The sequence below is a fragment of the Roseovarius gaetbuli genome (genome assembly GCF_900172365.1).
Classification (GTDB): domain Bacteria; phylum Pseudomonadota; class Alphaproteobacteria; order Rhodobacterales; family Rhodobacteraceae; genus Roseovarius; species Roseovarius gaetbuli.
In genome coordinates this window covers 1-40482 of record NZ_FWFJ01000036.1, presented here as the reverse complement: position 1 = coordinate 40482, position 40482 = coordinate 1, and the positions used below count along the sequence as shown (strand labels likewise).

43 protein-coding genes, 1 tRNA gene and 1 pseudogene are annotated in these 40482 nt (G+C 60.4%); 26 read left to right on the top strand and 19 right to left on the bottom strand.

The window, feature by feature from the left end; genetic code table 11:
* Window positions 1-211: 211 nt before the first annotated feature.
* Window positions 212-1471, bottom strand: coding sequence for a tRNA (N(6)-L-threonylcarbamoyladenosine(37)-C(2))-methylthiotransferase MtaB (mtaB, locus tag ROG8370_RS15095; RefSeq protein WP_085828008.1), 1260 nt, complete (start codon window positions 1469-1471; stop codon window positions 212-214).
* Window positions 1468-2301, bottom strand: coding sequence for a diaminopimelate epimerase (gene dapF / locus ROG8370_RS15090; protein WP_085828007.1), 834 nt, complete (start codon window positions 2299-2301; stop codon window positions 1468-1470). The genes mtaB and dapF overlap by 4 nt, the downstream gene beginning before the upstream one ends.
* Before the next feature lie 241 nt (window positions 2302-2542).
* On the opposite strand from dapF, the gene ROG8370_RS15085 reads away from it, so the two are divergent.
* Window positions 2543-2618: transfer RNA gene (locus tag ROG8370_RS15085), tRNA-Lys, on the top strand.
* 71 nt (window positions 2619-2689) lie between these two features.
* On the opposite strand, the gene ROG8370_RS15080 is transcribed toward ROG8370_RS15085, so the two are convergent.
* Window positions 2690-3730, bottom strand: a complete 1041-nt coding sequence (locus ROG8370_RS15080; protein WP_085828006.1) for a LacI family DNA-binding transcriptional regulator — start codon at window positions 3728-3730, stop codon at window positions 2690-2692.
* Window positions 3731-3893: 163 nt separating this feature from the next.
* Here ROG8370_RS15080 and ROG8370_RS15075 point away from each other — a divergent pair, with 163 nt between their 5' ends.
* The 17 genes and pseudogenes from ROG8370_RS15075 to ROG8370_RS21020 all read left to right on the top strand — a co-directional run.
* Window positions 3894-4076: a hypothetical protein gene (locus tag ROG8370_RS15075; RefSeq protein ID WP_085828005.1), complete on the top strand. Its 183-nt coding sequence runs from the start codon at window positions 3894-3896 to the stop codon at window positions 4074-4076.
* 26 nt (window positions 4077-4102) lie between these two features.
* Window positions 4103-5251, top strand: a complete 1149-nt coding sequence (locus ROG8370_RS15070; protein ID WP_085828004.1) for a TRAP transporter substrate-binding protein — start codon at window positions 4103-4105, stop codon at window positions 5249-5251.
* A gap of 129 nt (window positions 5252-5380) precedes the next feature.
* Complete coding sequence (locus ROG8370_RS15065; protein ID WP_085828011.1) at window positions 5381-5893, top strand: TRAP transporter small permease; 513 nt, start codon at window positions 5381-5383, stop codon at window positions 5891-5893.
* A 10-nt stretch (window positions 5894-5903) separates the two neighbouring features.
* Window positions 5904-7232, top strand: a complete 1329-nt coding sequence (locus tag ROG8370_RS15060) for a TRAP transporter large permease (RefSeq protein ID WP_085828003.1) — start codon at window positions 5904-5906, stop codon at window positions 7230-7232.
* 10 nt (window positions 7233-7242) lie between these two features.
* The gene (hisD, locus tag ROG8370_RS15055; protein WP_085828002.1) at window positions 7243-8550 is read left to right on the top strand and encodes a histidinol dehydrogenase; all 1308 of its coding nucleotides are present in this window, start codon (window positions 7243-7245) and stop codon (window positions 8548-8550) included.
* Entirely contained in the window at window positions 8543-9301 is a 759-nt protein-coding gene (locus ROG8370_RS15050) for an SDR family NAD(P)-dependent oxidoreductase (protein WP_085828001.1), read from the top strand. The genes hisD and ROG8370_RS15050 overlap by 8 nt, the downstream gene beginning before the upstream one ends.
* Window positions 9298-10293 (top strand): zinc-dependent alcohol dehydrogenase, encoded by a 996-nt coding sequence (locus ROG8370_RS15045; RefSeq protein ID WP_085828000.1) that lies wholly within the window; start codon window positions 9298-9300, stop codon window positions 10291-10293. Before ROG8370_RS15050 ends, ROG8370_RS15045 begins: the two co-directional genes overlap by 4 nt.
* Before the next feature lie 40 nt (window positions 10294-10333).
* Complete coding sequence (locus ROG8370_RS15040; protein ID WP_085827999.1) at window positions 10334-10738, top strand: universal stress protein; 405 nt, start codon at window positions 10334-10336, stop codon at window positions 10736-10738.
* Window positions 10739-10788: 50 nt separating this feature from the next.
* Complete coding sequence (comD, locus tag ROG8370_RS15035) at window positions 10789-11295, top strand: sulfopyruvate decarboxylase subunit alpha (protein WP_085827998.1); 507 nt, start codon at window positions 10789-10791, stop codon at window positions 11293-11295.
* A complete protein-coding gene (gene comE / locus ROG8370_RS15030) occupies window positions 11292-11846 on the top strand; it encodes a sulfopyruvate decarboxylase subunit beta (protein ID WP_085827997.1) in 555 nt (184 codons plus the stop codon). Before comD ends, comE begins: the two co-directional genes overlap by 4 nt.
* Window positions 11847-11871: 25 nt before the next feature.
* Window positions 11872-12981 (top strand): alpha-hydroxy acid oxidase, encoded by a 1110-nt coding sequence (locus tag ROG8370_RS15025; RefSeq protein ID WP_370738346.1) that lies wholly within the window; start codon window positions 11872-11874, stop codon window positions 12979-12981.
* Window positions 12982-13034: 53 nt separating this feature from the next.
* Window positions 13035-14768 (top strand): sensor histidine kinase, encoded by a 1734-nt coding sequence (locus ROG8370_RS15020; protein WP_085827996.1) that lies wholly within the window; start codon window positions 13035-13037, stop codon window positions 14766-14768.
* Entirely contained in the window at window positions 14765-16105 is a 1341-nt protein-coding gene (locus ROG8370_RS15015) for a sigma-54-dependent transcriptional regulator (RefSeq protein WP_085827995.1), read from the top strand. The genes ROG8370_RS15020 and ROG8370_RS15015 overlap by 4 nt, the downstream gene beginning before the upstream one ends.
* A 120-nt stretch (window positions 16106-16225) precedes the next feature.
* Complete coding sequence (locus tag ROG8370_RS15010; protein ID WP_085827994.1) at window positions 16226-17242, top strand: C4-dicarboxylate TRAP transporter substrate-binding protein; 1017 nt, start codon at window positions 16226-16228, stop codon at window positions 17240-17242.
* 83 nt (window positions 17243-17325) lie between these two features.
* A complete protein-coding gene (locus tag ROG8370_RS15005; RefSeq protein WP_085827993.1) occupies window positions 17326-17955 on the top strand; it encodes a TRAP transporter small permease subunit in 630 nt (209 codons plus the stop codon).
* Window positions 17955-19355 carry a TRAP transporter large permease gene (locus tag ROG8370_RS15000; protein WP_085827992.1) on the top strand — a complete coding sequence of 467 codons (1401 nt, stop codon included), beginning with the start codon at window positions 17955-17957 and terminating at the stop codon, window positions 19353-19355. Before ROG8370_RS15005 ends, ROG8370_RS15000 begins: the two co-directional genes overlap by 1 nt.
* Window positions 19356-19447: 92 nt before the next feature.
* Window positions 19448-19546 (top strand): annotated as a pseudogene (locus ROG8370_RS21020) (chemotaxis protein MotB); the annotation flags it as partial.
* A gap of 208 nt (window positions 19547-19754) precedes the next feature.
* Here ROG8370_RS21020 and ROG8370_RS14995 read toward each other — a convergent pair.
* A complete protein-coding gene (locus tag ROG8370_RS14995; RefSeq protein ID WP_085827991.1) occupies window positions 19755-20114 on the bottom strand; it encodes a flagellar protein FlgN in 360 nt (119 codons plus the stop codon).
* Window positions 20104-20589, bottom strand: a complete 486-nt coding sequence (locus ROG8370_RS21350) for a rod-binding protein (protein WP_306372381.1) — start codon at window positions 20587-20589, stop codon at window positions 20104-20106. The genes ROG8370_RS14995 and ROG8370_RS21350 overlap by 11 nt, the downstream gene beginning before the upstream one ends.
* Before the next feature lie 63 nt (window positions 20590-20652).
* Here ROG8370_RS21350 and ROG8370_RS14985 point away from each other — a divergent pair, with 63 nt between their 5' ends.
* From ROG8370_RS14985 to ROG8370_RS14970, 4 genes are all read left to right on the top strand, one after another.
* The gene (locus tag ROG8370_RS14985) at window positions 20653-21195 is read left to right on the top strand and encodes a hypothetical protein (RefSeq protein WP_139838176.1); all 543 of its coding nucleotides are present in this window, start codon (window positions 20653-20655) and stop codon (window positions 21193-21195) included.
* 64 nt (window positions 21196-21259) lie between these two features.
* Window positions 21260-21901, top strand: coding sequence for a flagellar hook-length control protein FliK (gene fliK / locus ROG8370_RS14980; RefSeq protein ID WP_085827988.1), 642 nt, complete (start codon window positions 21260-21262; stop codon window positions 21899-21901).
* A gap of 12 nt (window positions 21902-21913) precedes the next feature.
* Complete coding sequence (locus tag ROG8370_RS14975) at window positions 21914-22603, top strand: flagellar hook capping FlgD N-terminal domain-containing protein (protein ID WP_085827987.1); 690 nt, start codon at window positions 21914-21916, stop codon at window positions 22601-22603.
* A 73-nt stretch (window positions 22604-22676) separates the two neighbouring features.
* Complete coding sequence (locus tag ROG8370_RS14970) at window positions 22677-23579, top strand: phosphotransferase family protein (protein WP_085827986.1); 903 nt, start codon at window positions 22677-22679, stop codon at window positions 23577-23579.
* 490 nt (window positions 23580-24069) lie between these two features.
* On the opposite strand, the gene ROG8370_RS14965 is transcribed toward ROG8370_RS14970, so the two are convergent.
* The 4 genes from ROG8370_RS14965 to ubiE all read right to left on the bottom strand — a co-directional run bounded on the left by ROG8370_RS14965 (window position 24070) and on the right by ubiE (window position 29269).
* Entirely contained in the window at window positions 24070-24750 is a 681-nt protein-coding gene (locus ROG8370_RS14965; protein WP_085827985.1) for a YjbF family lipoprotein, read from the bottom strand.
* Window positions 24747-26861, bottom strand: coding sequence for a YjbH domain-containing protein (locus tag ROG8370_RS14960; protein ID WP_085827984.1), 2115 nt, complete (start codon window positions 26859-26861; stop codon window positions 24747-24749). The genes ROG8370_RS14965 and ROG8370_RS14960 overlap by 4 nt, the downstream gene beginning before the upstream one ends.
* A gap of 129 nt (window positions 26862-26990) precedes the next feature.
* Window positions 26991-28523: a 2-polyprenylphenol 6-hydroxylase gene (gene ubiB / locus ROG8370_RS14955; protein WP_085827983.1), complete on the bottom strand. Its 1533-nt coding sequence runs from the start codon at window positions 28521-28523 to the stop codon at window positions 26991-26993.
* A gap of 2 nt (window positions 28524-28525) precedes the next feature.
* Window positions 28526-29269, bottom strand: a complete 744-nt coding sequence (ubiE, locus tag ROG8370_RS14950; RefSeq protein WP_085827982.1) for a bifunctional demethylmenaquinone methyltransferase/2-methoxy-6-polyprenyl-1,4-benzoquinol methylase UbiE — start codon at window positions 29267-29269, stop codon at window positions 28526-28528.
* 86 nt (window positions 29270-29355) lie between these two features.
* Between ubiE and mutM the strand changes: the two genes are divergently transcribed.
* Window positions 29356-30207, top strand: coding sequence for a bifunctional DNA-formamidopyrimidine glycosylase/DNA-(apurinic or apyrimidinic site) lyase (gene mutM, locus ROG8370_RS14945; RefSeq protein ID WP_085827981.1), 852 nt, complete (start codon window positions 29356-29358; stop codon window positions 30205-30207).
* A 64-nt stretch (window positions 30208-30271) separates the two neighbouring features.
* On the top strand, window positions 30272-31048 hold the full coding sequence (gene acuK, locus ROG8370_RS14940) for an acryloyl-CoA hydratase (RefSeq protein ID WP_085827980.1): 777 nt from the start codon (window positions 30272-30274) through the stop codon (window positions 31046-31048).
* Between the two features lie 85 nt (window positions 31049-31133).
* Here the strand turns inward: acuK and ROG8370_RS14935 are convergent, their stop codons facing one another.
* The gene (locus ROG8370_RS14935) at window positions 31134-32120 is read right to left on the bottom strand and encodes an adenosine kinase (protein ID WP_085827979.1); all 987 of its coding nucleotides are present in this window, start codon (window positions 32118-32120) and stop codon (window positions 31134-31136) included.
* Window positions 32117-32761, bottom strand: coding sequence for an endonuclease III (nth, locus tag ROG8370_RS14930; protein ID WP_085828009.1), 645 nt, complete (start codon window positions 32759-32761; stop codon window positions 32117-32119). Before nth ends, ROG8370_RS14935 begins: the two co-directional genes overlap by 4 nt.
* A gap of 141 nt (window positions 32762-32902) precedes the next feature.
* On the opposite strand from nth, the gene ROG8370_RS14925 reads away from it, so the two are divergent.
* On the top strand, window positions 32903-33742 hold the full coding sequence (locus ROG8370_RS14925) for a methylated-DNA--[protein]-cysteine S-methyltransferase (protein WP_085827978.1): 840 nt from the start codon (window positions 32903-32905) through the stop codon (window positions 33740-33742).
* Between the two features lie 128 nt (window positions 33743-33870).
* The gene (locus ROG8370_RS14920) at window positions 33871-34530 is read left to right on the top strand and encodes a YiaD family glycine zipper/OmpA-like lipoprotein (RefSeq protein ID WP_085827977.1); all 660 of its coding nucleotides are present in this window, start codon (window positions 33871-33873) and stop codon (window positions 34528-34530) included.
* A gap of 76 nt (window positions 34531-34606) precedes the next feature.
* On the opposite strand, the gene ROG8370_RS14915 is transcribed toward ROG8370_RS14920, so the two are convergent.
* The 8 genes from ROG8370_RS14915 to ROG8370_RS14880 all read right to left on the bottom strand — a co-directional run.
* Window positions 34607-35476 (bottom strand): isocitrate lyase/PEP mutase family protein, encoded by an 870-nt coding sequence (locus ROG8370_RS14915; protein WP_085827976.1) that lies wholly within the window; start codon window positions 35474-35476, stop codon window positions 34607-34609.
* 8 nt (window positions 35477-35484) lie between these two features.
* On the bottom strand, window positions 35485-36759 hold the full coding sequence (locus ROG8370_RS14910; protein ID WP_085827975.1) for a TRAP transporter large permease: 1275 nt from the start codon (window positions 36757-36759) through the stop codon (window positions 35485-35487).
* Window positions 36756-37253, bottom strand: coding sequence for a TRAP transporter small permease (locus ROG8370_RS14905; protein ID WP_085827974.1), 498 nt, complete (start codon window positions 37251-37253; stop codon window positions 36756-36758). Before ROG8370_RS14905 ends, ROG8370_RS14910 begins: the two co-directional genes overlap by 4 nt.
* 40 nt (window positions 37254-37293) lie before the next feature.
* Entirely contained in the window at window positions 37294-38286 is a 993-nt protein-coding gene (locus ROG8370_RS14900) for a TRAP transporter substrate-binding protein (protein ID WP_085827973.1), read from the bottom strand.
* An 89-nt stretch (window positions 38287-38375) separates the two neighbouring features.
* On the bottom strand, window positions 38376-38720 hold the full coding sequence (locus ROG8370_RS14895) for a hypothetical protein (RefSeq protein WP_085827972.1): 345 nt from the start codon (window positions 38718-38720) through the stop codon (window positions 38376-38378).
* A 50-nt stretch (window positions 38721-38770) separates the two neighbouring features.
* Window positions 38771-39133 (bottom strand): chaperone modulator CbpM, encoded by a 363-nt coding sequence (locus ROG8370_RS14890; protein ID WP_085827971.1) that lies wholly within the window; start codon window positions 39131-39133, stop codon window positions 38771-38773.
* Window positions 39130-40068: a DnaJ C-terminal domain-containing protein gene (locus ROG8370_RS14885; protein WP_085827970.1), complete on the bottom strand. Its 939-nt coding sequence runs from the start codon at window positions 40066-40068 to the stop codon at window positions 39130-39132. Before ROG8370_RS14885 ends, ROG8370_RS14890 begins: the two co-directional genes overlap by 4 nt.
* A 238-nt stretch (window positions 40069-40306) precedes the next feature.
* A partial coding sequence (locus ROG8370_RS14880) for a transposase domain-containing protein (RefSeq protein WP_139838167.1) occupies window positions 40307-40482 on the bottom strand: 176 nt, incomplete at its 5' end.

Genomic DNA, 40482 nt, shown 5'->3' with positions numbered 1-40482 from the left:
CCTCAGAAAAATGAGCCTCCGACCCGGCTGCGGCTCATTTTTCTGAGGGTACGATCATAAAGCGATTCTTTCACGCTGAAGCGGGTCCGACTGGAAGTCGGAGGGTTTGCTCCACGGCGTGGATACTAAACCCACCCGGCTTTCATCGTTCCATAAATACTCATCCCGACACCGCGCGGCGCGCACGCAAGAGCCCGACAAGCCGCCCCGCTCAGACCGCCGTCAATTGCGTGCCGCGCACGCCCGTAACCCTCGCCGATACGATCTTCCCCTCGGGGTGGTCGCTGTCAAAGCTGACTTCGGTAAATTGCTCGGTGCGCCCCATGCGGGGGTTTTCCATCAAGACGGCATGGGTGCGGCCCTGCTGATCCTGCAAATGACGGCTCACCTGCGCCTCGCCCGCCGCGCGCAAGCGCGCCGCGCGGGCCTTGATCGCGCGACCATCCACCTGTGGCATGCGCGCAGCGGGCGTGCCGGGGCGCGGCGAATAGGGAAACACGTGCAACCATGTCAGGTGACAGTCCTCGACAAGCCGCAGCGAGTTCTCGAAATGCGCCTCGGTCTCGGTCGGAAAACCGGCAATGATATCGGCACCGAATGTCATCTCGGGGCGCAATTTGCGTGCTTCTTCGGCAAAGCGGATCGCATCGTCGCGAAGGTGCCGCCGTTTCATCCGCTTTAGAATAAGGTCATCGCCGTGCTGAAGGCTCAGATGCAAGTGCGGCATCAGGCGCGGTTCGGTGGCGATCGCCTGCATCAGGTTCTCATCCACTTCGATCGAATCGATGCTGCTGATCCGCAAGCGCGCCAGATCCGGCACCAGCTTGAGAATGCGCATCACCAGGTCGCCCAGTTTCGGCATCGCCGGAAGATCCGCGCCCCAGCTTGTCAGATCGACCCCGGTCAGCACCACCTCGTTATAGCCCGCGCCGACAAGCCGCTTGATCTGATCGACCACAACCCCCGCCGGAACCGAGCGCGAATTGCCCCGCCCGAACGGGATGATGCAAAAGGTACAGCGATGATCACAGCCGTTTTGCACCTGAACATAAGCGCGGCTACGGCTTCCGAAGCCGTCAATCAGGTGCCCGGCGGTCTCGGTCACCGACATGATGTCATCGACCAGAACGCGCTCTGTCTCGCCAATGAAATCGGCGGCAAGCTTGCCCCAGGTGCCGGGCTGCATCTTTTCGGTATTGCCGATGACCGCGTCGACCTCGGGCATGGCGGCAAAGGTTTCCGGCTCGGTCTGGGCGGCGCATCCGGTCACGATCAGGCGCGCATCTGGGTTTTCGCGGCGCAGGCGGCGGATTTCCTGACGCGCCTTGCGCACCGCCTCGGAGGTGACGGCGCAGGTGTTGATCACCACCGCATTGCCAAGCCCGGCCTGCCCGGCGAGCTCTTTCATCGCCTCGGTTTCATAGGCGTTCAGGCGACAGCCAAGCGTGGTGAATTTGGGCGCCTCGGTCATGGATGCGCCGCCAGGAACGTCGGCGTCAGAACGCCGCTCGCCACGTGACAGGTCGCTCCGGTCATCCAGACGCCATCCTCGCGCCACTCGACCCCAAGCGTGCCGCCATCCAGATCAATCCGCACCTTGCGCCCGGTAAGCCCCCGGCGTGCCGCCGCCACCGCGGTCGCACAAGACGACGAGCCGGACGCCAGCGTGACACCAACGCCCCGCTCCCAGACCCGCATGCGAAGGTGGTTTTCGCCGACAAGGCTGGCGACCTGCACATTTGTGCGCTCGGGGTAGAGCGGGTGATGCTCATAGCGGGGGCCGAATTGCTCGAGCGGTATCGCCTCGGCATTCTCGACAAAAAAGGTGCAATGCGGATTGCCCATGCCGGTGGCCGTCGGCCCGCCCTCGATCGGCAGTTCAAGCGTGTCCATATCTTCGGCCAGCGGAATCTCGTTCCAGTCAAGCTGAGGCTGGCCCATGTTGACCGAGGTCAGACCCTCGCCCGCATCCACCGCGTAAAGATCGCCGCGCGCCGTGGTCAGGTGAAGCCGCGCCTTGCCCGATTCGTCCATCAGGTGGCGCGCGATACAGCGGGTGGCATTGCCACAGGCCGCCGAGGTCGAGCCATCGGCGTTGTAAAACGTCAGATGTGCGTCGCCCGCGCCCGCTTCGATCACCGCAAGCTGATCAAAACCGATTCCCTTGTGCCGATCCGCAATGCCCATAATAAGACCCGGCGACAGATCGAGGGCCTGCACACGCGCATCCAGCACGACAAAGTCGTTCCCCAGCCCGTGCATTTTCATAAAGGGCAATCCGGTGTCGCGATAATCGTTCATTTGCGGGCATATAAACCCACGCGTCAGACGAATCCAGCATATCCCACGAATTACTTGCACTTTCGGGGTTGACCCCCTGCACTGCTCTTTCTAGATACCGCTCCACACATGGCCGTTCGCCGAGTTGGAAAACCAGCCAACATTTCGGAAACACGCCATGGCGTCTTAGATGTTTGCGCTTCTCGCGCTTTTAGGTTTAAGACAGCACGACGGACGGCTTTAAACCCGTCACATATGGTGAGAGCCGGTAGCTCAGCTGGTAGAGCAACTGACTTTTAATCAGTAGGTCCAGGGTTCGAACCCCTGCCGGCTCACCAACATCCCTTTGCTTTCGATCTGTTGCGCGGCTTGCCCGTGACCTTTGGCGTGGTCCTGATATCGCATGGCCCTACTCGGCAGGTGGCGGCCCAAGGGTGCCACGCATGCGCAGTGTCGTTTCAAGGCGGACGCTGTCGCTTGCCGGATGACCGGCGACCATATCCACCAAAAGGCGCGCCGCCTGACGGCCCATGTCGCGATGCGGCACATGAACCGTGGTCAGCTGCGGATCGACCACCCGCGCCAGCTCGATATCGTCAAACCCGGTGATCGAGATATCACCGGGCACCGCAAGGCCAAGCTCTCGCGCCATTTGAAGCGCGCCCACGGCCAGAACGTCATTGCCGCAGATCACCGCAGTCGGGCACGGGTCATGCTGCATCATGCGCCGCAAGGCCTGGCCCCCGTTTTCAATACTGTAATGGGTCTCGATCAGATATGCCGTGCTCGGATCAAGCCCTTGCGCGCGCATCGCGTCATAAACCCCGTCAACCCGCGCGCGGGCCCGGTCGTTGCCCGCGCATTCAGCCGAGATAATACCGATAGTCCGGTGCCCAAGCTGCAACACCTCTGTAGCCAACTCCGCCATGGCGCGGCGATTGTCAAAGCCGATGGACAGGCGCGCAATCGCAGGGTCATAGGCCCAGGAAATCAGAACCGGCACGCCGCGATTTTCCAGAAATTGATAGATCGCAGGGCTTCGGTCATGCCCGATCAGCAAGAGCGCATCCGCGCCGCGCGCCACGAGGGTGCGAATCTGTTCTTCCTCGATCTCGGGGCTGTAGGACGAGCTTGAGACCAAAAGCGTGACACCGCTTGCGTGCAACTCTTCCTGAAAGGCCTGAATGGCGCGGGCGAAAATGGCGTTTTCCATCGTCGGAATGATGGCGCCAATGGTATTGGTGCGCCGCGCCGCAAGGGCACGCGCGCCGAAATTGGGGGAATAGCCAAGGTCTTGCACCGCCGTCATGACTCGGTCGCGGGTGCGCTCCTGCACCTGGTCCGGAGAATTCAGACAGCGGGACACGGTCGCGGTCGAGACGCCCGCGCGCGTCGCCACGTCGGCCAGTGTCGGCAGGTTATGGTCACTTTCCTTGGCTTTCCGACTCATCCGTTCTAACGCCCCCCCCTACCACGCTCCATGACCCGCAGATTAACGTGGCGGCGATATTTCACAATTATGTTGCCTACAGCATAACAGCTTGCGCGAAACTATGTAAGCGCTTACATTGATACCGAATCGGCGGTGGAGCGTCGATGACGGGAGGAATTTAATGGCACTGCTCGTAAGCGCGGCCCTGTTCGCGATTTTCGCAACAAATGTTGCCATCGGCTCGTTCGGCGGCACACCGTTTCTTGGCGATGTCGGTGAAATGCTTTTGCTGTTGGCAACAACGGTGACCTTCGTCGTCGCCATCCTCAAGAGTGAGGCAACAAGGCGACAAGGCAACAAATAATCAAGATACCAATGGGAGGACGATCAATGAAAAAAGAACGCAACGAGCTTGCTTCGGCTGAACGCCGCAATTTCCTGAAACTGGCCGGAACCGGCAGCTTTACCGCTGCAATGGTTGCCGGGGCGGGCGGAATGCTGTGGTCATCTGAGGCCGTTGCTCAGACCGCCGCCGAAGAAAAAGAGCGTGAACGCGCCGCTGAGCATTCGATGACGATTGCCACGGCCTATGTGCTTGGCGCCTCGCGCAGCTATCCGATCATGCAGCTCGACCTGAAAGAAAACATTCAGAACGCCACCAACGGCAAGGTCTATGTCAAACTTGCCCCCGGTGGCCAGCTTGGCGCCGGTGGCGCGCTTGTGCAAAAGGTTCAGGGCGGCACCATTCAGGCGGCCCAGCATTCGCTGTCCAACTTCGCGCCTTTTGCCTCGACCGTTGACCTGATCAACATGCCCTATCTTTGTGGCTCGAACCAGCGTTTCACCAATCTGGTGAACTCGGATTTCTGGAATACCGAAGTTCACCCCAAAGTCGAAGCCGCAGGCTTTAAGGCGCTGTTTTACGTCAACATTGACCCGCGTGTTGTTGCTGTGCGCAAGGGTGGCGCGGGCGCAGTCCTGTCCCCATCAGACCTGAACGGCGTCAAGTTCCGCGTACCCGGCTCGAAGATGCTGCAGCAATATTACCGCCTGGTCGGCGCCAACCCGACGCCCGTCGCCTGGGGCGAGACACCTTCGGCGATCAAACAGGGTGTTGCCGATGCGCTGGATCCGTCGGTCGGCGCGCTTTATGTCTTTGGTTTCAAGGATATCCTGAGCCATGTGACCTTCACACAGGCGGTGCCGGACAGTCAGGTTTATTCCTGTAACCTGGAATGGTTCAACTCGATGCCGGCAGACGTGCAAGAGGGGATCATGTGGGGGGCAGAGATGACCGCACATCAGAACCTGTCAAAAGTGCCGTCGGCGCGGGCATATGCCATGGCCGAGCTGGCCAAGGCGGGTGTCGAATTCCACTCGCTGAGCGACGATCAGCTGGCGGAATGGAAAGCGGCAGGCGGCTTCCAGCGGCCAGAATGGGATGAGTTCAAAACCGAGCTTGCCGGTTCGATGGATGCTTTCGCCAAGATGGAAGAAGCCGCCGGAACCCAAGGCAAATATTACGTCCACGACGCCTGAGTTCAGAGCGTCTGTTAAGCGATGGTATTGCGTCGGCGCCAGATCGGTGCCGACGCTCCCGACCCCCAAAAAGATCGAGGCCGGTTCACCCGGCCCGGATATCCATTTGGCGAACGAAAGGTCATCATGATGAGACTGATAAAAGCCTTGGACAAGAACGCCGAACGATGGGCGCTGTTGGTCTTTTACGTGATGCTGGTCGTCACCATGGCGGTCGAGGTCCTCAGGCGCGAGATCTTTTCCTACTCCTCGATCTGGGGCGAAGAAATCGTGCGCTATTCCTTTATCTATCTCGTCTGGATCGGCGCCGCCATCGCCGTCAAGGACCGCGCGCATATCCGCATTGACGTCCTGCTGCACTACCTTGGGCCTCGGATGAAGGCGCTGATCTATATCTTTGGCGATCTGGTGATGTTCGGGGTCGCCGTGATCGCGCTTTATTGGTCCCTTGAAACGGTTCATGTCTCGGCCAAGTTCGGCTCGGTCAGCCATGGTTTGCGCGTTTCGATGGTGTGGTTCCTGATGGCAGTACCGGTGGGTTTCGCCCTGATGGTCCTGCGACTGATCCAATCCTTGCTGCGCGATCTGCGCGCCCTTCGAGACGGCAAAGACGTCTACGAAGGTGAAAAAATGTTTGATTGAGGGGAAACTGATGCTCTGGAATACACTCAATCAGACGGTCGAACTGGGCTGGGATTTCTATCTTCCCGTCATCCTTTTCGTGGGCCTTATCGCCCTTGCCGTGCCGGTCTGGGCCGCCATCGGCACCGCCGCAATCACCATGCTGGTCATGTCGGGCGACATGCCGCTCAGTGCGGTTGGCGAGAGCCTGTTCACCGGCATTGACGCCTTTGCCCTCACGGCGGTGCCGTTGTTCATCTTAACCGGCGACGTGCTGGTGCGCACCGGGCTGTCGCGCAAATTCCTTGATGTGGCCGAGGCGTTGACCCAATTCGCCAAGGGCGGTTTCGGCTCGGCGACCGTCCTCGTCTGCGGCATGTTCGCGGCAATCTCGGGATCGGACGCAGCAGGCGCCGCCGCTGTGGGCCGGATGACCATCGACCGCCTGGTCGAAAGCGGTTATCCCCGCCCATATGCCTGTGCGCTGGTGGCGGCAGGGGCCTGTACCGGGATCCTGATCCCGCCCTCGATCGCCTATATCATCATCGGCCTGGTTCTGGGTATTTCCGCCTCGACCCTGTTTCTCGCGGCCCTGATCCCCGGCATTTGCATCCTGGTGTCGATCCTTGTCACCAATCTCGTGGTCAACCGGATTTACGGCTATGAGGGCGGCGGCAACGTGTCGATGGGCGACTATTTCGCCAATCTCGGGCGGTCGCTCAAGTCTGGCTGGTATGCGTTCATCGTGCCCGGCATCATCTTTTACGGCATCTTCTCGGGCCGCATGACCCCGACCGAAGCAGGCGCAACCGCCGTGGTTGTCACCATCGCGATGGGGCTGGTCATGCGGACGCTGAAACTTGCGGATTTTCCCTCGATGCTGCTGAGTTCGGCCAAGGTGAACGGTGTGATCCTTCCGATCATCGCCTTTTCCGCGCCGCTCGCCGAGGCTCTTGCGATCATGGGCGTGCCACAGGGCTTTGTGACCTCGGTCACGTCACTGACCGATGATCCACAAGTGCTCATCCTGTTGATGATCCTGATCCTGATCGCCGCAGGCTGCGTTATGGAAACGACGCCGAATATCGTGATCCTGGCGCCGATCCTGAAACCGCTGGCCGACAATATCGGCATGAACGAAATTCAGTTCTGCATCATGATGATCACAGCGCTTGGTGTGGGCTTTATCACCCCGCCGCTTGGCCTCAACCTGTTCGTGGTGGCAGGCATAACCGGCGAGTCGATCCTAAAGATCGCGGCCCGCGCCATCCCCTTCGTTTTCTTCATGCTGCTTGTGACCCTGATGATCGCCTATATCCCGGCGATTTCCACAACGCTTCTGCCAGACATCTACAAATAGGACCTGACCAATGACACGAGAATATCTGAAAAAAGCAACGCTCACCTCGAAATCCGATGCCTCGGATGTAAAGGCCACCGTGCGCGCCATTCTGGATGATATCGAGGCGGGCGGCGACAAGGCGGCGATGGAATATGCCGCCAAGTTTGACCAATACGACGGCAATGTCGTAATCACCCGCGAAGAGATCGAGGCGGCGGCGGCGCTGGTGCCGGAAAAGCTCAAGCGTGACATCCAGTTCGCCCATAACAACGTGCGCCGTTTTGCCGAGGCGCAGAAAGAGACCCTCAAGGATATCGAGGTCGAAGTGGTTCCCGGCCTGATCGCCGGTCAAAAGAGCATCCCCGTCACCGGCGCGGGCTGTTACGTGCCCGGCGGGCGCTATAGCCATATCGCGAGTGCGATCATGACCGTCACCACCGCAAGTGTGGCCGGGTGCAAGCATATCGTTGCCTGCTCGCCGCCGCGCCCCGGCGTCGGGGTCGCCCCGGCGATCATCTATGCCGCCGATCTTTGCGGTGCGGACACGATTTTGGCCATGGGCGGCGTGCAGGGCGTGGCGGCCATGACCTTCGGCCTGTTCGGCCTGCCCAAGGCTAACATTCTGGTGGGTCCGGGCAATCAGTTCGTCGCCGAAGCCAAGCGCATGTTGTTTGGCCGTGTCGGCATCGACATGATCGCCGGCCCGACGGATAGCCTTATCCTCGCCGATGCGACCGCCGATCCGATGGTTGTCGCCACCGATCTGGTGGGGCAGGCCGAGCATGGCTATAACTCGCCGGTCTGGCTTGTCACCGACAACCGCCCGCTGGCTGAAGAGGTGATGCGCATCGTGCCCGGCCTGATCGACGATCTGCCCGAGGTGAACCGCGACAACGCCTTTGCCGCCTGGCGCGATTATGCCGAGGTGATCGTCTGCGCCGACCGCGAAGAAATGGCCGCCACATCCGACGATTACGCCCCCGAGCACCTGACCGTGCAGGCCGAGGATCTGGAGTGGTGGTTGGAGCGGCTTTCTTGCTACGGCTCGCTGTTTCTGGGCGAAGAGACCACGGTGGCCTTTGGCGACAAGGCCGCAGGCACCAACCACGTTCTGCCCACCTCGGGCGCGGCCAGCTATACCGGTGGTCTGAGCGTGCATAAATACATGAAGATCGTCACATGGCAGCGCGCCACCCGTGAGGGTGCCAAGCCGGTGGCCGAAGCCACCGCACGGATTTCGCGGCTGGAAGGCATGGAAGGACACGCGCGCACGGCGGATATCCGTCTGCACAAATACTTCCCCGATGAAACCTTTGATCTGACGCCCAATGGCTGAGAATGGCCTGCTTGATGTGACGGGTCGCGTCGCTTTGGTCACGGGCGCAAGCTCGGGGCTGGGGCGGCGCGCGGCCAGCGTGCTTGCGGCCAGCGGTGCCCGCGTCGTCGGCGTGGCACGCCGCGCCGAGGCGCTTGTCGAATGGCAGGCCGAGGTCGGCGACAACGGTGCAGTCATTGCCCATGACCTTGCCGATCGTGACGGGCTGGCCGATCTGGCCCGCGCCGCGGCGCTGCCTTTTGGCGCGCCCGATATCGTGGTGCATGCGGCCGGCATAAATACCCGGCAGGCGGCCGATGATGTCACGCCAGAGGGCTGGGATGTGACCCTGTCGCTGAACCTGAGCGCGCCGTTTTTCCTGAGCCAGCACCTTGTGCCCGCGATGAAGGAAAAGGGCTGGGGCCGGATCGTGAACTTTGCCTCGTTGCAATCCTTTCGCGCATTTCCGGGCGGCATTGCCTACGGCGCAAGCAAGGGCGGCGTGGCGCAGATGACCCGCGCCATGGCCGAGGCCTGGTCACGCGATGGGATTGTGGTCAACGCCCTCGCCCCCGGCTTTATCCGCACCGAGCTTACGGCGGCGGTGTTCGATGACCCCGGGCGCGCGGCGCGCAATGCGGCGCAAACCTGTATCGGGCGCAATGGCGAGGTTGACGATCTTGACGGGCCACTGATGTTCTTTTGCTCAGAGGCGTCGAAATACGTGACCGGACAGATCATGATGGTAGACGGAGGTTTTACCGCGAAATGAAGGCACTTGTTTACACCGCCCCCGAGGGGCTTGAGTATCGCGACATGGCCGATCCCACGCCGCAAGGCGGCGAGGCCTTGATCCGGGTGGATAGCGTCGGCATCTGCGGCTCTGACATGCATGCCTACCTCGGTCATGACGACCGCCGCCCCGCCCCGCTCGTGCTTGGGCACGAGGCGGCCGGCACCGTGTTGAGCGGCGCGATGAGCGGCAAGCGCGTCACGGTGAACCCGCTTGTCACCTGTGGCACCTGTCCGGCCTGTACATCCGGGCGCGACAACCTCTGCAGCACCCGCCAGATCATCTCGATGCCGCCGCGCGAAGGCGCCTTTGCCGCGCTTCTGGCCATGCCGGAGCGCAATCTGGTCGTGATGCCCGATCACATCACCACCGATCAGGCCGCTTTGGCCGAACCGATCGCCTGTGGCTGGCATGCGGTGCGTCTTGGCCGCGCCGCCTTGGGCGAGGGCACGCATCGCGCGCTTGTGCTTGGCGGCGGGGCCATCGGTCTTGGCGCGGCGCTTAGCCTTGCCGCGCAGGGCATCACCGACATCACCATGATCGAACCGCACCCGGCGCGGCGCGCCTATCTCAGCATGCAATGCGACCAAAATGTTCTGCCCCCCGATGGGCTTGATCCGGCGGATCAGTTCGATCTTGTCGTCGATGGGGTCGGCTTTGACGCCACCCGCGCACAGGCCTCGGCCCATGTGCGCCCAGGCGGCGTGATCGTGCATATCGGGCTTGGCTCGGCCACCGGCGGGCTTGATATCCGGCGCATCACCTTGCAGGAAATCACCTTTATCGGCACCTATACCTATACCGCGCAGGATTTTCGCGACACCGCGCAAGCGATGTTCGAGGGCCGCATGGGCGCGCTCGACTGGACCGAAAAGCGCCCGCTCTCTGACGGGGCCGCCGCCTTTGCCGATATCCGCAATGGCCGCACCACCGCGCCGAAAACCATCCTTGTGCCCGAGGCCGCAACGTAACACCAAGGGCGGGAACGCCCGGGACGAAAAGGAAGATGTGATGTACAAGAAAATCATCGTCTCGCTCTCGCTTGAACACGGGATCAGCGAACCGGCCCTTGAGGCCGCGCAAAAGCTTCTCGACGAGGGCGGAGAGATCATCGCCATCCACATTCACGAGCCGCTTAACCCGTCGGTGCGCTCTTATGTGGACGAAGACACCGTCAACGCCGCGCTTGAGGCGGCCAAGGATCGGCTGGCCAAACGTGTCGCCGATTTTCCAGGCGTCGGCACGCGACTTATCACCGGCCATTCGGGCCGCGCGATCACCGATTTCGCCCGCGAGTGGGGCGCCGATTGCATCGTCATCGGCTCTCACAAACCGGGGATAAGCGACTTTCTTCTTGGCTCCACGGCGGCACGTGTCGTGCGCCATGCGCCTTGCTCTGTCCACGTCCTGCGTTAGAAAAGCCTGCCTACCTGTCACCAAAATCCTGAACCCAAGGAGTAACCCCCGTGTCCATCCACACGAAAATCGTCGACGATCTGGTCGCCAATGACATCAGTTTCGTCACCACCGTGCCCTGCAAGCAGCTGGCCGGTGTGATTGATGAAATCGAGGCCCGGCCCGAGATTTACCACATCCCTTCGAACAAGGAAGACGAAGGCATGGGCCTGTGCGCCGGTGCCTTCATGGGCGGCAAACGCCCCGCGATCATCATGCAGAACACCGCGATCGGTGTGACCATCAACACGCTGGCCACCCTGACACAGTTCTACCGCATGCCCCTGCCGATGCTGATCAGCTATCGCGGCGAGCTACGCGAGCCGGTGGCCTGTCAGGTGGAAATGGCGGTGCATACCAAGGCGCTGCTGAATCAACTCAACATCCCGACCTATCATTTCCACAAGGAATCGGACGCGAACGAATTGGACGCGATCCTGAAATACACATTCATGTGCAACAAACCTGTCGCGATCCTGACCGACGCGTCTTTCTGGGGAGGCTACGGAGACCAATGATCCGCTCTGACGTTCTGCGCGATATCGCGCCTGTAATCCGCGACCATCTTGTTGTCTGCAACATCGGCCTGCCGAGTCAGGAATTGCACCTTCTGGATGATCAACCGACCAATTTCTACATGCTCGGCACTATGGGCCTCTCGTCCTCGATCGGGCTTGGGCTGGCTCTGGCACAGGGTAAAAAGGTCATCTCGATTGATGGTGACGGCTCTGTCCTGACCAACTTTGGCACCCTGCCGACCATCGCCAACAACGTGGCCGACAACTATATCCTGCTGATCATCGACAACGGCAGCTATGGCTCGACCGGCGATCAGCCGACCTATGCCGGCAAGAAGACCTCGCTCACCGCCGTGGCACGCGCCTGTGGCTGTGAAACGGTGATTGAATGTCAGGCGAGCGAGACCAAGGAGGTGCTGGAAAAGGCACTGGCCTCGAACAAGATGACGATCATCGTGTGCAAATGCGAAAGCGGCAATATCAAGGTTCCGGTCATCACCATGGACCCGGTCGTGATCCGTGATCGCTTTATGAAGGCTGTTCAGGCCTAGGGCCGCAACACTGAAAGGATCGTTGATGCTGCCCTCTCGCGACATCCACTGTGCCGATGACGCCCGCCAGATGGCGCGGCGTCGGCTGCCGTGGATGGTTTTTGACTATATCGACGGGGCCGCGGGCGAGGGTCACGGCGAGGCCCTTAACCGGGCCGCGATGCGCGACCTGCGGCTCAAGCCGCGGGTCTTGTGTAACGTGACCCATCGCGACCTTTCCATGCCGGTGTTTGATCACCCGGCCAAAGTGCCCTTCGGGATCACTCCGATGGGCATGTGCAACCTCTCAACCCCCGGTGCCGACCTTATGCTGGCGCGGATCGCGGCGCGGGATCGGGTGCCTTTGGGGGTCTCGACCGTGGCCTCGACCGCGCTTGAAAAGATGCTTGAGGCCGCCGAGGGCCACGCCTGGTTTCAACTTTACTTCAGCGGCGACGGCAGCGGCACGATGCAGCTTGTCGAGCGCGCCCGCGCCGCCGGATACGAAACCCTTGTCGTGACCCTCGATGTGCCCGAAGTGGGCCGTCGCCCGCGCGAATTGCGTCATGGGTTCAAGATGCCGTTTCGCATCGGCCCAAGGCAGTTTGTCGATTTCGCCCTGCACCCGCGATGGTCGCTGACCTCGCTGGTCAAGGGGCGGCCGCAGATGGCGAATTTCACCGATGGCGGGTTTGATCGCGCCGCAAGCCGCGCCGCCGCCGATTGGTCCTATCTGCAACGGCTGCGCGCGGCCTGGCCCGGCAAGCTTGTCATCAAGGGCGTTTTGGATGTCGACGACGCCCTGCGCCTGCGCAAGGAGGGGGTGGATGCCATTCAGGTTTCAAGCCATGGCGGCCGCCAGCTCGACGGCGCGCCGCCCCCTATTTTGATGCTGGCCAAGATGCGCGCCGCGCTTGGGCCGGACTATCCGCTGTTTTACGATTCCGGCCTGCGCTCGGGCGAGGATATCGTCAAGGCCTATGCCATGGGCGCCAATTTTGCCTTTCTGGGCCGCCCCCTGCTTTATGCGATGGCCGGGCGCGGCGAGCGGGGGTTGAACCAGCTCTGGCAGGTGATGACCGAGGAAATCAGCCTGACGCTGGCGCAATTGGGCAAGACCGACATGACCGGGCTTGGAGACTGTGTTTCGCGCTAGGCGACAGCGCCAAACCGCTTGCATGACACCCCGAACCGCCCGATACCTTGGCCATGCGATTGTCCTCTTCCGCCCTTGCCGCCGCCTCTGCGCTTTGCGCGGCAATTGGGGTATTCTGGCTTTCGCTCAGCTTTTTTCAATCCGAAGAAGAGGCCAAGGCGCGCGGCCGCCTGTCGCTTTATCGAAGCACGGTTCTGGCCGAGTTGGAGCGGTTCTCGCATCTGACCTATGTTCTGGCGCGCGATACCTATGTGATCGAAACCGGCCTTGGCGCGCCCACTTCAGTGCTCGACAAACGCCTCGCCGCCTTTGCCGTACAATCCGGGCTTGATGCGATCTATCTGATGCAGGCCGACGGGACGACCATCTCGGCCTCGAACGCCGACAAGCCGGAAACCTTTGTCGGGCAGGATTATTCCTTTCGCCCCTATTATCAGGCGGCGATCACCGGCGTGCAGGGGCGGTTTTATGGGATCGGCGCCACCACCGGATTGCCGGGCTATTTCATTGCCGATGCGGTGCGCACCCCTGATGGCGACCTCTCCGGTGTCATCGCGATCAAGCTTGACCTGACCGACCTAGAAGAGGCCTGGCGCGCGGCGGGCGAACAGGTGTTTCTGGCCAATAGCGACGGTGTTGTGTTGCTCTCGTCCAATCCCGACTGGCGCTATCGCACGCTTGGCGACCTCTCCGAGGCTCAGCGCGCCCGGATCGCCGCGAGCCGACAATTTCCCGGTCAGCCGCTTGATCCGCTGAACTGGCACCCAAGGGGCGATGCGCGCGCGATGATCGACGGCGCCAAACGCATTCACCTTGCCGCCAGCGTGCCGCAGCATGACTGGAAACTGCATTATTTCGCCGATGACAGCGCCGCAGTCACCCGAAGCTGGCTTGTGACGGGGATGGTGATGATCCTTGCCGGGGCCGGTTTCATGGTCTCACAGGTGCGGCGCACGCAACGCATTGGCGCCGCCCTGCGCCGGTCCGAGGCCGAAGAGGCGCAGTTGCGTCTTGCCAATGACCGGCTTGCGGTCGAGATCGAGGATCGCCGCACCGCCGAACGCCGCCTCAAGCGCACCCAGGACGAGCTTGAGCGCGCCAGCCGCCTGGCCGCGCTTGGCCAGCTGGCGGCCTCGGTCACCCACGAGCTGGGTCAGCCAATCGCGGCGATGCGCAACCATCTGGCCGCCGCAGAAATCGGCGGCAAGCCCGCACAAAAGGTGATCCCGCAGATTGCCGGCATCGTGGACCGGATGGAAGGCATCACCCGCCAGCTCAAGTTCTTCGCGCGCAGCGATCACGAGGTCTTTCGCGAGGTTGACCTGCGCGATGTCGTCAACGCCGCCCTGTCGCTTTTGACGCCCAATATCGAGGCCACAGAAGTCACGCTTGATCTGCGCCAGCCGCCGGGGCCAATCATGGTGCGCGGCCATCAATTGCGCCTAGAACAGGTGATGACCAACGTCCTGCGCAACGCGGTGGATGCGCTTGAGGAATGCGACGAGCGGGTGTTGCATGTGCGCATGGGCACGACCGAGAATGCCGGCTGGGTCGAGGTGCGCGATACCGGCCACGGGCTTGGCGCGGCCTCGCTTTCGGACCTTCAGGAACCCTTCGTGACCACCCGCGAAAGCGGGCGGGGCATGGGGCTTGGGCTGGCGATATCGGCCAATATCGTCAAGGAACATCACGGCCGGATCAGCGCGCGTAATGCCGAAGGGCGCGGCGCGGTGTTCCGGGTCGAAATACCGATGGCGGACGGCGAAGAGGACAAAGACCCGACATGACACCCCCGGCCCATCCCCGCATCATGATTGTTGAGGACGACAAGGCCATGCGCCTGTCGCTGATTGACCTGCTTGAGGCCGCCGCCTGGCAGGTCGAGGCCCTGCCCCGCGCCGCCCGCGTCGCCGAGCGCCTGGCTGAGTTTCAGCCCGATGTGATCCTGTCAGATGTGCGCATGCCGGGGCTTTCGGGGCTTGATTTGCTGGCGAGCCTTGACCCGGAATTGTCGCCGCCGCTGGTTTTGATCTCGGCGCATGGCGATATTGCCATGGCGGTCGAGGCGATGCAGGGCGGCGCCTATAGCTTTGTTGAAAAGCCCTATGAGCCGCGCCGTCTTTTGAACATCCTGCAACACGCGCTTGATCAGCATCGCATGAAGCGCACCACGCAGCGGCTCAAGGAACGGCTGGTCAAGCTGTCTGGGCTGGATCGGGTCTTGCTGGGCCAAACCCCCGAAACCCTGGCCCTGCGCGAAGAGGTGCTTGATCTCGCCCAAAGCGGCGCGGCGGTTCTGTTGCAGGGCGAGACCGGCACCGGCAAGGAACTTGTGGCGCGCGCGCTGCACGATCTGGGCCCGAATGCCGAGGGGCCGTTTCTTGCGCTCAACTGTGCGGCGCTGTCGCCGGAGGGCTTCGAGGCGGAAATGTTTGGCGTGCATGACGGCGCCAAGGGGCGTCTGCCGGGCGTCGATGGCGGCACGATCTTTCTTGACGAGGTGTGTTCCTGTCCGCCTGCGGTGCAGGCCAAGCTGTTGCGGGTGATCGAGGATAAAGAGGTCTTGCCGCTTGGCGTCGCGCGGCCCGTGCCGCTAAGCTTTCGGGTGATTTCGGCCACCAATGAAGACCCGGACGAGGCGGTGGCAAACGGGCGGCTGCGCCAAGACCTTTTGTATCGGCTCAACACCACGGTAATCAAACCGCCCACCCTGCGGCAACGGCGCGACGATGTGATGCTTTTGGCGGCGCGGTTTCTGGATGAGTTTGCGCGCGTCTATGAAACCCGCGCGCCTGATCTTACGCCCGAGGACACCGCCGCGCTTCTGGCGCATGACTGGCCCGGCAATGTGCGAGAGCTGCGCAATGTTTGTGAACGTCGGGTTTTGGCGGCGCGGCGCGGGGCCGGGTCGATGGCGCGGGCGTTGCGCACCGACGCGCTTGGCGACGATGTGCCCGATACCCTGCGCGAGGCCGTTGCCGCCTTTGAGCGCGAATTGATCGGCAAGGCGATCACCGCCCATCAGGGCCGGATGGAGGCCGTGGCAGAGGCGCTAGGCATCGGTCGGCGCACGCTGAATGAGAAGATCGTCAAGCTTGGGCTGGACAAAGAGGCGCTGCTGTAGTGTCCTTGCGGAATTCCGCAGGGTTCGCGCGGGGGGCTGCGCGCTTTTCTTCATAGGCAGGCGCGCGCCGATACAAGATGGTGAGCCCGACAAATTCGCATGCAATCTGGGAGGAATATCATGCACAAACTTCTGAGCCATACCGCCGTGGCCGCGCTTACACTTGCCTTTGCCGGCGAGGCAATGGCAACCGAATGGAACGTTTCACTCTGGGGCAAGCGCCGCGCCTTTACCGAGCATGTGCACAAGCTGGCCGAGCTGGTCGAGCAAAAGACCAATGGCGAGTTCACCATGAACATCAGCTATGGTGGCCTGTCCAAGAACCGCGAGAACCTTGACGGGATCAGCATCGGCGCCTTCGAGATGGCGCAGTTCTGTGCCGGTTACCACCCCGACAAGAACCGCGCGATCACCGTGCTTGAGCTGCCGTTCCTTGGCGTGCGCAACCTTGCCGAAGAAGTCGCCGTCAGCAACGCGGTCTATGCCCACCCGGCCGTGACCGAGGAAATGGCGCAGTGGAACGCCAAGATGCTGATGACAAGCCCGATGCCGCAGTACAACCTCGCCGGCACCGGCGAGCCGCGCGATACGCTGGCCGAATTTGACGGCATGCGCGTGCGCGCAACCGGCGGCCTTGGCAAGGCCTTTGCCGCCGTTGGCGCCGTGCCGACATCGGTCACCTCGTCCGAGGCCTATCAGGCGATGCAATCCGGCGTTGTCGACACCGTTGCCTTTGCCCAGCACGCCCACCTGTCATTTGGCACCATCAACGAGGCCACCTGGTGGACCGAGAACCTTAACCCCGGCACCGTGAACTGCCCGGTGGTGGTGAACATCGACGCCTATGAAGGCCTGTCGGACGCCGAGCGCGAAGCGCTTGACGGCTCGGTCGGTGAGGCGCTTGACTATTATCTCGCCAACTATGGTGAGCTGCTCAAGAAATGGGACACTATTCTTGAAGAAAAGAACGTGACCAAGGTCACCATTTCCGACGAACAGCTGGCCGAGTTCAAAAAGGTTGCCGCTGATCCGATCGCGGCCGCCTGGATTGAGGAAATGAGCGCACAGGGCATGCCCGCCCAAGAGCTTTATGACCTTGTTGGTGCGACGCTTGAAAAGACGCGGGCCAGCAACTGATCTGACCCAAGGCCCCGGAACACCAGTCCGGGGCCTGCTTTTTCCGACGTTTTGACGCCCCCCACAACAGGAGCTTAACCGCCATGGCCGGCTCTTTTGCCGTAATGCGCGATTCCAGCCTGCTTAGCCGCCTCGATCGGGCGCTTTATGGATTGGAACGCTTTTTCGCTTTGATCGCCGGCATCTTCGCCTTCGGGCTTATGGTGCTTGCTGTTGTTTCGGTGACGGGGCGCAATTTATTCAACGAACCCCTGCCCGGCTATGTCGACTGGATCGAGGCCTTCATGCCGCTGATCGCCATTCTTGGCGTGTCTTACGTGCAGCGCGACGGCGGTCACATCCGGATGGATATCGTGGTCGGCGCTCTTAAGGGCCGCGCGCTCTGGCTGGCGGAATTCCTGACGACCTTTGGCATTCTGATCCTGATCCTGGCGCTTGTCTGGGGCTCATGGGCGCATTTTGATCGCAGCTTTGACATGACAAAACCGCTCTGGAGCCGTGACAGCTCGATCGACATCGGCCTGCCGATCTGGCCGTCCAAGCTTGTGGTGCCGGTGGCGTTCTCGGTGATGTCCCTGCGCCTTTTGCTTCAGCTTTGGGGCTTTGGGCGCGCCTTTGTCAGGGGCGAGGAAACACCAGTGGCGGTGCCGCTGATCATGTCTGTTGCAGAACAGGCGGCGGCCGAGGCCGAACATATCCAGGGGCGCGACTGATGACACCGATTGAAATTGGCCTTTGGGTCACCGCCGGCATGCTGGTCATGGTCGTGCTTGGCATGCGGGTAGCGTTTGCTGCGGGCCTTGCAGGCGTCATTGGCCTCGTCTGGATCTTCTGGGACAAGAAGGATTACGAATTTGCACAGCTCGCCTGGGCGCTGACGGTTGGCATCAAGACCGCCGGACAGGTGCCGCATGGCAAGGTCTCGTCACAGGCGCTGTCGCTTATTCCGACCTTTATCCTGATTGGCTATCTCGCCTATTACGCGGGCCTGACGCGGGCCTTGTTCGAGGCTGCGAAACGCTGGATCGCCTGGGTTCCAGGCGGCCTTGCGGTGGCCACGGTGTTTGCGACCGCAGGCTTTGCGGCCGTATCGGGCGCCTCTGTTGCGACGGCGGCGGTCTTTGCCCGCATCGCCATCCCCGAGATGCTTGCCGTCGGCTATGACAAGCGCTTTGCCGCAGGCGTTGTCGCCGCTGCGGGCACCTTGGCAAGCCTCATCCCGCCCTCGGCGATCCTTGTGATCTATGCCATCATCGTGGAACAGGATGTGGGCATGCTCTTGCTCGCCGGATTTATTCCGGGGATGTTTTCCGCCTTGGTCTACACGCTTTTGATCGTCGGCCTTGCCCTTACGGTCAAAGGCTTTGGGCCACCCGTGGGGGGCTTTACCTGGCGCCAGCGGTTTGCATCTTTGCCGCCGGCCCTGCCGATTGTTGCGGTGGTCGTGATCATCATCTTTTTTGTCTACAACCCCTTTGGCGGTGACGCTTGGGGCACACCGACCGAAGGTGGCGCAATCGGTGCCTTCATCGTCTTTGTCATCGCCACCTATCGCGGCATGCGGTGGCCCGAGCTCAAGGATGCGCTGCTGGAAACCGCCAAGCTTTCGGTGATGATCTTTTCGATCATCTGGGGCGTGTTGATCTATGTGCGCTTTCTGGGCTTTGCCGATCTGCCCTCGGCGTTTTCCGACTGGATCACCTCGCTGCATTATTCGCCGATGATGATCCTGATCTGTATCCTGCTGGCCTATGCGGTGCTTGGCATGTTCATGGATGCCATCGGAATGCTGCTGCTGACGCTGCCGGTGGTCTATCCGGCGGTCATGGCACTTAACGGCGGCGAAGCAGTCACGGCCGCCGACAGTGCCTTTGGCATGAACGGCACGATGTGCGCGATCTGGTTCGGCATCCTGGTGGTCAAGATGGCAGAGTTCTGTCTGATCACGCCGCCCATCGGCCTGAACTGTTTCGTGGTGGCCGGCGTGCGTGATGATATCAGCGTGCAGGACGTGTTCCGGGGTGTCACGCCGTTCTTTATCGCAGATGCCGTAACCATCGGTTTGCTTGTCGCCTTTCCGTCGATTGTTCTCTGGCTTCCCTCTCAGGCATAATCCTTAGAAATCCTTAAAATTCTAAGTGTTAACAGCTAGGTAACATCCTTTGTGCTAAACCTTAACACGGGTGAGTAACAAAGGTGGTGGATATGAGCGCGCATAGCAATGCGGCGCCAGTCATCATCAAACGGAAAAAGGTCGTCGCTGGCGGCGGGCATCATGGTGGTGCCTGGAAAGTTGCCATAGCATTTTCCTTATAGGTTGGCGGTTTCCGCCAGTTTCATGTCCCGCTCCCGTCGTGGAAGCGGCCTAAGCTGTCTTTCTGACATCTGCAGCAATCGGTAGGTTTCCGGGCTGCGCCATCCGCTTTTGGATGCACGCTCAGGATGACCTTGAACCCCTAACGGAACCCTAAAAACCACCCCCTATAAATCCAGCATTTTAGTCAAAAGCGGATCATGCCCGCTTTTCGACCTTGCGCTCGACCTCGCCCAAAATGGTCTGTTTGTGGCCAAATTCATCATAGGTTTCCATCGACCGACGCATCCGTCGAAACGCCGCCATGCGGGCCGAAACATTGCGAATCCCCTGCAAAGCGCCATCAAGCAGCGCCTGATTTCGCGTGACCTTGGCCTGCAATTCCTTGAGGTCGGGTGGCACGCTGTCGGTCATCGCATTGAGCGCATCAATCAGGCTTTCTTTTTCATCTAGAAGTGTCGATATCGCCTGCAGGTCGCCCTTTAACAGGGCCTCGCGTTCGATCTCTAAAAGGGTATCAAGACGATTGGTGATTCGTTGTTCCGCATCATGCGTCATTGGTCTTCTCCATCAGGGATTGATAAAAAACTTCGGCAAGTCCGATTCCCCCATTGCGCACCATTTGCAGGGCAAGCGCCTCGCGGTGAAACGAGGCAAACTGATCCTCGCCCGCGCTGCCGCTAAAGGAATTCTCCTGTTCGCCAAACCCCGCAGATTTAAGCATTTCCGCCAGAAAACTGGCTTCAAGGCGTTCTGCGGCGTCTCGCATTGGCGTGCTTTGACCGGGGGCAGGCAGCGGACGGTTGACTGGTGGGATTGGTAAAGAATCTGTCACGGGATTACCTCGAATTGCGCGGACTAATTCCAATAAGACCCCAAAGCGGTAAAGAAGCAGTAACCAGCTTTTGACATGCTCGGCATAACGCGGAAGAAATCCCGGAGCCTCAACATGCTGATACCACTGATTGCCAATGGCCCTCTCCAAGGCCCGCCTGCCACGCCAATCGCCAGTCATGGCGCGGCCAAAGACCATGCCGGCCAAACGGCAAACCAAGACACCAAAGACACCTTTGGCGCGCTCTTTCGCGAGGGCGACATGGCGAAGAAGACCCCGCAACCGGCAAAGGCGCAAGAGAGGGGCACCCCCGTTGACGGCGACAACCCCGAGGATGACATCGAAATCGAGGGTGGCGCAGATCAAGGCCTCGACATCGAAATCGAGCCTGACTTACCCCCTGAGATGATAGCGAACGACACAGGCGATCAGGAAGACGCCCCAGACCGCGCCGAGAGCGATCCGGGCAAACAAGTTGCGCCGAACCCGGACACTGTGGAAAACATATCGTCTCTTTTGGCTGCATCCGCTCCCCTTCCCCAAGAGGTCGGTGGCCCAGAATCTGGTGATGGAAACACCCTTGCCTTGAATGTCGGTCTTAAGGATGCCACCGAGGCCAATAAGGCCATCGCAAAGGAAAACATGGTGCCGAACCAAGGCGGTCCCGCGGCTCCTGCGGGCGAGGGAGATCTGGCCGCTCCACCGACGGGTTCTATGGCACAGACGCCGGTTGAGGCGGCAAAAGCCCAGCCTTTGAGCGCAAGCGCCGCAGCCATCATCACCAAAAAAAACCGCAGAAGATAGCACAGACGCATCCAAGCGCGCTCAGGCCAGCCTGCTTAGCGAGAGCGCCGAAGTCGAACGCGCGATGGATCAAGCCGTCAAAGCCGACCGTCTGGCCACGCCCGGCACTCCGGTAAATCCACCGAATGCTCCGGCCTTCTTGCCCCGGCAGTATCTCGATCCGGCACAGCTTGCCAAAAGCCTGACCACAGAGGTCGAGGTTTCTGCCCTTGATGACAAATCTCTTGTTTTCGAAGCCCGCACCTTGGCGGCAAGCAACGCCGCAATGGCGGTTCCCACCCAGGCACTTGCTCAACGCGCCGACCTGCCGCAACACATCGCGATGCAGATCGCCGCCGCCGCACAGCGGGGTGGGCCGGGGCGCCCGGTCGACATTGTCCTGAACCCCGCAGAACTTGGGAGGGTGCGCCTTAGTCTTGCGTCGGCCGATGGGGTGATGAGCGTGACGGTGATCGCCGAACGCCCGGAAACGCTCGACCTGATGCGCCGTCATATTGATACGTTGGCGCAGGAATTCCTGAGTATCGGCTATGGCAAGGCGCAGTTTTCCTTTGGCGGCGGTCAGTCCGGCCAAACCGGGCAGGAGCACGGCGATGCCGGCCATTTGTCATCCAGTGGCTCAGGCGCCCACGCGCCAATCCACGAAACGCCAAACCTTCACCACACCCCGATCCTGATCTCGGATCGCCTTGATATCAGACTTTAGAAAGGGCTCCTTATGGAAGTCACCTCTGCCACTCAATCCGCCGCGACCGCCGCGACAAACACCGCAGCCAACTCCAACTCCAACGCCAATAACCAGAGCGGCGGCGCCCTCAATTCGGATTTCGAAACCTTCCTGAAAATGTTGACCACCCAGATGCGCAATCAGGATCCGCTCAACCCCGTCGACTCGGCGGATTTCGCAGTGCAACTCGCCACTTTTTCGACGGTGGAACAACAGGTGCAAACCAATGACCTGCTGAGCGGTTTGGGCGCACGTCTGGACACGCTCGGCATGGGTCAGCTTTCCGGCTGGATCGGGATGGAAGCGCGCGCCGAGGTGCCGGTCAACTTCAAGGGTACGCCCGTCACCCTCAACGCCGAGGTGGACCCGGCAGCGGATACCGCCGAACTTGTGGTGACCGACGCGCAGGGCGTCATTTTTCAGCGTCTGGATATCCCGGCGCAAAGCGGGCGCGTTGAATGGTCCGGCCTTGATCCGGCGGGTATACCGCTGCGCAACGGGACGTATAACATCTCGGTCCATTCCATGTCACAGGATGAAACCATCGCGCGCCATGATGCCCAGGTCAGCGGTCGCATTACCGAGGCCCGGCTTGACGGGGGCGAAATCAACCTTGTGATGGAAAGCGGCCAAACCATTGCCGCCTCGCAGGTGCTTGGCCTTCGACCGCCCGAAGGCTGATCTCTGACTTGCCTGCAGGGGCCGAAACGCATAGCGTCTGGCAACCTTCGGCCCAAGCAGCAGGATCAGGCAAATGCAGGCCACCCTTTCAGATCACGCCCTTGATGAGCTGGCCAAGTTGGTCGCGGCGCGCGGCCTGAGCGGCGACACGGCGCGTTGGGTTATGCTTGACGGCGGGCGCACCAATAAAACCTGGCGTGTGACGGACGGGGCACGCCAGATTGTTGCGAAGCTCTTTGCGCAGAACAGCCAGAATCCGCTTTTCCCCAATGATCCAGCGAATGAAATTCGGGCATTGCGCCATCTTGAACCGCACAACCTTGCGCCGCGTCTTGTCGATCACTTTGCAACGCCATTTGGCCAATGCGTGATCTATGAACACCTCAAGGGCGAGACTTGGAAAAACAACCCTTCGCCGGTGGCAAGGCTGCTGAAACGGCTACACCGTCTTGATGCGCCAGAGGGCCTGCGCACGCCTCCCAATGGTAGTCGCGCCTTACAACGGCAAGGCGAGATGATTCTTGATTTATGCCCAAAGCCGCTGGCCGATTGGGCCCGCACGCTGATGCCGGTGGTGGTCGTTCCACCGGTTGGGGCCAGCTGCATGCTGCATGGTGACCCCGTTGCCGGAAATATCATCGGGGCGGGCCGCGACTGGCGCTTGATTGACTGGCAATGCCCCGCGACAGGCGATCCATGCGAGGATATCGCGATCTTTCTGTCGCCGGCGATGCAATTGGCCTATCGTGGCACATCGCTTTCAGTGGCCGAAGAAGCCGCCTTTCTGGGCGCTTATGATGATGCTAAAGTGATGGAAAGATATACGAATCTTGCCCCTTGGTATCACTGGCGCATGATGGCCTATTGTCTGTGGCAACACGCCAAGGGTGACTCGCAGGCAGAGACCCGCACCATCGCCGAAGCTCGGGCTCTTGGTCACCTCCCACAAGAATCAATAGCGTCGGTTTTGCGCTGATTTCATGACATTTGCCCAGATGCTGGGCATTTATCGTTGCAAGAATGCGCCAGAATAGGCTTTTTTGATAAATACCGGTTTTTTTTCACGAATGACTATGCAATGAACACTGTCATAGCGTAAGTAACGCATGAATTTACCCTTGTTTGGAGAATGTCATGAACAAGTTTTCGATTATTGCTACGGCCGTTGCGATTAGCGCAATGACAACAGCACCCCTTATGGCGGGTAACGTAACCCCCGTAGAAGAAGAAAAAGATCCGTTTGTCGCAGTTGCGCCCGTAGGGTCTTCCGCTTCGGGTCTGGGAACGCTTGCCATGGTTGGCGGTTTCGCTCTAGCCGCTGCCCTCGTTGTGGCACTGGCGGACTCAAGCTCAAGCTCTACAACCACCCCCTAAAATTTAGGTTACGCGGGCGTCACGCCCCCGGACACAAAACGAATAAAAAGACCCGGTCAGATGATCGGGTCTTTTTTATATTCCGGAACAGGTTAGCGCAGATGTTGAAGAACGGCCTGACCAAAAAGCTCACCCAGCCACTGGTCTGATTGGAGGATCCGGCCATCCGATGCAACTTTATAGGTATTTCGGAATGATTGAGCTCCCGCGTCGCAGCTCTCGATCATGTCGACAACAGCGCGTTTGCCTGCTCCCATCTGCACCTCGGTCGCACCGGCCCTTTGAATTGTACAGTCCGCTTCAACGGCAACAATGGTGTTGTTGCCATCAAGATAGCGCTGCACCCGCTTGGCATGGCCCGCCTCGCGGCGCGATACAAGGTTTAGCGTGTCGCGCACATCCGACGACATCAGGTCATGACCAAGACCCCGCGTCGCCACGATCAGGCCGTTGCGCGTGGTCACGCTACGACGCTCACTACGGCCCCAGCTTCCCCAGGTCCGATATGCCCCGTTGGTTTCTACGACGCGAATAACCGCAGCAGTCTGCGGCTTTTCAAAACTGACCACGGCCAGCGGACCATCAGTCGCCGCCATCGCCTGCGTGATATCGCTGGCCAGTTGCGCAGGTTGCGTCCGGGTAGGCTTACCCTCTACTTTTAGCGCGTCCTTGATAGTGGAATATAACAACACGTCGTCAGCGCGGTTGGAACACCCGGACAAGCCCATGCCAAAGCACAAAGCGGCCACCACCATGTTTCCTGTAATGGTCATCTCCAGAATTTTCCCCAGCTTTTGGCGACGTCAGGCCGATGGGTGTCGCGGATGGTTTCATAAAGACGGCCGTCCACGTCAAGTCTCTGGCCACCGTCCCGCGTTAGCGGCCGTATCGTCGTGTCCAGCGTTTTCTGCGCCGGGCGACCCAGCATCCATGACAGCGGAATTGACAGGCGGAGCCCCTTGTCGAAAGACCCTTCGCCAAAATCCTCCGAGGAAACATCGGTTCGCGTCACGAAAGCCCCGACCTTCCAGCCATTGGCGAACTCGCGGTCGACGCTCAGTGTGGCGCCCCAATCGCCGGCCAGATAGCGGCCGGCGTCAAGCTGGGTATGAAAGCCGTACCCGACATCATAGTAGGCCGAAACATGGCCGTTGAATTCAGGAATGACACCGCCCGCCGTAGTGCGCGAGCGCAGACCAAAGAGCACGTCAAAATCACGCGGCCGGACATAGTTGGCCTCTGCGCCCAACGCAAAGCTGCTGTTGACCGGTTTCCATAGCACCTCACCGGAAATGCCCGCATACATCTGCTCCAGATAGCCTGCGGTCGCACGACCATACAGGTTGTGGCCCAGACGGCTGTATTTCGCCAGCGTCAGGCGGTTAATAGTCGGCTCTTCGGTCGCCAGATAGCTGGCAACGTCCGAGCGCACATGCGGAATTGTCGAATTGCTGGTTCTGTTGATTTTGTCGAGATTGCCAAACGCCTTGACAGAAACCTCTCCCGACGCAATCAGCCCGGGCATAACGTGATAATCGCCCGAAAACTTAATCCCGACATCGGCCCGCACCGGGTTGTCGGGATCAAAGAAACTGGTCCTTAGATATGGTCCGATCCCCCAGCTGAACTGAGGATAGGCATCGGCCGTCGGCGTGGGCAGATTGGCAAAGCTCAGCGGATCGCTGAATTGCGCCACAGCGAGCGCTTTTTCCGCCGGTTCATTTTCCAGACGCTCTAGATCGCTGCGGCTGAAACTCAGAGTGCTGCTTGGCATCCCCGCCGCCACCAACGTTACATGCAGCGTTTCAACCGAGGTCGGCAATGTACGGCTCAGCCCGCGCAGACTTCGACCCAAGGCTTGAGCGCGCGCGTCGTATCTGTCGTTTCTCAACCGCACATGCGCCGTGCGTCCGTCTAAACTTAACCCTTCTACCACAAGGTCGGAACTGCCAAGCGTTTTGGTCACCGAACGGTTCACCGCGGCGCGCGTTTCAGGTTCCATCAACCAGTTCAAATCGGCCGTTGTGCCCCGTGTGCGCGCACTGACGGGCAGCGGCGCTTCTTCCAGTCCACCGGGGGCAGGCGCGTTTTTCGGGTTGAGTGTCAGTGTCAGCTTAGCACCGACTTCTGAGCCGTGCAGGGCAAAAGCGCCAAGCGAGATATTTGGATTGATCTGATAATTCAGTCCAAAATTCAACGGCGATTTATGCTCGAAAATCCCCACCGCAACTTCCTCATCATAGCCATCCGATGAATATTCAGCCGCAAATGTCAGACGCTCCGTCAAATCAAAACTCAGACCGGCAAAGGCGGCGACATCACCGCGGAACCAACTGCCGGTCCTAAAATCGCCACCTGTATCGCCTGGCTGAAACATCTTGCGATTGCCAGTGCTGCCAAAACTGTTGAAACTGCCCAAACGCCCCCAGCCCAGGCCACCGGTTACGGCCACCCGGTCGCCGATTGATTTGGACGCAACAATATATTCCGCCCCAAGAATGCCGGTGCCGATGAAATCCTGGAAGCCTAGCGCCACGGCGGGGCGGTAGGTCCCTTCTTTCCAAAGGCGAAACCGCAGATCAAAACTGCGGTCATAGAACGTGGAAAACTGAGGCGTCAGATTGTCGGTTGCCGAATAACGGAAGCTGCCCGAAATCCAAGGGAGAATCTGAAAACTTAGCATCGTTTTGGTGTTACCATCGAAATGAGATGCCGTCGTCGAAATCTGACCATCGGGGGCCATCTCGGCGGTCGGCATATCGACAAGACTACCGGGCATCCCATAGTTGTTGGTAACCGTTGTCGTCAGGTCATTTGCCAAAACGCCGACCGGGCCGCACGCAATCAAAGCCAGCGCAAGCGCTTTACGAGGTCTAAAGCTCATGAATCGTCTACCTGTCCCACAACCGCATTTTCTTATTTGTAGGCAGGATAACGATCTGGTGACCTCACGACAACGCGTGTTTTCCCGATTCGGTAAAACAACGGCCACTGTGGGCCAAAGGCCGCGCTTTCAGATATAGATCATGAAGGCGAACATCGCGGCGGCACCGACAGACGCCCCCAAAAGCACCCACAGGCCGTTTCGCGGCCAACGCGACGGCGCGGGCATCGCAAGCGGCATGGATTGGCGAATCAACGCGTCCTCGACTAGCTTGGGCAGGCGCGGACCATAACGCGACAAAACCGCCGCCGTGCGCCCGAGATCACGCAGCACGGCGCGTGGCCCGATGGTGGATTTGACGTAATCTTCGACCACCGGCTTGGCGACCTGCCAGATGTTGATCTGCGGATAAAGCGAGCGGGCAACGCCCTCGACCACCACCATCGTGCGTTGCAGCAAGATAAGCTCGGTCCGGGTTTCCATGCCAAACCGCTCTGTCACCTCAAACAGATAGCTCAGCAGGCTGCCCATCGAAATCTTGCTGGCATCCATGCCAAAAATCGGCTCGCCCACGGCGCGCAAGGCGCGCGCAAAGGCATCGACATCGCGATCGGCGGGCACATATCCGGCCTCGAAATGCACCTCGGCAACCCGGCGATAATCGCGGCGGATGAATCCGTAAAGGATTTCGGCGTAAACCCGGCGGGTATATTCGTCGATATGCCCCATGATGCCGAAATCATAGGCGATGATATCGCCATTGGCCGCCACCTTAAGGTTGCCCTGATGCATATCGGCGTGAAAATACCCGTCGCGCAGCGCGTGATTGAGGAAAAGCTGAAGCACACGCTCGCCGAGAACGGCCCGGTCATGCCCGGCCTCATCGAGCGCCGCATTATCCCCAAGCGGAAGCCCATCCGCCCAGGCCATCGTCATGATCCGGCGCGACGACAGATTCCACTGCACCGCTGGAAGCTGAAAGCCCGCATCATTGCCGGTATTGGCCGCAAACTCCGACGCCGATGACGCCTCAAGCCGCAAATCAAGCTCGCCCATGACGACACCCTCGAAATGCGCGATCACCTCGGTCGGGCGCAGACGTCGGGCGCCGGGGGCCAGAATCTCGATCGTGCGCGCCGCGAAATAGAAGGCGTCGATATCACGGCGAAAGGCCCGTTCGATGCCGGGCCGCAGCACCTTGATCGCCACCGCCGTGCCATCCTCGCGCAGGCGTGCCTTGTGGACCTGCGCAATCGAGGCCGCCGCGACCGGCGGGCTAAAGTCGTCAAACAGCGCCTCGACCGGCTGGCCAAGTTCCTGCGCGATGCTGCGCTTGGCGATCTCGACAGAAAACGGCGGAAGCTTGTCCTGAAGCACCCGCAATTGCTGGGCCAGTTCGTCGCCCACAAGATCGGGGCGCGTCGACAGGATTTGGCCGAACTTGATATAGGCCGGCCCAAGCGCCGTGAGCGCGCGCGGCGCGGGCGGTGTCGTGGGATCGCCCTTGTAGCCAAGCCATTGAAACGGCCAGGCCAGAAACCGCAGCGTGCCCCGCACCAAGGGCGGCGCCTCGAAGGCATCCATGATAAGCCCCATCGCGCCGGTCCGCTCAAGCGTGGCACCGGTGCGAATGAGCCGCAAAATGTTATGAGGTCCGCGCATTCCTAGATTTTCCAACCCGAATGCAGACAGGCGATCCCAAGGCTGAGATTGCGATATTTCGCTTGTCCGAACCCCGCATCGCGCACCATCTGAAGGAATGTCTCCTGATCCGGGAACTGGCGGATCGATTCAACGAGGTACTGATAACTGTCGCGGTCATTCGCGATAAGCTGCCCGAGCTGCGGGATGATGTTGAACGAATAAAGATCATAGACCTTCTGCATCATGTCATTGGGGATCTGGCTGAATTCCAGCACCATCAGCCGCCCACCGGGCCGGAGCACGCGAAACGCCTCGTTCAGGGCCTCTTGCGGGCGCGTGACATTACGGATGCCGAAACTGATCGTGTAGGTGTCAAAGGTGTTGTCTTCGAATGGCAAGGCCATCGCGTCGCCCACCACCCAATCAAGGCTTGCGGCCATCTGTTCGGCCTCGGCGCGTTTGCGCCCCTCAATCAGCATCTGTTCGGTGAGGTCAAGAACCGTCGCATGACCGCTTCCGGCGCGGTTGAGAAACCTAAAGGAGATATCGCCGGTGCCCCCCGCCACATCCAAAAGCTTTTGACCGGCGCGCGGCGCAAGCCAATCCATCATCGCATCCTTCCAGATGCGGTGGATCCCAAGGCTCATGGCGTCGTTCATCACGTCATATTTGCTAGCCACATTGCCGAAAACGCCGCGCACGCGCCCGGCCTTTTCGGCCTCGGGCACGGTTTCAAATCCGAAATGGGTGGTTTTGTCGCTCATGGGTCTTGCCGTTCCTTGCTATGGCTCTTCTTATAGAGCGACGGGGCCGGGTTACAATGCGCCCCTTTTGCAAGATTAGGTCAGATATGCCCGAATTACCCGAGGTCGAGACAGTGCGCCGCGGCCTTGCCCCGGTGATGGAAGGCGCGGTGATCGCGCGCGCCGATATCAACCGCCCCGATCTTCGCTGGCCGTTCCCGGCGAACATGGCCGCGCGCCTTGCCGGGCAAAAGGTTCTCGGCCTCCGGCGGCGCTCGAAGTATATCCTCGCCGATCTGGCCTCGGGCGAGACGCTGTTGATCCATCTTGGCATGTCGGGTCGAATGCTGATTTCGGGCGATCCCTTGGGGAAATTTGTCCACGATCACCCCGTCCCGGAAAAACACGATCATGTCGTGTTTCACATGGACAACGGCGCACGCATTACCTTCAACGACCCGCGCCGCTTTGGCGCGATGGACCTGATGGCGACCGCCACCGCCGAGACGCACCCGCTTCTGGCCAAGCTCGGGCCCGAACCCCTTGGCAACAGTTTTGACGAAACCTACCTAACCGAGGCCCTCAAGGGGCGCAACACGCCGATCAAATCCGCCCTTCTGGATCAGCGAATCGTTGCGGGTCTTGGCAATATCTACGTCTGCGAAACCCTCTTTCGGGCGGGAATTTCGCCCAAAAGACGGGCCGGCATGATTTCTGCACCCCGCGCCGCACGCCTTGTTCCGATCATCCGCGAGGTGCTTGGCGATGCCATTCTGGCGGGGGGATCATCGCTTCGGGATTTCCGCCAGGCCGATGGCGAACTGGGTTATTTCCAACACAATTTCGATGTTTACGACCGCGAGGGCGAGCCCTGCCGTCGCACCGGCTGTACTGGCCATATCGCCCGCGTCGTGCAATCGGGGCGATCCAGCTTCTATTGCCCCCTATGCCAAAGATAGGTTGAACCGGCGGCTGACAGTGGTAATGAATCAGGTCTGACGGAAACAAGCGAAAGCAGATTTCATGGCCTATGAGACGATCATCGTCGAAATAGAAGACCACGTAGCCCTCATCAAACTCAACCGGCCGGACGCGCTTAATGCGCTCAACGATCAGCTCATGTCAGAGCTGGCCACTGCCCTTGGTGAGGCGCAACAAAACGACAAGGTACGCTGTATCGTGTTGACCGGCTCGGAAAAGGCATTCGCCGCCGGGGCCGATATCAAGATGATGAGCGAGAAAAGCTTTGTCGATGTCTTCACCGAAGACCTGTTCACACCAGACAGCGAGGCGATTACCCGGATTCGCAAACCGATCATCGCCGCCGTGTCCGGCTATGCGCTTGGCGGCGGCTGCGAACTTGCGATGATGTGCGATTTCATCATCTGCTCGGACACTGCGAAATTCGGCCAGCCCGAGATCAACCTTGGCGTCATCGCCGGCCTTGGCGGCACGCAGCGTCTGACACGGTTTGTCGGCAAATCCAAGGCGATGGACATGAACCTGACCGGGCGCTTCATGGATGCCGAAGAGGCAGAGCGCTCTGGCCTTGTAAGCCGCGTCGTGCCCGCCAAAAAGCTGATGGAAGAGGCAATGAATGCCGCGCAGAAGGTCGCGGAAAAGTCGATGATCACGGTGATGGCGGCCAAAGAGGCGGTCAACCGGTCCTACGAAACCACGCTGCGCGAAGGCCTTTTGTTCGAACGCCGGGTGTTCCACTCGCTGTTTGCCACCGAAGACCAGAAAGAAGGCATGGCGGCCTTCACCGAAAAACGCCAGGCCCAGTTCCGCGACAAGTAACGCAGTCGACTTATCGAGGAAAACGGGTGGGGGTATATCCCCCGCCCGTTTTTGTCTACGCCGACACTCAGGCCCCGAATGAAGGCTAGATCAGGCCTGCCTCGCGGAACATCGCCTTTACATCCGCCTCGGGCCGCGCGCCGTAATGGCCGATCACCTCGGCCGCGGCGATGCATCCCATGCGCCCCGAGACCTCAAGCGTCTGGCCCGTGGCAACACCGTAAAGAAAGCCGGCGGCGAACTGATCACCGGCACCGGTGGCATCCACCGGCACCACCTCTTGCACCGGCACCGACACGCTCTGGTCGCCCTCGACCACAACCACGTCATGACCGGACCGCGTACACACGATAAGCCCGCTTTCCGCCGCCGCCTGCTCAAGCGCCGCGCCAAGGTCTTCGGTCTGATAAAGCGATTTCCACTCGTGCTCGTTGCCGAATACGATGTCGAGTTCGCGCACAAGCTGACGGAAATCATCGCGGTGCCGGTCGACGCAAAACGGATCAGACAGCGAAATCGCCGCCCGTCCACCGCCCGCGCGACAGGCCCGCGCCGCCGCAAGAAACGCCTCTTTGCCCTGCGGTTTGTCGTAAAGATATCCCTCAAGGAACAGCAATTCCGCCTGCCCGGCCACCTCATCGGGCACATCATCCGGGCCAAGATCCGTGGAAATCCCGAGATAGGTGTTCATCGAGCGCTCGCCATCCGGCGACACGAAGATCATCGAGCGCGAGGTCGGCCCCTCGCCGCCCGCAACCGGCTCGTTCACGAATGTGGTGCCCACATCCGTCAGGCTGGCGGCGTAATAGCGGCCCAATTCGTCATCGCGCACCCGCCCGATAAACGCGGTTGAGAGACCAACCGCGCCCAGCCCCGCAACCGTATTGGCCGCCGATCCGCCCGGCATCTGGGTGCGGTTTTCCATCGCGCCGTACAAGAACTCGCCGCGCTCTTCGTCGATAAGCTGCATAACGCCCTTGTCGATGCCCATCCGCGACAAAAAGCTGTCATCGCATTGGCTGATTACATCAACGATGGCATTTCCAACGCCGACGGCCTGATATTTCGTCATAGGTTTTTATCCTCGAATTCACATAAGTCACGAATGATACAGGTTGCACAAAGCGGCTTGCGCGCCTTGCAGGTATAGCGCCCGTGCAGGATCAGCCAGTGATGCGCATGAAGCTGATAATCGGCGGGAATATTGTCTTCGATCGCGCGCTCGACCGCGTTCACATCACGGCCCGGGCAAATCCCGGTGCGATTGCCGATGCGGAAAATATGCGTGTCTACCGCCTGTGCAGGCATATGCCACCACATGTTCAGCACCACATTGGCGGTCTTGCGCCCCACCCCCGGAAGCGATTTCAGCGCCGCGCGCGAATTGGGCACCACGCCGTCATAGTCCTCGACCAATATCTTCGACAGCCTCATCACATTCTTGGCCTTGTTGCGATAAAGCCCGATGGTCTTGATATGCTCGATCAAGGCCTCTTCGCCGAGATCCAGCATCTTTTGCGGCGTATCGACGATCTTGAAGAGATCATGCGTGGCGCGGTTCACACCCACATCGGTGGCCTGCGCCGAAAGCGCGACCGCCACCAAAAGCGTATAGGCGTTAACATGGTCAAGCTCGCCCTTGGGCTCGGGATCGGCGGCGTGAAACCGGCCAAAGATCTCGCGGATCTTGTGATAATCAAGTTGCGCTACCATGCAGGCCTTTTGCCGCAAGCCTCCGGCCCGCGCAATGGGCGTGATCCGACTTTTGTCCCCGGCCGACACCGTTAATGCGCAATATCCGGGTCGCGCGTGGCTGCGATGCTGTCTATCCTGCCTGAAACCGGAGGGATTTCCATGAATGCCGAGGCGCCCGATCAGGCCTATCATTTCCACGTCATGCGACGGGCCATCGACCTGATTGATCAGGGCGGCGAGACCCTGCCGCTTGAGCAACTCGCAGGCGAAATGGGCATGAGCGCCGCGCATTTCCAGCGCCTGTTCTCGGCCTGGGTCGGCGTGTCGCCCAAGCGCTATCAGCAATACCTGACGCTTGGTCACGCCAAGACCCTTCTGGCGCAACGCTTTACCACGCTTGAGGTGGCCGATGCTGCCGGCCTTACCGGCACCGGGCGGCTGCATGACCTTTTCCTGCGGTGGGAGGCGATGAGCCCCGGCGAATTCGCGCGCGGTGGCGAGGGCCTTACGATCTATCACGGCTGGTTCGATAGCCCCTTTGGCGAGGCCCTTGCGATGGGCACCGACAAGGGGCTTTGCGGGCTTGCCTTTACCGAGGAATGCGGGCGCGACGCCGCCTTTGCCGATCTCGCGGCCAGATGGCCCAAGGCCAGCCATGAACACGCGCCCGAGCGGATCGCGCCCTGGGTCAACACCGCCTTTGTCGGCAAGGGTGAAACCGCGCTGCACATGATCGGCGCGCCGTTTCAGATCAAGGTCTGGGAGGCGCTGCTTCGGGTGCCCACCGGCCATGTCACCACCTATTCCGAAATCGCCCGATCCATCGAAAGCCCGCGCGCGGTGCGCGCCGTCGGCACGGCGGTGGGGCGCAATCCGGTCAGCTTTCTGATCCCCTGTCACCGGGCGCTGCGCAAATCCGGCGCGCTTGGCGGCTATCACTGGGGGCTGCCGGTCAAACGCGCGATGCTGGCCTGGGAAAGCGCGCGCGCCGAGGGTTAGGCGCAGGCAGAATTTGCGCGAAATGCCGCTTGTTTCCCCTTCAAAGGCCTTGGGGCCAGGCGTGTTATTGCATATCATCGCCACAAACCCGACAAATCGGGGATGATTAACAACAAGGCGACCATATAATGATCCGAGCACGTAAACCCCTTCTTCTTCTGTCCGGCGCATCCCTTTTGCTGGCGACCGCCTGTACCGATCCGTCACAGGTTTCGGGCACCGACCCCAACCAAAAGACCAAGCAAGGCGCGCTTTTGGGCGGCGTTCTTGGCGCAGGCGTTGGCGCGCTTGTCAGCGATAAAAAGGGCAAAGGCGCCGTCATCGGCGGTATCCTCGGGGCAGCAGGCGGCGCGGCCGTTGGCAATGCGCTCGACAAGCAAGAGGCCGAGTTGCGCCAGCAGTTGGATAATGACGTTCAGATCACCAATACCGGTGACCGTCTTATCCTGACCATGCCGCAGGATATCCTCTTTGATGTCGACAGCACCACGATTTATCCGGGCCTGCGCGGTGATCTTCTTACCGTGGCGCGAAGCCTGAACAATTATCCCGACACCACCGTTCAGGTCGTTGGCCACACCGATAGCGATGGCGACGCGAGCTATAACCAAAACCTGTCAGAGCGCCGCGCCAATGCGGTGGCGGATGTTCTGCTTGAAGGCGGCGTGCCGTTCTCGCGCGTGCGCACCTTTGGCCGCGGTGAAAGTCAGCCGGTCGCGTCCAACCTGACCGAAGCGGGCAAGCGTCAGAACCGTCGCGTGGAAATCGTGATCCTGCCCAACGCCTAAAACCTGATTTCAGGTCATTCAAAGGCCCCCGGTGCGTCCCTCGCGCCGGGGGTTTTCCGTTGCAGGATACCCGCGCTCAGGTGGACCGGAACGATGATTTATAGGCCGATGAGGCCTCGTAATAGGCGTCAAACCCGATCCTGCGGCGCAATTCGACGAAATCCATCAACATGGGATCGCGCGGTTTGTCCTCGGCGAGGGCCTGCAATGTCAGGGTCATCGCCCGCATCGCCGCCGACATAAGCGTCAAGGGATAGGCCGCAATCGCATAGCCGATCTCGCCAAGCTCGGCGTGGCTAAGATCGGGGGTTTCGCCGCCCTCGACGATATTGGCCATCTTCGCCCCCGGCAGATCGGCGCAAACACTGCGCATTTCGGCGACGGTTTTGGGGGCTTCGACAAACAGGATATCGGCGCCCAGCTCGTGAAACCGGGCCGCCCGGTCAATCGCCTCGGAGAGGCCGTGGTTATGGCGAGCATCGGTGCGCGCCAGGATCAGGATATCATCATCCTCGCGCGCATCGACCGCCGCCTTGATCCGGTCAAACGCCTCGTCACGCCCGACCACCTCTTTGCCCGGCGTATGACCGCAACGTTTGGGCGCAAGCTGATCCTCGATCATCACCGCCGCACATCCCGCACGCGCAAAACCACGCACGGTGCGGCGCACGTTCATCGCATTGCCATAGCCGGTATCGCCATCCCCGATCAGCGGGATCGTTGTCGCATCACAGATGTTGCGCGCGCTGTCGACCACCTCGGTATAGGACATCAAACCCAAATCCGGCTCGCCAATCCGCGAGGCGGAGGTGGCAAACCCCGACATGAACGAAAGGCCAAACCCGCCCTGCTCGATCAGTTTCGCCGAGAGCGCGTCAAAACAGCAGGGCATCACATGCAGTTTGTCCTGCGCCAGAAGCGCGCGAAGTTTGTCAGGTTGGGTCATTCGAAGGCTCACAGTTTGAAGGGAAGATAAAGCGCAAGATCCGGCCAGACATAGAGAATGGCCACGCAGAGGAACATCAAAAGAAGGAACGGCAAAACGCCCCGCGCCACATCGCCAAGACTGGCCCGCGCCACCGCCTGAATGACATAAAGGTTTAGGCCCACCGGCGGGGTGATCAGCGCGCATTCGACCATCACCACCATGAATATGCCAAACCAGATCGGATCAAACCCCATCGCCATCGCCGAGGGCAACAACACCGGCGTCATGATCAGAACCATCGACAGCGCCTCGAACACCAGCCCCATCAACAGCAAAACGATGCTGACCACGATGATGAAGACCAGAGGCGTTTCAATCGCCTGTGCGATGATCGCCGAGATATCCTGTGGAATGCGGTAAAGCGTGATCGCCTTGCCGAACACCTTGGCGCCGGCCACGATCAACAGGATCGCAACCGTGGTGATCATCGATTCAAACACCGCCTCGCGAAAGCCCTTCCACGACAGCGAGCGAAGCACGACCACGGTCACGAAAAGCGCCGCAGTAAAGCCGATCGCGGCGGCCTCGGTCGGGGTGAAGGCACCGGAATAGATGCCGCCGATGATCAACATGGCAAGCGCCATCGAGGGAAAGGCCCGCGTCGTCGCGACCCGCCGCTCGGCCATGGTGGCCGGTTTGCTTGCCCCCTGAACCGTGGTCAGCCGCGCATGCACCATCGAATAGAGGATGAACATGACAACAAGCGCCATGCCCGGCCCGACCCCCGCCAGAAACAGCGCGCCAACGGATTCTTCGGTGATAAAGCCATAGACGATCATCGGGATCGACGGTGGAATCAGAATGCCCAATGTGCCCCCCGCTGCCAAAAGCCCGTAGACAAAGCGCTTGTCATAGCCGCGTTCGATCATCGCGGGAATGGCGACCGTGCCGATGGTCGCCGCCGTCGCGACCGAGCTTCCGCTGATCGCGGCGAAAATCGCACAGGACAGGATCGTCGCCACCGCAAGCCCGCCGGGCCAATGGCCGACCCAGGAATTGACGGCGGCAAAAAGGTCATCGCCAACCCCACCCTTGAGCAGGACATTGGCCATCAGCAAGAACAGCGGCACCGCCAAAAGGATGAACCCATCCAGGGTCGACAACACCGCCTGTGGCGCCATCAGCGGCGAAAAGCCCCCGAGCATCAAAAGCGCAAGCCCCATGCCGCCTAGCGCAAAGGCGACCGGCACCCGCGCCAGCAACAAGGTAAACAGCGAGGCGAGAATGAGAATGACGGTCATTCGATTGCAATCTCCCGATCCGCGCCGGTGCCCCGGAGCGAACGAACCGCCTCGATCAGGGCCTGAATGAACAGCAGGGCAAATCCAAGCGGCACCGCCAGTTCGACCACCCAGCTTGGCAAATCGAGCAACGACCCGGTGGTGCGCCCGCGTTCGAATGAATCAAGGAAAATGTCCCAGCCCTTCCATGTCACCATGGCGCTAAAGGCCGCTACCACAAGCATCGCCGCCGCCTCGATCCAACGCTGCGCGCCGGGCGGCAACAGTTGGATAACCGCATCCACCGCGATGTGACGCCGCGCCGACAAGAGCCATGCCATCCCGATCAGGCACCCCCAGATCAGGCAGAGCTGACTAAGCTCGGCGGCCCAAATTGTTGGGCGGATAAAGAAATAGCGCGCCAAGACTTCATAGGTAAGCATGACACCCGCGACGGTGAACAACACCGCCGCGAGCCATGCCAGACCCAGGATCAGACGATCAAACCAGATCATGGGGACCCCTCCCCGAATCGGGGAGAGGACAAAAGGCGCCTCAAAGCCCCTCAGCCGCTTTCAGGACGGCGGCACCAAGTTCGCCCGCCTTGGCGCGGAAATCGTCATAGACCGGCGCAGAGGCCTGCTTCCATGCGTCGATCTCTGCGTCGGTGGGGGTATAGACGGTCATGCCGTTTTCGGTGGCGGCGGCATAGGCATCCGCCTCGATCTGCGACACGCGATCACGCACGTCGGTCTCTGCGATCTGCGCGGCTTTGCTGATCATCTCGCGATGACCCTCGGGCAGGGCGTTCCACCAATCGGTGTTCACCACGACGATAAACTCGATATCGGCATGGTTGGTCACGGTGATGGTGTCCATCACCTCCCACAACTTGCGCGAGGAAACGCCCGAGACCCCGGTCATGCCCACATCAACCGTGCCACGCTGATAGGCGAGGTATTGTTCCGAGCCGGACACCATCGTCGGCGCGCCGCCGGTGGTGGTCACGAAATCGCCAAGAGTCTTGCCAAAGACCCGCGCCTTTTTACCCTGCATGTCCGCCGGTGTCTTGATCGGTCCGCCATTGGACAACAGAATCGCCCCGCCATAGGCCTGCCACCAAAGGACGGTCGCGCCGGTGTCCTTGATCGCCTCGTCAAGCGGGCCGCGCACGGCCGATCCGGGCGCCACTGCGGCGCGCACCTTGGCCTCGTTGTTCAATAGGAACGGCATGTAAAACACGTCCACCGCCGGGATATCCCCGACATAGCGTGTCAGCGACGCGACCCCCGCCTCGATCGCGCCAGAGCCGACGGCGGCGGGCACTTCCTTATCCTTGTAAAGCTGGGCCGAGTCGTAAATCTCGATCGCGATCTCACCGGCCGACATATCTTCGACCTTGTCCTTGAACAGAACAAGGTTCTGGCCAAGATGGCTCTTGAGCGGCAATTGCAGCGAAATCCGCATCGTCGTATCGGCGGCACTCAGCTGTGTCGAAACAAGGCCAAGCGCAAGGGCAGCGCCCGCGAAAAGGTGTTTGTTGAACATGACAGTGATCCTCCCAAATCAAATCTACGAGGCCACCTTATTCAAAGCTCCCGATATCACAAGCCTGACGGTTCAAATCGCGCAGCGCCTTATCTGGCCTTGGCGCCGCTTGTCGCGTCCAATTCGCGACCAGCAGAGGTGATCAACATCACCCTCACGGACCGGCGCGCGCGCTCTCTTGCTGCAAACCGCTGCTTGGCCGCCTCAAGCTTGAGCCGCGCCGTTTCAAATTGAAGCAACGCGCGCTCGCGCTGCTCAAAGAGCCGTCGTATCGGCGAGCCGGGGTTTCCGATGGCCGAAGCACCGGGCCGACTGGCCGCAGGAAACCAGGTTTTCATCTCGCGCAGCGCAAGGCACCAGGCGCGATCAGCCGCAAGATACCGCCGATAGGTCACCAACAGTGCGCGCCGCCTTGTCAAAAGATCAGTATTCATCTGCCATGTCCTTTCGCCTGATGGGTTAACTCCCTGACACAAATAACGAATTACGGCTGTTGCCCGCCATCGGCCTTGTCGTCTTTGCCCTGAATTTCCACAAACGCGGAAACAACAGACTGCCGGATATCGTCGGGCTGCGCCTCAAGTGCCTGCGTCAAAGCGCGAAGCTCGCGACGGGTCTGATGCAGCCGGTCGATCAGCGTCAGAACCACCGGAATCGTATCGGTCGAAAGCGACATTTCCTTCTTCAGGTCGCACAAAAGCCTGACCCGCGCGATGTCGAGCTCGTCAAACACCGGCCCCGAGGCACTTTCGGCGGGACGCACCCACCCCTGCCGCACCCAAAGCCGAAGCTCTCTTGTGGTCACACGCTCGACCCGCGCGACAACCGTTTGTTCGTCGATGCTCATGTTGTGGCCCTCCGCAACTCTTTGCGCGGATCGAAACCGGCGTGATCGCGCCACTGCATTGCAAGCTCTTCCATCTGCGCGTCAATTTTGTCAGGAAGCATGATCTTCAAGCGTACAAGCTGATCCCCGGCGGGGCCTTTCCCGCTTGCGATCCCCTTCCCCTTAAGCCGAAGACGGTGCCCCGACGACGCCCCCTTTGGGATGCTCATCGCGACAGCACCCGAGATCGTCGGCACCTCGACCTTCGCCCCGAGAACGGCCTCATCAAAGGTAATCGGCAATTCCAGCTCGATAGTGTCACCATCCCGCACAAAAACCGGATGATCGCGCACAGCGACCGTAACATAAGCATCGCCCGCCGGGCCCTTGCCAAATCCCGGCCCGCCCTTGCCGCGCAACCGAAGGGTCTGGCCATCCTTCAGACCAGCAGGAATCGTGATTTCGATTGCCTTGCCATCCGGCATCGTGACGCTGCGCTTGGTTCCTTTCGCGGCGTCCATGAAATCGACCTCAAGGTGATAACGGGCATCGGCGCCGCGCGCGTGAAACTCTTGCCCATAGGCCCGACCACCAGCTTGCTGGCGGCGACCGAACAATTCCGAGAACAGATCCGACGCATCCTGCGCACCGCCCATCCCCGCGCCGGGATCATACCGCCGCCCGGCATCCTGCCCGGCATATTGGTGGTAATACTGCCGCTCCGGCCGCTCCTGACCGCTGGCGTCAATTTCCCCGGCATCAAACCGTTTGCGCTTTTCCGGATCACCCAAAAGATCATTGGCCGCCGAAACGGCCTGAAACTCTGCCTTCTTGTCGGGATCGTCGGGGTGAAGGTCTGGATGAAGCTTCTTTGCGAGCTTGCGATAGGCCTTCTTGATCTCGTCCTGCGTCGCAGTCTTGCTGACGCCCAAAACCTTGTATGGATCTTCAGTCATTCATCACATCTCCGATCTCACGCGTCTGGTCTCTTGACGCCAATCAGACCATCGAAACGCCACCGGCACGGCATGCCGACGACATGCCACCTTGCGCTAGCTATACTAGGCCAGAGTCGGGGTTCGGTTGCGATGGATCAAATTCACCGAATATCTGGCGAGGGCAATCCGTTTAGGGGCAACAACGGATGAGTTGCAGGATCAGGCGTTGAAACGTAAGCGTCCGGTCTGACCGCCCCTATGGCGCGGTTTTCCATGGGAGCAGGTCGTCGACGCGGTTGATCTTGTAGTCTGGGATGCGGGCAAGTGTGTCGGCGAGCCATGCTTGCGGATCGATACCGTTCAGTTTGGCCGTTTCGATCAAGGTGTAGGCAATGGCGGCAGCTTTACCACCGGTCTGTGATCCAACGAACA

Excerpts from the sequence above, each read along its gene's own strand:
- mtaB (WP_085828008.1), bottom strand. The coding sequence starts at position 1,471 with ATGACCGAGGCGCCCAAATTCACCACGCTTGGCTGTCGCCTGAACGCC.
- dapF (WP_085828007.1), bottom strand. The coding sequence starts at position 2,301 with ATGAACGATTATCGCGACACCGGATTGCCCTTTATGAAAATGCACGGG.
- ROG8370_RS15080 (WP_085828006.1), bottom strand. The coding sequence starts at position 3,730 with ATGAGTCGGAAAGCCAAGGAAAGTGACCATAACCTGCCGACACTGGCC.
- ROG8370_RS15075 (WP_085828005.1), top strand. The coding sequence starts at position 3,894 with ATGGCACTGCTCGTAAGCGCGGCCCTGTTCGCGATTTTCGCAACAAAT.
- ROG8370_RS15070 (WP_085828004.1), top strand. The coding sequence starts at position 4,103 with ATGAAAAAAGAACGCAACGAGCTTGCTTCGGCTGAACGCCGCAATTTC.
- ROG8370_RS15065 (WP_085828011.1), top strand. The coding sequence starts at position 5,381 with ATGAGACTGATAAAAGCCTTGGACAAGAACGCCGAACGATGGGCGCTG.
- ROG8370_RS15060 (WP_085828003.1), top strand. The coding sequence starts at position 5,904 with ATGCTCTGGAATACACTCAATCAGACGGTCGAACTGGGCTGGGATTTC.
- hisD (WP_085828002.1), top strand. The coding sequence starts at position 7,243 with ATGACACGAGAATATCTGAAAAAAGCAACGCTCACCTCGAAATCCGAT.
- ROG8370_RS15050 (WP_085828001.1), top strand. The coding sequence starts at position 8,543 with ATGGCTGAGAATGGCCTGCTTGATGTGACGGGTCGCGTCGCTTTGGTC.
- ROG8370_RS15045 (WP_085828000.1), top strand. The coding sequence starts at position 9,298 with ATGAAGGCACTTGTTTACACCGCCCCCGAGGGGCTTGAGTATCGCGAC.
- ROG8370_RS15040 (WP_085827999.1), top strand. The coding sequence starts at position 10,334 with ATGTACAAGAAAATCATCGTCTCGCTCTCGCTTGAACACGGGATCAGC.
- comE (WP_085827997.1), top strand. The coding sequence starts at position 11,292 with ATGATCCGCTCTGACGTTCTGCGCGATATCGCGCCTGTAATCCGCGAC.
- ROG8370_RS15025 (WP_370738346.1), top strand. The coding sequence starts at position 11,872 with ATGCTGCCCTCTCGCGACATCCACTGTGCCGATGACGCCCGCCAGATG.
- ROG8370_RS15020 (WP_085827996.1), top strand. The coding sequence starts at position 13,035 with ATGCGATTGTCCTCTTCCGCCCTTGCCGCCGCCTCTGCGCTTTGCGCG.
- ROG8370_RS15015 (WP_085827995.1), top strand. The coding sequence starts at position 14,765 with ATGACACCCCCGGCCCATCCCCGCATCATGATTGTTGAGGACGACAAG.
- ROG8370_RS15010 (WP_085827994.1), top strand. The coding sequence starts at position 16,226 with ATGCACAAACTTCTGAGCCATACCGCCGTGGCCGCGCTTACACTTGCC.
- ROG8370_RS15005 (WP_085827993.1), top strand. The coding sequence starts at position 17,326 with ATGGCCGGCTCTTTTGCCGTAATGCGCGATTCCAGCCTGCTTAGCCGC.
- ROG8370_RS15000 (WP_085827992.1), top strand. The coding sequence starts at position 17,955 with ATGACACCGATTGAAATTGGCCTTTGGGTCACCGCCGGCATGCTGGTC.
- ROG8370_RS14995 (WP_085827991.1), bottom strand. The coding sequence starts at position 20,114 with ATGACGCATGATGCGGAACAACGAATCACCAATCGTCTTGATACCCTT.
- ROG8370_RS21350 (WP_306372381.1), bottom strand. The coding sequence starts at position 20,589 with ATGGTCTTTGGCCGCGCCATGACTGGCGATTGGCGTGGCAGGCGGGCC.
- ROG8370_RS14985 (WP_139838176.1), top strand. The coding sequence starts at position 20,653 with ATGGCGAAGAAGACCCCGCAACCGGCAAAGGCGCAAGAGAGGGGCACC.
- fliK (WP_085827988.1), top strand. The coding sequence starts at position 21,260 with ATGGATCAAGCCGTCAAAGCCGACCGTCTGGCCACGCCCGGCACTCCG.
- ROG8370_RS14975 (WP_085827987.1), top strand. The coding sequence starts at position 21,914 with ATGGAAGTCACCTCTGCCACTCAATCCGCCGCGACCGCCGCGACAAAC.
- ROG8370_RS14970 (WP_085827986.1), top strand. The coding sequence starts at position 22,677 with ATGCAGGCCACCCTTTCAGATCACGCCCTTGATGAGCTGGCCAAGTTG.
- ROG8370_RS14965 (WP_085827985.1), bottom strand. The coding sequence starts at position 24,750 with ATGACCATTACAGGAAACATGGTGGTGGCCGCTTTGTGCTTTGGCATG.
- ROG8370_RS14960 (WP_085827984.1), bottom strand. The coding sequence starts at position 26,861 with ATGAGCTTTAGACCTCGTAAAGCGCTTGCGCTGGCTTTGATTGCGTGC.
- ubiB (WP_085827983.1), bottom strand. The coding sequence starts at position 28,523 with ATGCGCGGACCTCATAACATTTTGCGGCTCATTCGCACCGGTGCCACG.
- ubiE (WP_085827982.1), bottom strand. The coding sequence starts at position 29,269 with ATGAGCGACAAAACCACCCATTTCGGATTTGAAACCGTGCCCGAGGCC.
- mutM (WP_085827981.1), top strand. The coding sequence starts at position 29,356 with ATGCCCGAATTACCCGAGGTCGAGACAGTGCGCCGCGGCCTTGCCCCG.
- acuK (WP_085827980.1), top strand. The coding sequence starts at position 30,272 with ATGGCCTATGAGACGATCATCGTCGAAATAGAAGACCACGTAGCCCTC.
- ROG8370_RS14935 (WP_085827979.1), bottom strand. The coding sequence starts at position 32,120 with ATGACGAAATATCAGGCCGTCGGCGTTGGAAATGCCATCGTTGATGTA.
- nth (WP_085828009.1), bottom strand. The coding sequence starts at position 32,761 with ATGGTAGCGCAACTTGATTATCACAAGATCCGCGAGATCTTTGGCCGG.
- ROG8370_RS14925 (WP_085827978.1), top strand. The coding sequence starts at position 32,903 with ATGAATGCCGAGGCGCCCGATCAGGCCTATCATTTCCACGTCATGCGA.
- ROG8370_RS14920 (WP_085827977.1), top strand. The coding sequence starts at position 33,871 with ATGATCCGAGCACGTAAACCCCTTCTTCTTCTGTCCGGCGCATCCCTT.
- ROG8370_RS14915 (WP_085827976.1), bottom strand. The coding sequence starts at position 35,476 with ATGACCCAACCTGACAAACTTCGCGCGCTTCTGGCGCAGGACAAACTG.
- ROG8370_RS14910 (WP_085827975.1), bottom strand. The coding sequence starts at position 36,759 with ATGACCGTCATTCTCATTCTCGCCTCGCTGTTTACCTTGTTGCTGGCG.
- ROG8370_RS14905 (WP_085827974.1), bottom strand. The coding sequence starts at position 37,253 with ATGATCTGGTTTGATCGTCTGATCCTGGGTCTGGCATGGCTCGCGGCG.
- ROG8370_RS14900 (WP_085827973.1), bottom strand. The coding sequence starts at position 38,286 with ATGTTCAACAAACACCTTTTCGCGGGCGCTGCCCTTGCGCTTGGCCTT.
- ROG8370_RS14895 (WP_085827972.1), bottom strand. The coding sequence starts at position 38,720 with ATGAATACTGATCTTTTGACAAGGCGGCGCGCACTGTTGGTGACCTAT.
- ROG8370_RS14890 (WP_085827971.1), bottom strand. The coding sequence starts at position 39,133 with ATGAGCATCGACGAACAAACGGTTGTCGCGCGGGTCGAGCGTGTGACC.
- ROG8370_RS14885 (WP_085827970.1), bottom strand. The coding sequence starts at position 40,068 with ATGACTGAAGATCCATACAAGGTTTTGGGCGTCAGCAAGACTGCGACG.